This window comes from Amycolatopsis silviterrae, assembly GCF_042684085.1.
Classification (GTDB): Bacteria; Actinomycetota; Actinomycetes; order Mycobacteriales; family Pseudonocardiaceae; genus Amycolatopsis; species Amycolatopsis silviterrae.
In genome coordinates this window covers 57229-114899 of record NZ_JBHUKS010000023.1, presented here as the reverse complement: position 1 = coordinate 114899, position 57671 = coordinate 57229, and the positions used below count along the sequence as shown (strand labels likewise).

General features: G+C 70.1%; 49 protein-coding genes (1 of these 49 running past the window's edge). 16 read left to right on the top strand and 33 right to left on the bottom strand.

What is annotated here, in order from left to right:
- Window positions 1-262: 262 nt before the first annotated feature.
- The 9 genes from ACFSVL_RS28855 to ACFSVL_RS28815 all read right to left on the bottom strand — a co-directional run bounded on the left by ACFSVL_RS28855 (window position 263) and on the right by ACFSVL_RS28815 (window position 11447).
- Complete coding sequence (locus tag ACFSVL_RS28855; RefSeq protein ID WP_378308705.1) at window positions 263-1411, bottom strand: N-acetylmuramoyl-L-alanine amidase; 1149 nt, start codon at window positions 1409-1411, stop codon at window positions 263-265.
- Window positions 1412-1679: 268 nt separating this feature from the next.
- Window positions 1680-2003 (bottom strand): thioredoxin, encoded by a 324-nt coding sequence (gene trxA, locus ACFSVL_RS28850; protein ID WP_378308704.1) that lies wholly within the window; start codon window positions 2001-2003, stop codon window positions 1680-1682.
- 34 nt (window positions 2004-2037) lie between these two features.
- Window positions 2038-3030, bottom strand: coding sequence for a thioredoxin-disulfide reductase (gene trxB / locus ACFSVL_RS28845; RefSeq protein WP_378308703.1), 993 nt, complete (start codon window positions 3028-3030; stop codon window positions 2038-2040).
- A gap of 95 nt (window positions 3031-3125) precedes the next feature.
- A complete protein-coding gene (locus tag ACFSVL_RS28840; RefSeq protein ID WP_378308702.1) occupies window positions 3126-3923 on the bottom strand; it encodes a hypothetical protein in 798 nt (265 codons plus the stop codon).
- A complete protein-coding gene (gene sigM, locus ACFSVL_RS28835; RefSeq protein ID WP_378308701.1) occupies window positions 3920-4585 on the bottom strand; it encodes an RNA polymerase sigma factor SigM in 666 nt (221 codons plus the stop codon). The genes ACFSVL_RS28840 and sigM overlap by 4 nt, the downstream gene beginning before the upstream one ends.
- Window positions 4586-4616: 31 nt before the next feature.
- Window positions 4617-6215, bottom strand: a complete 1599-nt coding sequence (locus ACFSVL_RS28830; RefSeq protein ID WP_378308700.1) for a protein kinase family protein — start codon at window positions 6213-6215, stop codon at window positions 4617-4619.
- 79 nt (window positions 6216-6294) lie between these two features.
- Window positions 6295-8073: a murein biosynthesis integral membrane protein MurJ gene (gene murJ, locus ACFSVL_RS28825; protein ID WP_378308699.1), complete on the bottom strand. Its 1779-nt coding sequence runs from the start codon at window positions 8071-8073 to the stop codon at window positions 6295-6297.
- Between the two features lie 690 nt (window positions 8074-8763).
- A complete protein-coding gene (locus ACFSVL_RS28820) occupies window positions 8764-10926 on the bottom strand; it encodes a DUF6049 family protein (protein ID WP_378308698.1) in 2163 nt (720 codons plus the stop codon).
- Window positions 10927-10940: 14 nt separating this feature from the next.
- Window positions 10941-11447, bottom strand: coding sequence for an NUDIX hydrolase (locus ACFSVL_RS28815; RefSeq protein ID WP_378308697.1), 507 nt, complete (start codon window positions 11445-11447; stop codon window positions 10941-10943).
- Between the two features lie 101 nt (window positions 11448-11548).
- On the opposite strand from ACFSVL_RS28815, the gene ACFSVL_RS28810 reads away from it, so the two are divergent.
- The 3 genes from ACFSVL_RS28810 to ACFSVL_RS28800 all read left to right on the top strand — a co-directional run bounded on the left by ACFSVL_RS28810 (window position 11549) and on the right by ACFSVL_RS28800 (window position 15239).
- On the top strand, window positions 11549-13000 hold the full coding sequence (locus ACFSVL_RS28810; RefSeq protein WP_378308696.1) for a CCA tRNA nucleotidyltransferase: 1452 nt from the start codon (window positions 11549-11551) through the stop codon (window positions 12998-13000).
- Between the two features lie 104 nt (window positions 13001-13104).
- Window positions 13105-14430, top strand: coding sequence for a sensor histidine kinase (locus tag ACFSVL_RS28805; RefSeq protein WP_378308695.1), 1326 nt, complete (start codon window positions 13105-13107; stop codon window positions 14428-14430).
- The gene (locus ACFSVL_RS28800; protein WP_449224389.1) at window positions 14427-15239 is read left to right on the top strand and encodes a class I SAM-dependent methyltransferase; all 813 of its coding nucleotides are present in this window, start codon (window positions 14427-14429) and stop codon (window positions 15237-15239) included. Before ACFSVL_RS28805 ends, ACFSVL_RS28800 begins: the two co-directional genes overlap by 4 nt.
- Here ACFSVL_RS28800 and ACFSVL_RS28795 read toward each other — a convergent pair.
- From ACFSVL_RS28795 to ACFSVL_RS28775, 5 genes are all read right to left on the bottom strand, one after another.
- Window positions 15234-17126, bottom strand: a complete 1893-nt coding sequence (locus ACFSVL_RS28795; RefSeq protein ID WP_378308693.1) for a TNT domain-containing protein — start codon at window positions 17124-17126, stop codon at window positions 15234-15236. The two genes, ACFSVL_RS28800 and ACFSVL_RS28795, sit on opposite strands and share 6 nt — an antisense overlap.
- A gap of 124 nt (window positions 17127-17250) precedes the next feature.
- Complete coding sequence (locus ACFSVL_RS28790; protein WP_378308692.1) at window positions 17251-19479, bottom strand: ADP-ribosylglycohydrolase family protein; 2229 nt, start codon at window positions 19477-19479, stop codon at window positions 17251-17253.
- A complete protein-coding gene (locus ACFSVL_RS28785) occupies window positions 19480-20850 on the bottom strand; it encodes a TNT domain-containing protein (protein WP_378308691.1) in 1371 nt (456 codons plus the stop codon).
- Window positions 20851-20870: 20 nt separating this feature from the next.
- Window positions 20871-21173, bottom strand: a complete 303-nt coding sequence (locus ACFSVL_RS28780; RefSeq protein ID WP_378308690.1) for a hypothetical protein — start codon at window positions 21171-21173, stop codon at window positions 20871-20873.
- An 80-nt stretch (window positions 21174-21253) separates the two neighbouring features.
- Window positions 21254-22579, bottom strand: a complete 1326-nt coding sequence (locus ACFSVL_RS28775; protein WP_378308689.1) for an MFS transporter — start codon at window positions 22577-22579, stop codon at window positions 21254-21256.
- A gap of 809 nt (window positions 22580-23388) precedes the next feature.
- On the opposite strand from ACFSVL_RS28775, the gene ACFSVL_RS28770 reads away from it, so the two are divergent.
- Window positions 23389-23970: a YqgE/AlgH family protein gene (locus tag ACFSVL_RS28770; RefSeq protein WP_378308688.1), complete on the top strand. Its 582-nt coding sequence runs from the start codon at window positions 23389-23391 to the stop codon at window positions 23968-23970.
- Here ACFSVL_RS28770 and ACFSVL_RS28765 read toward each other — a convergent pair.
- Window positions 23967-24386 carry an SdpI family protein gene (locus ACFSVL_RS28765; RefSeq protein WP_378308687.1) on the bottom strand — a complete coding sequence of 140 codons (420 nt, stop codon included), beginning with the start codon at window positions 24384-24386 and terminating at the stop codon, window positions 23967-23969. The genes ACFSVL_RS28770 and ACFSVL_RS28765 overlap by 4 nt on opposite strands.
- 216 nt (window positions 24387-24602) lie before the next feature.
- On the opposite strand from ACFSVL_RS28765, the gene ACFSVL_RS28760 reads away from it, so the two are divergent.
- The 4 genes from ACFSVL_RS28760 (at window position 24603) to ACFSVL_RS28745 (ending at window position 30478) form a co-directional block, all read left to right on the top strand.
- Window positions 24603-25499 (top strand): Abi family protein, encoded by an 897-nt coding sequence (locus ACFSVL_RS28760; protein WP_378308686.1) that lies wholly within the window; start codon window positions 24603-24605, stop codon window positions 25497-25499.
- A gap of 63 nt (window positions 25500-25562) precedes the next feature.
- On the top strand, window positions 25563-26732 hold the full coding sequence (locus ACFSVL_RS28755) for an esterase-like activity of phytase family protein (RefSeq protein ID WP_378308685.1): 1170 nt from the start codon (window positions 25563-25565) through the stop codon (window positions 26730-26732).
- Between the two features lie 158 nt (window positions 26733-26890).
- Window positions 26891-29788 carry a leucine--tRNA ligase gene (gene leuS / locus ACFSVL_RS28750; RefSeq protein ID WP_378308684.1) on the top strand — a complete coding sequence of 966 codons (2898 nt, stop codon included), beginning with the start codon at window positions 26891-26893 and terminating at the stop codon, window positions 29786-29788.
- Window positions 29789-29839: 51 nt separating this feature from the next.
- Window positions 29840-30478: a hypothetical protein gene (locus ACFSVL_RS28745; RefSeq protein ID WP_378308683.1), complete on the top strand. Its 639-nt coding sequence runs from the start codon at window positions 29840-29842 to the stop codon at window positions 30476-30478.
- A gap of 7 nt (window positions 30479-30485) precedes the next feature.
- Here ACFSVL_RS28745 and ACFSVL_RS28740 read toward each other — a convergent pair whose 3' ends face one another.
- Both ACFSVL_RS28740 and ACFSVL_RS28735 read right to left on the bottom strand, forming a co-directional pair.
- The gene (locus ACFSVL_RS28740; RefSeq protein WP_378308682.1) at window positions 30486-31253 is read right to left on the bottom strand and encodes a hypothetical protein; all 768 of its coding nucleotides are present in this window, start codon (window positions 31251-31253) and stop codon (window positions 30486-30488) included.
- Complete coding sequence (locus tag ACFSVL_RS28735; RefSeq protein ID WP_378308681.1) at window positions 31250-32125, bottom strand: ABC transporter ATP-binding protein; 876 nt, start codon at window positions 32123-32125, stop codon at window positions 31250-31252. Before ACFSVL_RS28735 ends, ACFSVL_RS28740 begins: the two co-directional genes overlap by 4 nt.
- Before the next feature lie 153 nt (window positions 32126-32278).
- On the opposite strand from ACFSVL_RS28735, the gene ACFSVL_RS28730 reads away from it, so the two are divergent.
- Window positions 32279-33016, top strand: a complete 738-nt coding sequence (locus ACFSVL_RS28730) for an SDR family oxidoreductase (protein WP_378308680.1) — start codon at window positions 32279-32281, stop codon at window positions 33014-33016.
- 6 nt (window positions 33017-33022) lie between these two features.
- Here the strand turns inward: ACFSVL_RS28730 and ACFSVL_RS28725 are convergent, their stop codons facing one another.
- On the bottom strand, window positions 33023-33760 hold the full coding sequence (locus tag ACFSVL_RS28725) for a TetR/AcrR family transcriptional regulator (protein WP_378308679.1): 738 nt from the start codon (window positions 33758-33760) through the stop codon (window positions 33023-33025).
- Window positions 33761-34102: 342 nt separating this feature from the next.
- On the opposite strand from ACFSVL_RS28725, the gene ACFSVL_RS28720 reads away from it, so the two are divergent.
- From ACFSVL_RS28720 to ptsP, 3 genes are read left to right on the top strand one after another with little or no spacing between them, the layout of a single operon-like run.
- Window positions 34103-34975 (top strand): ribokinase, encoded by an 873-nt coding sequence (locus tag ACFSVL_RS28720; protein WP_378308678.1) that lies wholly within the window; start codon window positions 34103-34105, stop codon window positions 34973-34975.
- Window positions 34976-35003: 28 nt separating this feature from the next.
- On the top strand, window positions 35004-35741 hold the full coding sequence (locus ACFSVL_RS28715) for a hypothetical protein (protein ID WP_378308677.1): 738 nt from the start codon (window positions 35004-35006) through the stop codon (window positions 35739-35741).
- Complete coding sequence (ptsP, locus tag ACFSVL_RS28710) at window positions 35734-37410, top strand: phosphoenolpyruvate--protein phosphotransferase (protein ID WP_378308676.1); 1677 nt, start codon at window positions 35734-35736, stop codon at window positions 37408-37410. Before ACFSVL_RS28715 ends, ptsP begins: the two co-directional genes overlap by 8 nt.
- A gap of 61 nt (window positions 37411-37471) precedes the next feature.
- On the opposite strand, the gene ACFSVL_RS28705 is transcribed toward ptsP, so the two are convergent.
- Window positions 37472-38134: a DUF1707 SHOCT-like domain-containing protein gene (locus tag ACFSVL_RS28705; RefSeq protein ID WP_378308675.1), complete on the bottom strand. Its 663-nt coding sequence runs from the start codon at window positions 38132-38134 to the stop codon at window positions 37472-37474.
- Window positions 38135-38275: 141 nt separating this feature from the next.
- Here ACFSVL_RS28705 and ACFSVL_RS28700 point away from each other — a divergent pair, with 141 nt between their 5' ends.
- Window positions 38276-39256, top strand: coding sequence for a hypothetical protein (locus ACFSVL_RS28700; RefSeq protein ID WP_378308674.1), 981 nt, complete (start codon window positions 38276-38278; stop codon window positions 39254-39256).
- 3 nt (window positions 39257-39259) lie between these two features.
- Here the strand turns inward: ACFSVL_RS28700 and ACFSVL_RS28695 are convergent, their stop codons facing one another.
- The 3 genes from ACFSVL_RS28695 to ACFSVL_RS28685 are packed head-to-tail and all read right to left on the bottom strand — an operon-like array spanning window position 39260 to window position 42278.
- On the bottom strand, window positions 39260-39916 hold the full coding sequence (locus ACFSVL_RS28695; RefSeq protein ID WP_378308673.1) for a response regulator: 657 nt from the start codon (window positions 39914-39916) through the stop codon (window positions 39260-39262).
- Complete coding sequence (gene macS, locus ACFSVL_RS28690) at window positions 39913-41046, bottom strand: MacS family sensor histidine kinase (RefSeq protein ID WP_378308672.1); 1134 nt, start codon at window positions 41044-41046, stop codon at window positions 39913-39915. The genes ACFSVL_RS28695 and macS overlap by 4 nt, the downstream gene beginning before the upstream one ends.
- Window positions 41043-42278, bottom strand: a complete 1236-nt coding sequence (locus ACFSVL_RS28685) for an AI-2E family transporter (protein WP_378308671.1) — start codon at window positions 42276-42278, stop codon at window positions 41043-41045. The genes macS and ACFSVL_RS28685 overlap by 4 nt, the downstream gene beginning before the upstream one ends.
- A gap of 297 nt (window positions 42279-42575) precedes the next feature.
- Here ACFSVL_RS28685 and ACFSVL_RS28680 point away from each other — a divergent pair, with 297 nt between their 5' ends.
- Window positions 42576-43622: a hypothetical protein gene (locus ACFSVL_RS28680; RefSeq protein WP_378308670.1), complete on the top strand. Its 1047-nt coding sequence runs from the start codon at window positions 42576-42578 to the stop codon at window positions 43620-43622.
- Window positions 43623-43800: 178 nt separating this feature from the next.
- Window positions 43801-46902 carry a beta strand repeat-containing protein gene (locus ACFSVL_RS28675; RefSeq protein ID WP_378308669.1) on the top strand — a complete coding sequence of 1034 codons (3102 nt, stop codon included), beginning with the start codon at window positions 43801-43803 and terminating at the stop codon, window positions 46900-46902.
- 82 nt (window positions 46903-46984) lie between these two features.
- On the opposite strand, the gene ACFSVL_RS28670 is transcribed toward ACFSVL_RS28675, so the two are convergent.
- Window positions 46985-47764 carry a dioxygenase family protein gene (locus ACFSVL_RS28670; protein ID WP_378308668.1) on the bottom strand — a complete coding sequence of 260 codons (780 nt, stop codon included), beginning with the start codon at window positions 47762-47764 and terminating at the stop codon, window positions 46985-46987.
- 92 nt (window positions 47765-47856) lie between these two features.
- On the opposite strand from ACFSVL_RS28670, the gene ACFSVL_RS28665 reads away from it, so the two are divergent.
- Window positions 47857-48396: a YciI family protein gene (locus ACFSVL_RS28665; protein ID WP_378308667.1), complete on the top strand. Its 540-nt coding sequence runs from the start codon at window positions 47857-47859 to the stop codon at window positions 48394-48396.
- A gap of 182 nt (window positions 48397-48578) precedes the next feature.
- Here ACFSVL_RS28665 and ACFSVL_RS28660 read toward each other — a convergent pair whose 3' ends face one another.
- The 10 genes from ACFSVL_RS28660 to ACFSVL_RS28615 form a co-directional block, all read right to left on the bottom strand.
- Window positions 48579-48854: a hypothetical protein gene (locus ACFSVL_RS28660; protein WP_378308666.1), complete on the bottom strand. Its 276-nt coding sequence runs from the start codon at window positions 48852-48854 to the stop codon at window positions 48579-48581.
- 55 nt (window positions 48855-48909) lie between these two features.
- On the bottom strand, window positions 48910-49884 hold the full coding sequence (locus ACFSVL_RS28655) for a hypothetical protein (protein WP_378308665.1): 975 nt from the start codon (window positions 49882-49884) through the stop codon (window positions 48910-48912).
- On the bottom strand, window positions 49881-50150 hold the full coding sequence (locus tag ACFSVL_RS28650; RefSeq protein WP_378308664.1) for a hypothetical protein: 270 nt from the start codon (window positions 50148-50150) through the stop codon (window positions 49881-49883). The genes ACFSVL_RS28655 and ACFSVL_RS28650 overlap by 4 nt, the downstream gene beginning before the upstream one ends.
- A gap of 65 nt (window positions 50151-50215) precedes the next feature.
- Entirely contained in the window at window positions 50216-50815 is a 600-nt protein-coding gene (locus ACFSVL_RS28645) for an LppA family lipoprotein (protein WP_378308663.1), read from the bottom strand.
- A 19-nt stretch (window positions 50816-50834) separates the two neighbouring features.
- Complete coding sequence (locus ACFSVL_RS28640) at window positions 50835-52475, bottom strand: alpha/beta hydrolase (RefSeq protein ID WP_378308662.1); 1641 nt, start codon at window positions 52473-52475, stop codon at window positions 50835-50837.
- 140 nt (window positions 52476-52615) lie between these two features.
- Window positions 52616-52924, bottom strand: a complete 309-nt coding sequence (locus tag ACFSVL_RS28635) for a hypothetical protein (RefSeq protein WP_378308661.1) — start codon at window positions 52922-52924, stop codon at window positions 52616-52618.
- Window positions 52925-53238: 314 nt separating this feature from the next.
- Window positions 53239-54642, bottom strand: a complete 1404-nt coding sequence (gene dnaB, locus ACFSVL_RS28630; RefSeq protein WP_037809085.1) for a replicative DNA helicase — start codon at window positions 54640-54642, stop codon at window positions 53239-53241.
- A gap of 710 nt (window positions 54643-55352) precedes the next feature.
- Window positions 55353-56153, bottom strand: a complete 801-nt coding sequence (locus ACFSVL_RS28625; RefSeq protein WP_378308660.1) for an ESX secretion-associated protein EspG — start codon at window positions 56151-56153, stop codon at window positions 55353-55355.
- 11 nt (window positions 56154-56164) lie between these two features.
- The gene (locus tag ACFSVL_RS28620) at window positions 56165-57526 is read right to left on the bottom strand and encodes a hypothetical protein (RefSeq protein ID WP_378308659.1); all 1362 of its coding nucleotides are present in this window, start codon (window positions 57524-57526) and stop codon (window positions 56165-56167) included.
- A 42-nt stretch (window positions 57527-57568) separates the two neighbouring features.
- A protein-coding gene (locus tag ACFSVL_RS28615) for a DUF3558 domain-containing protein (RefSeq protein WP_378308658.1) crosses the window boundary here: on the bottom strand, window positions 57569-57671 show its end. The gene runs 506 nt beyond the window's last position; 103 of the gene's 609 nt are visible here — the last part of the coding sequence; the start codon falls outside the window, past its right edge — the gene reads right to left on this strand; it ends in the stop codon at window positions 57569-57571.

Genomic DNA, 57671 nt, shown 5'->3' with positions numbered 1-57671 from the left:
CGCAACGCCGCCTCAAGCCCCAGCCATGGGAATCAGCTTCCCGCAAAGGCCCCATGGACCTGCGAAGACGGTCAATCGGCATTTCGCCCAACTTGGCGTCTGTTACGGGCCGACGTGGCGGGCGGCAGAGGTGCGTCAGAGGGCGGGAGCGTGCGGGATGAACCTCGGGTGGCATTCAGCGGAAAAGGCCAGTACAGGGCGAATCAGACGGGCTGAATCGGCAACCGTGCGCGAGGCTGGGACGGAATCGAGAGCTTGCGGGCTATTCGGCTTTGGCCAGTTCGTGGGCCAGGACGTCGGCGAAGGTGAAGGTGCCGGTCGGCTGGTCGCCCTCGCCGAGGAGGTACAGGCGCTTGACCGCGATGAGGATGCCCTCGGCCACGACGTCGCGGAAGGCTGGGTCGCCCAGGCGGGCGGCGTCGTCCGGGTTGGTCAGGTAGCCGATTTCCACGCGGACCGCTGGGCAGCGGGTGCGGGTGAAGATCTCCCACGTCTTGTAGTGCGTGCGGCAGTCCAGCAGGCCGGTGCGCGCGGCGACTTCCCGCTGGATGAAGCCGGCCAGCAGTTCGCCGACGGTGGACGTCGTGCCGTTGCCGGTGCCGAAGTGGAAGCTCGCCACGCCCTGGGCGCGCGGCGACGGGTTGCCGTCGCTGTGCAGCGACAGGAACAGGTCCGCGCCGGCGTCGTTGGCGAAACGGGCGCGTTCGAAGTCTGTCGGGCTGTGGTTCGGGCCCCGGCTGATCAGGGCTTCCATGCCGGTGGCCTGCATGCGGCCCTCGAGCCGGCGCGCCAGATCCCAGGCGATGTCCGCCTCGCGCAGGCCGCCGGCGACGACACCGAGGTCCTCGCCGCCGTGGCCCGGGTCGATGACGATGCGCTTGCCGCGCAGGCGCGGGCCTGCCTGGCGCACCTGCTCCTGCTCGCGCAGGAAGACCGGGCGGCCGCCGCGGGCGCGGGGCGACGACAGGCGGTGCAGCTCGCGGATGGTGGCCGGGCCGCAAATGCCGTCCGACGTCAGCCGCATGTCGCGCTGGAACGTGCGCAGGGCGCGTTCGGTTTGCGGGCCGAAGTACCCGTCCGGGCGGCCCGCGTCGAAGCCGAGCTCGGTGAGCCGCTCCTGAAGAGTGAAAACGTCGTCGCCCTGTACCGGCGACGACAAAAGGTACTGGAGCGGGCGGCTCCCGAGGTGATAGCTGGCGCCCTTGAGCGCCTGGTACGTCGCAGGGCCCACTACGCCGTCGGTGATGAGCCCGCGGCGCTGCTGGAACGCGCGCACGGCCTGCTCCACCGCGACGTCGAACGTGTTGTACCGCTCGGTCCCCGCCACCGGCGGGAGCAGATCCATCCCGGCAAGGATCGACCTGATCTCGGCGACGTCGGGACCGGCGTCACCGCGGCGGAGTACCCGCATGCACTCCTCGCTCTTCCTCAGGCACCGAAACCGGCTCGATGCGAAACAGAAACCCGGGTAGGGGTGTACCCAGGCACCCATTGTGCCCTGTGAACTCTCGGTAAGGACGCAGGCCCGGTCGGTGCGCCACTGGAGGGGGCACTTGTCCCACGGTGGACACGCCGGGTGCACCTGCGCCCCCACCCCCGTGTGGGTGGTTCCCGAACGTGCGAGAACCCGGACCGGCGAGTCGATTGCCGCTGGCCCGGGTTCTCAGCAGGTGGACCGCTCAGAGCACGTCGGAGAGATCGGAAAGCAGCGCGGCCTTCGGCTTCGCGCCCACGATCTGCTTCACCGGCTTGCCGCCCTGGAACAGGATCAGCGTCGGGATCGACATCACCTGGTAGTCACGCGCCGTGTTCGGGTTCTCGTCGATGTCGAGCTTCGCGACGGTGATCTTGTCGCCGTTTTCCTTCGCGATCTCCTCGAGCACCGGGGCGACCATCTTGCACGGACCGCACCAGGTCGCCCAGAAATCGACGAGAACGGGCTTCTCGCTGGTGAGGACGTCGTCCACGAACGACTTGTCGGTCACCTTCACGGGTTCGGACATCGCTTGCTCCTTCAACTTCAACTCGGTGGAAAAGTCAGTGCTCGCCAGCGCCGTAGCCGCCGCCGACCAGCTCCGGTGCCTCGTGCGCGTCGGCTTCGCCGTGCTCCGCGAGCCATCGTTCCGCGTCGATCGCCGCGCTGCAGCCGGAGCCGGCCGCGGTGATCGCCTGCCGATAGGTGCGGTCCACCAAGTCGCCCGCGGCGAATACGCCGGGCACGTTCGTGTAGGACGTGCGGCCCTTGGTGAGCACGTAGCCGTCCTCGTCCACGTCCACCTGGCCGCGCACCAGATCGCTGCGCGGGTCGTGGCCGATCGCGACGAAGAACCCGGTCACGTCGAGCGTCTTCTCGTCGCCGGACTGCGTGTCGCGGACCTTCAGGCCGGACACCGTCCCGTCGCCCTCGACCCCGGTGATCTGCGAGTTCAGCTGCCACTTGATCTTCTCGTTCGCGCGGGCGCGCTCGAGCATGATCTTCGACGCCCGGAACTCGTCCCGGCGGTGCACGATCGTCACGGACTTGGCGAACTTCGTCAGGAAGGTCGCCTCCTCCATCGCCGAGTCGCCGCCGCCGGCCACCGCGATGTCGTGGTCGCGGAAGAAGAAACCGTCGCAGGTCGCACAGGCGGACACGCCGCGGCCGAGCAGCTCCTGCTCGCCCGGCACCTTCAGGTACCGCGCGGCGGCGCCCATCGCCAGCACGACGGCGCGCGCGGCGTAGCGCTTGCCGTTCGCGACGACGTACTTCACGTCGCCGGTCAGCTCAAGCGACTCGACGTCCTCCGCGCGCAGCTCGGCACCGAACCGTTCGGCCTGTTTGCGCATCTCCTCCATCAGGTCCGGACCCTGGATCCCGTCGCGGAAGCCCGGGAAGTTCTCGACCTCGGTGGTGGTCATCAGCGCGCCGCCGAACTGCGTGCCTTCGAACACCAGCGGTTCGAGCTGTGCGCGCGCCGCGTAGACCGCTGCGGTGTAACCGGCAGGACCCGACCCGACGACGATCAGGTTCCTGATTTCCTCGGCAGCCACCCGTCAACCCTCCGCTCGTAGTGACCTGTGCTCCAGGCTCAACACGATCGTAGGTGGAGGTGTTCCCGGCGGTGACGCCCGCTACGTCCGGACCGCTACTTCTTGCCGACCACCTTGTCGAACAGCTTGGCCGGGTTGCCCGGACCGCACTCCGCGCCGAACGCGACCAGGCGGAACTGCGCGAGCTTGCCGGTGGTGTAAATCGCCACCACGCCAGGCTTGCCGTCGACGGTCACCGGCCGCACGCCCTCCGGTCGCACCGCCGGATCCATGCCCGCCGCCTCGACACACGCGTCGAATCGCTTCGCGTCCTGCAGCGGGCCGTAGTTCCGTACGCCGAGGCCGCCGCCCAGCAGCGCCTCTGCCCCGCTCCCGTCGGCACCGACGGACGGGCCGCCGACCGCGGACGGCGCGGGTGCGGCGACGCCGGACGTGTCCGTTGTGGTGGTTCCGGGAACGGTCAGCGTGATGGCCACCGCGGCGGCCGCGGCCGCGGTCAGGATCCCGGCGCCCCAGCCGAGCTGCCGGTTCCGCCTCCGCCGCGCCGCCGACAGGTCCACCACCGGCGCGACCTGCTGCTCCGCAGGTTCCGGTGCGGCCGCCGGAAACGTGGCCTCCTGCCGGGCCGCCGACTCCGCGGCGAGCGCGGCGTCGAGCTTGGCCGCGAACTCCGCGGGCATCGGCGGGGCTGGTTCCGCGGCGAGCGCGGACAGGTCGGCGGTGGTCGCTTCGAGGGCCTCGATGATGGCGCGGGCTTCTGGATCCGCGTTCACCCGCGGCCACAGCTGCGCCGCCTCCTGGTCGTCGAGCACCCCGGCGTGGAGGTCGGCGAGCAGGTCGACAGACCAGGGCGGTCCGATGGTTCCGCCTGCCCCCCGGCTCTCGTCCGTCATCGTCCCTCCCCGTTCCCCGGCGAGCGCTGGACTCGCCCGGCACTCCGGGACCCCTCCGAAGTGGCGTGCTTGCGTTTGCTTTCGTTAGTTGGGACGTCGCCACCCCCGTCCGGGTTCCGCAGATGCCCGAGAACCTTCGCGAGTTTTCCCCGCCCGCGCGCACACCGGCTCTTCACCGTGCCCTCGGCGATGCCGAGCATTTTCGCGGTCTCGGCCACCGAATAGCCCTCGACGTCGACCAGCAGGATCGGCGCGCGCTGGTCCTCGGGCAGCTCGTCGAGCGCCTGGCGGACCAGCAGGCTGGTTTCCCGCTGCGCCATCGAATCGCCGGGCGCGGCCGGTTCGTTGAACTCCCCGGTCTCGGGCAGCGGCACGGTCGGCCGTGCCTGCTTTCGCCGGATCCGGTCGAGGCACGCGTTCACCACGATCCGGTGCAGCCAGGTCGTGACCTGCGACTCCGCCCGGAATTTGCCCGCCGCGCGGAAGGCCGAGATGAACGCCTCCTGCAGCGCGTCCGACGCCTCTTCCGGATCGCGCAGCGTGCGCAGGGCGACCGCCCACATGCGGTCTCGATGCCGCCGGACCAGTTCACTGAACGCATGCGGATCACCCGCGGCGTGTGCCGCGATCAGATCCGCATCCGTGGGAGCTGCAGCCGTCACCCGGCAGAGCCTACTGAGTCGCGATCGCAGCTCAGCCCGCAGGCAGGAAGCTCAGCTCTCCGATCTGGCTCAGGAAGCCGTCGCCGCCGTTGTCGCCCAGCTGGGTGATCCAGACGATGAAGTACTGGCCTTGCGTCGGCTGCTGCAGGGTGATCGTGGTGTCCGGCCCGTTCAGGTCGCCGCTTCCGACCACCTTGGTGTCGTCGAGCTGCGGGTTTTTGCTCTCCGCCGACCGGATCTCGACCTTCGTGCCCGGGCTGTTCGCGGTGATCTTCACCTGCGCGAGGTTCACCGGGTCGTCGAACTGGACCGCGATCCCGACGCCGGGCTTCAGCGCGGGCAGCTGCTGCTGGTACTGGTCGGTCTTCCAGATCGTGCCCGGATCGCCGTCGATCGTGTTCTTCACCCGGCTCGCGTTGTCGCCGGAGCCCTGCGGGTTGTAGAGCGACGCCGACTTCGGGGCCACCGGCTCGCCGATCTTCGGCCCGGCGGGCGGCTGGTTGGACGGCGGCGGGGCCTGGTTGCCCGGTTTGGCCGGAGCCGAACTGGGCGGGGCCGCGACGTTGATCGTGGGACCGGTCGCCTTCCCGTCGCCCTGGAACAGGTTGATCAGCATCAGCCCGCCCCACGCGAGGATCACCACGGTGGCGACCACCAGCACGGTGACGCCGAAGGCCAGCTTCCGCCGCCGCGCGACATCCTTGACCGGCTTCTTCGTGGTCCAGATCGTGCCGTCGGTCTCGGCGGCCGCGTCGTCCTTGCCGACCGCGTTGATCAGCTGGGTGCGTTCCTCCTGGTCGGCGACCTGGCCGAGCACGCGGAGGATGGCCGAGCTGGTGCGGATTCCGCCGCTGCCGCCGTCCTCGATCGTGCGCACGGCCAGCGACGACAGCTCCGGCGGCACCGCGGGCACCAGCGACCGCGGCGGCACCACGTGCCCCTGCGGGGTGAGCGGGGCCGCGGGGATCGCCGGCGGACCGCCCGGCAGCGCCCATCGTCCGGTGAGCAGCAGGTACAGCACCGCGCCGAGCGCCTTGACGTCGTCGCGCAGCGTGGCTTCCGGCAGCGGGCCGGGGAAGGCGAGCTTGAGCGCGCCGCCCGGGGTGAGCCGCAGCCGCTGCGGGTGGTCGAGGCCGAGGACGAGGCCGTTCTGGTGGGCGTGGTCGACCGCTTCGGCGAGCGCCTGCACCATCCGCGCGGCCGCGGCGGGGGCCACCGGGCGCTGCGCCACCAGGTCGACCAGGTCGCTGCCCTTGGTCCACTCCGCCACCACGACGCCGAGCAGTCCCTCGCTGGAGGTGACGCCGCTGCCGAGGCTCAGCACGTCCAGCACTCTGGCGACGCCGCCGTGCCCGAACTTCGACGCGTGCGCCGCTCGTTCCAGGGTTCGCCGCGCCTGCCGGGCCGCCTCCGGATCCGCCGGATCGCCGACCAGCAGCGTCAGCGCGACATCCCGCTTGAGCTGCCCGTCTCGTGCTCGCCACAGGTGCGCGGCGGCCCGCTCGTCTACCCCGAACTGGGCAAGCAGGCGATACCGGCCGTCCCCTACGACGCGTCCGGGTGCGAGCGATCCGCCCCGGGCGCGAATGCCCGCGGCGTCCCCCGCCTGCTCGCTTCGTCTCGTGTCCACGCTCTCTCCCGCTTCGCTCCCGGCACCGAGGGTACCCGGATCATCAGCCGTAGAAGCGTCGTGAGTCGTGAATCAATCGTTACCCGCGCTTGATCAATCGGGTGAACCTTGATGTTACGGGCTTCAGCTCCTCGACCTTCAGCGCCATGAGCACGCCGAACGACACCGCGATGCCGACGATTCCCTGCAGGACGAGCTTGATCCAGGCGTGCGGAACCGGGCTCAGCGACGAGGGCACGACCAGCCCGACGACCCACGCGGCCGCGACCCCGAGCACGCTCGCCACGACGGTGAACAGGATCACCCCGATCACCCGCTTGCTGCGCAGGTTGCCGAGCGTCACCCACAGCCACACCTGGCCGAGCATCGCGCCGATCACGTACGTCAGCGCGTTCACCATCATTACGCCGAGCACGATGTTCTCGGGATTCAGCAGCACCGGGCACAGGAACAGCAGCGGCACCTTGACCAGCGTCATCACGATCATGATCAACGTCGGCGTGCGGGCGTCCTTCATCGCGTAGAACACCCGCATCTGGAGCATCACCAGCGCGTACGGCAGCAGCGCGAACGCCGTGATCGCCAGCGCCTGGCCCATCCGTTCGGCGTCCTCGAGCCTGCCCTTGCCCATCGCGAACAGCGCGACGCCCATCGAGGTGCCGACGATCGTCATCACCGCGGAGATCGGCACGAGCGTCACCGTCGAGATCCGCGACGCGTAGGACAGGTCGCTGACCAGCTTCTTCGTGTCGCCGTCGGCGGCCGCGCGGCTCAGCCGGGGCATGATCGCGGTCAGCAGCGAGACGCCGAGCACGCCGTAGGGCAGCTGGAACAGCAGCCACGCGTAGTTGTAGGCGGTGACGCCGCCCGAGGTGCCCTTGGTGAGCACCCGGGTGGTGATCGTGAGGCCGACCTGGCTGACCGCGACGTAGCCGACGACCCACAGGGCCAGCCCGCCGAACTCCTTCATCCGGCTGTCCAGCCCCCACCGCCAGCGCGGGCGGAAGCCGGACCGCAGCAGCGGCGGGACCAGCATGATCGCCTGCGCGGCGATGCCGCCGGTGACGCCGAGGCCGAGGGTGAGCACCTTCGGATCGGTGATCGACGGATTGCCGGTGTCGATCGAACCCGGCATCAGCCACACCACGAGGATGGTGAAGATGACCACCAGGTTGTTGATCACCGGTGCCCACGCCGTCGGCCCGAACACGTGCTTGGCGTTCAGCATCGCCGAGACCAGCGCGAACACGCCGTAGAAGAAGATCTCTGGCAGCAGCAGATAGGCGAACGCGGTGGTGAGCCCCGCGCTCGCCTCGCCGGACGAATCGATGTACAGCGAGGTGAACGCCGGCGCCGCGATCACCGCGATCACGGTGCCGATGAACAGCACGGTGACGCCGGTGGTCAGCAGCCGCTGCGCGTAGGCCTGGCCGTGGTCGGGATCGTCCTGCGAGCGCACCAGCAGCGGCACCACCACACTGGTGAGCACGCCGCCGAGCAGCAGCTCGAAGATGATGTTCGGCATCGTGTTCGCGACGTTGAACGAGTCGGTCGCGACCCCGGAGCCGATCGCCGCGACCAGCAGCACCTTCCACAGGAAGCCGGTGATCCGGCTGATCAGCGACGCGATCGCCATCCGCCCGGACGCCTTGGCGACCGACGGGCCCTCGTCCTTCGGCTGCTCGGGAGCCTCGGCCGGACGCGCGAGCGGCGCGTCCTTGATCCGCGGCATGACCTGGGTGGCCAGCGCGTCGTACGGGCGCAGCACGTCCGGGTCGGCGGTCGGCCAGCGCGAGGGGGCGGCCAGCGGGACGCCCGCGGTGCGCGGGATGAACCGGGTGGCGTCCGGGTCCCGCATTGCTTCTTCCTGCCACGGCCGGATCGGCGCGCCGGGACGCGGGCTGCGGCCCCGGTGCACCGGCGGTGGCGGCGGGCCCGGCACGTTCGCGGGCGGCGGCGTCGGCTGCGGAAGCTGGCCGCGGTTCGGCGGCTGGTTCGGCGGGAGCGGCTGCGGACCCGACGGCGGGAGCTGCTGCGGTCCGGACGGCGGCCCGCCCGGCCTCGGCGGGGGCGGCCTGCGGACCGGCGGCATGGCCGCCCTGGTCGGGGCCGGGCGCTGCTGGCCGTTCGGGGGCGGCGGCGGGACGCGGCGCGGGGCTCGGTCCCTGGGCTCGCGGGGTTCTCGGGGGTCGCCGCCGCGCGGGTCGATCCGGCGCGGCTGAGCCCGGTCGGACGGTGGCCGGTCGGCGGGCGGGCGCTCGTCCGGCAGCGGCATCCGGCGGGTGCCGTTGGGCGGCGGCTGCCTGCGATCGGCGGGCGGCGGCGGAGGGGGCGGCTGGCGACGGGCGTCCCGGACCGCGCGGCGAGGCTGATCGTCCCGCCTCGGCGGCGCGCCGTCCCGCCGGGGACGACCCGCACGCTCGGGTGGTTGACCCGGCTCTTTGTCCAACGCGTGCCCAATCCTCTGCGGTCCCCTGGTCCCTGCCATTGTGGCAGCGCGGACCCAGGGTAATCGGGAACGGGCGCGAGTACCCGTCCCCTCGCGATGTCAGGGCGTGCCGCCTCGGCTTTCCTTCACTCGCCGGTAGATCCGCCGGGACGCCAGCAGCAGCAGCGCGCAACCAGCGACGACGGTGATGATGATGGTGATCGGGCCGTACTCGGTCGAGGTCAGCTCGAACCGCGCGGTTCCGCCGAGATCGGTGCCCGCCGGGGTGGTCAAGGACACATCGACCGACAGATGCCCGGCCCGCAGTGCCTCGATTTGCACGTATTTGGTCTGGCCGCCCTTCGCCGGGAAAAGCCAGTTCTTGGTCTGTTCGGTGGGCCGGACGCCGATGTTGTTCTTCAGCGCGATCTGCGCGCTGACGCCGACCGGCAGGTCGTTGTGCACGTAGACCGGCAGCGGCGAGGACCCGGACGCGAGCGCAAACGTTTGCTTCGGCTGTTCGACGGTGACCTGATCGCGGATCGCGGCGAGTTCGGCGGTCGCGTTCGCCGAGGCGGACGAGGGTGCCGAGGCGGCCCCGAACGCGGTCGAGCTGCCGCGGACGAGCGCGTCGCGGACCGGTCCGACGATCGCCTTCGGTTCCACCCGGTTCCTGGGGTCCAGCTGCATCGCGGACAGCAGGCTGGCGACGTCCTGGTCGAGGCCGGACAGCTGATCGGCGACCGCTGCCCCGCCGTCCGACCGGGTGCTCGCGACCAGCGAGGCGCTGCCCTCGGGGGTGCTGCCCAGCAGGTCGTCGAGCGACGAACCGGCCGTCACGCCGGCGGTGGTCAGCTTGCCAAGCCCGGACAGGAAGGCGGCCAGTTCGTCCGTGGTGGCGTCCCAGCGCCGCGGCGGAGCGATGAGCAGCGGCCCGCCGGACCCTTCGGTGCGGCCGAGGCCCGCTTCGAACGCGACCGCGGCGAGGCCGTTCTGCGTGGCGACCGCGCGCTGTGACGCTCCGCTGTACGTCGTTGGCGTCTGCGGACTCGGCGTGAAGCCGGTGAGAGCGCTGGTGACCATCGAGTTGGTCGGCTGCGCGCGCAGGCCGTCGCTCAACGTCGCGGCACCGGTGACGGTTTCGTCGTCGCCACCGGCTCGCAGCTTCGCGCTGTCGGTGAGCACTGTCTGAAAACCGCCCGCCGAGATCGCCGACAGCGCCTTCTCGTCCGGCGTCCCGCCCGGCCACAGCACGCCGCTTCGCGACTCGACGCCGAGCACCTGGCGGATGACCGCCGTGCCGCTCAACGCCGTGGTCATGAGGCCCGCGTCGGCGTTGCCGTCGGCACTGCGGACCTTGCCGAGCGTGGTGAGGTCGGCGTCGGCGAACGGCATCGGGATCACGCATCGGCCGGTGACCAGCGCGCGCAGCGCCGCCAGCCAGTTCGAAGCGGCGTCCGCGCCCTTTCCTGCCCCGCCGCCGCTGACGCGGTAGCCATTGCGCATCGCGTCCACCGTGCGCAGCAGGTCCGGATCGAGGGCGAAGCACAGCGAGCCGCCGACCTTCTGGTTGTTCTCCTGCGCCGCCCGCGCCGCCGAGACCAGGGAATACAGCCGTCCGCCCGGGCTCAGTTCACCGGCGAGCGAATCGTCGGTGAGCGTCATCGGCACGCCGAACGGCGCGGACTGGACGTGCGGCGTGCTGTCGGTGATCGGCCACAGCACGGCCACCTTCGAATGCCGCTGAGTCGCCTGGTTGTTCGAGTGCCCCGGCGTCGAGAGCACCGGCATGAGCAGGCTCACCGCGGCGAGCCGGGCCGGGCCGCCGTACTCCGGGGTGCCGTTCACGTTCACCAGCAGCGGGTACACGCCGGGCCGCAACGCCGCGCCGCGCGGTCCGGTGAGCGGCACCGTGATGTCCATCCGGGCGCTCTGTCCCGGCTCCAGCTCCTCGGCGAGCGTCGTGAAATCAGTGAGCGGGCTGTCCTGCACCGGGTTTCCGGCCAGCACCGAGTCCATCGCGCGCGGGCTGGAGAGCCGCTCGCCGATCTGCAGCCGAGCCATCGGCTTGACGATCCGCCGGGAGCCGGTGTTGGTCACCGTCCCGGTCACCGTGATCGCCTGGTCCGAGCTGGTGACCACGCGCGGGGACAGCTGGCCGAGGTCGAGGCGCAGCCGGGCAGGCTCCGGAGACGGATTCTCCTGCGCGCTCGCCGGCACACCGAACAACGCGGTGGCGGCGACGATCAGCAAGGACAGCAAGAAGGCGGCGGGCCGCTTCACTCGGGTGCTCCCTCTCAGCCGCGCTCGTCGGGCGCGAAAAGTTCAGCTGCCCCGCGAACCAGCTTGCGCTCGTCCGCGTAGGCGAGGGTGGTCTCCAGCTCGGCCAGCGGAACCCAGGCGACCTCGGTCACCTCGACGTCCTCGTCCGACAGCTCGCCACCGGTGGCTTCGAGCAGGAAGTGGTGCACGGTCTTGTGCACCCGGCGCTGCTGCGCGACGAACCAGTAATCGATGGTGCCGAGCGGGCGGAGCACGCGCGCGGAGATGCCGGTTTCCTCCTTCACCTCGCGCACCGCGGTCTGCTCCACCGTTTCCCCGTCCTCGATGTGGCCCTTCGGCAACGACCACAGCAGTCTGCCGTGTCGGTCGAGCCGCCCGATCAGCACCGCGCGTTCCCGGACCGGGTCGACCACGAGCCCGCCGGCCGAGGTCTCATCGACCGTGGTCAGCCGCCTGCCGCGGTGGCGCCGTCGCCGCCGGCGCGGCTTCGGCCCTCCGGCGCGACCGGCAGATCCAGACATGCTGCGATGCTAGAGCAAACGGTCGCCCGGGTACTCTGGCTCTCCGTGTCCGTGTCCGGCGGCGCCCGAGGTGTCGGCGCCATTTTCGTGGTGGGATTCGAGTGAACAACCTGGTCGCCCAGCAGAACGCGGTGACGGAACTGATGCGAGTGTCCCCTTTGGCCGATGAGCTGGCCGAGCGGTTCGCGCGCGCGGGCCACAGCTTGTACCTGGTCGGCGGCAGCGTGCGCGACGCGCTGCTCGGCAGGCTGTCGAACGACCTCGACTTCACCACCGACGCGCGCCCCGATCGGGTGCTGCAGATCGTGAGCGAATGGGGCGACGCGGTCTGGGACGTCGGCATCGCGTTCGGCACCGTCGGCGTCACCAAGAACGGCACGACGCTGGAGATCACCACGTTCCGCGCGGACAGCTACGACCGCGTCGGCCGCAACCCCGAGGTGACCTTCGGCGACACCATCGAGGGCGATCTGCTCCGCCGCGACTTCACCGTCAACGCGATGGCGATCGACCTGGTGGGGAAGACGTTCATCGACCCGCACGACGGCATGGACGCGCTCCGGCTGAAGGTGCTCGACACGCCGGCGCTGCCGCAGGAGTCGTTCGCCGACGACCCGCTGCGGATGATGCGCGCTGCCCGGTTCTCCGCGCAGCTCGGCTTCACCGCCGCGCCGCGCGTGGTCGAGGCGATGACGTCGATGTCCGAGGAGATCGACCGGATCACCGCCGAGCGGGTGCAGACCGAGCTGTCGAAGCTGATGCTGGCCCCCGACCCGCGGCCGGGCCTCGAACTGCTCGTCGACACCGGGCTCGCGGACCGGGTGCTGCCCGAGCTGCCCGGGATGCGGCTGGCGATCGACGAGCACCACCAGCACAAGGACGTCTACCAGCATTCGCTCACCGTGCTCGCGCAGGCGATCGCGCTGGAGAAATCGCACGAGCCTGCCAGCGAGCCGGACCTCGTGCTGCGGCTGGCCGCGCTGCTGCACGACATCGGCAAGCCGGCCACCCGGGAGTTCACCCCCGGCGGCGGCGTGAGCTTCCACCACCACGAGGTGGTCGGCGCGCGGATGACCCGCAAACGTTTGCGGGCGCTGAAGTACTCGAAGGAAATCATCGAGCAGGTTTCCCAGCTTGTGTTCCTCCACCTGCGGTTTCACGGGTACGGCGGCGGCGAGTGGACCGATTCGGCGGTCCGCCGCTACGTCACCGACGCCGGCGACCTGCTGACCCGGCTGCACAAGCTCGTCCGCGCCGATTCGACCACGCGCAACAAGCGCAAGGCGGCCGCGCTGCAGGCGACTTACGACGACCTCGAGGCCCGCATCGAGCGGATCAAGGAGCAGGAGGACCTCGACCGGGTCCGCCCGGACCTCGACGGCAACGAGATCATGCGGCTGCTCGGCCTCCCGCCGGGCCCGCAGGTCGGCCGGGCCTGGAAGTTCCTCAAGGAACTGCGGCTCGACCGCGGTCCGCTGGACCACGACGAGGCGGTCGCCGAGCTGAAGAAGTGGGCGGCGGCGGAAGGACTGGGCTCGGGCGAACAGGCCTAAGAAATGAACTCGGGATCGCAGGTTCGCCACGATCCCCCTTTGGCCTCTGGATCATCCACCGGGCACCCGCGATACTCCCTGTCTCGAAGAGAACAGGGGGATCGATGACGCGGCAGCACGGCGAGGACCGGCGAAGTGCCAGCTTTCTCGTGATGTTGCTGCGGCGCGGCACCCCCGCGCTGGCCACCGCGCCGACCGGGCTGACCGATGAGATCGGCGACCCCACCCCGGTGCGCGCGCTGCAGCGGATCTCGCGGATGGCCGGTCCGGTCGACGAGCGCCACCACGACGGATTGCTGCTGCGCGCGGCGCGGTACGTGGTGCTGGTGCCGCTCGCCTATCGCCTGGTGGCGGTGCCGGGGACGTTCGCCACCTACACGGTCAACCACGGCTCGGCCGGGCTGGCGTCGGTCGCGATCGTCACCGCGTGCTCGATGGCGCTGAGCGCGTTCGGCCTGTTCTGGATGATGCGCCGGGCTCCGTTCCGCAGCGATCTCGCGGCGCGGCTGCTGCTGATCGACCTGGTCGCCACGGTCTTGTTCGAGCTGTTCATCGGCGCGACGGTGTCGCCGGCGGTGTTCCACGACGCGCTCGGCGTCGCGGATAAACACCTGCTCGGCAGCATCGCCCTCCTCACGCTCGCCGTCGGCATCCCGTCCGGGCTCGGGCTGGCGGTGCTCAGCCTGCCGGTGCGGCTGGTGTCGGATCTGCTCAACCACGGCACGTTCGATTTCGCGCAGGCCGCGTCGCTGTACCCGACGATGTTCGGCGTCCTGTTCACCGCGGTCGGCGCGCTGATCCTGCTCGGCCTCGGGATCCGGCTGGCGCTGGCGTACGGGATCCGCAACGGGCGGCTCGCCGAACGCGCGCGCCAGCATCGGATGCTGCACGACACGGTGCTGCAGACGCTGGAGGCGATCGCGCTCGGCGGTCCCGGCGGATCGGATCAGCGGCTGGTCGAGGTGCAGCGGCTGGCTCGCGCGCAGGCGATCGAGCTGCGGCAGACGATCGAGGCGGCGGCCGCCCAGCGGGAGGAAGAGGGCGCGCGGCCGCTCGGCGAGAAGCTCGCGGCGCTGGCCGCGGAGATGGCGCGCGACGGGCTGCGGGCACAGCTGGTGATCGCCGAACTGGACGACGACACGTTGTCGGAGGTCCGGCAGATCGCGATCCGCGACGCGGTGCGCGAAGCGATGCGCAACACGATGAAACACGCGGAGACGGACAAGGTGGTGGTGCGCGTGGAGGAACGCAACGGAGGCATCGCGGTGATCACCCGCGATCACGGCACCGGGTTCAGCCCGCACGAACGGCCTGCCGGGTTTGGCATCAGCGAGTCGATCACCGCGCGGCTGTCCGAGGTCGGCGGCACGTCGCTGGTGGAATCGAGCCCGGGCAGCGGAACGCGGGTGACGTTGTGGGTGCCGCTGTGAGCGGGGTGGCTGGCGCGCTGGCGGCGTATCGGGACGGGGAGGTCGAGCGGGCGGGTGCGCTTGCCGCCGCGACCGGAACTCCGTTGGGAGCCGAGCTGGCGACGTATCTCGCGGCGGGTCCGAGCGGTCCGGTGTACGACCAGCCGGCGGCGTTCACCGCGTTCATCCGGGGCGGCGGGAACGTCGGGTTGTACCGGCGGTTGAGCGAGGAACTGGCTGCGCGGTACGACTCCTGGCGGCCGGCCGCGCTGCTGGATCTCGGGTGCGGCGACGGGCTGGCGATCGAACCGGCGCTGGCTGCCGCCGCGTTCCGGCCGGAGCGGATCGACCTCGTGGAGCCGTCCGAGGCGCTGCTCGCGGACGTCGAAGTCCCTGGTGCGCGCCGGTTTTCGTTGACCGCACAGGACTTTCTCGCCGCGGATGGTTCCACGTGGAACCTCACGCAGTCGACGTTCGCGCTGCAGTCGATCGAGCCCGCTGCCCGCGCCGAAGTGCTGAGCGCGCTGCGGCCGCGGACGGAACGGTTGGTGCTGGCCGAATTCGACGTGCCGGACACCGCCGACCTGGAGTCGCTCGCGCAGCGGTACGAACGCGGCGTCGCCGAATACGGCGAGCAGGCTTCCCTGGTGGCGCAAGGGTTTCTGCTGCCCGTTCTGCTCGGCGTCGCCGCCGGTACGGCAAGGACGAACTGGGAACACCCGGCCGCGCACTGGACCCGGCAGCTCGAAGCCGCCGGGTTCGCCGACGTGACCGTGGAACCGCTCGCGGACTACTGGTGGTCGCCCGCGGTGCTGATCACCGCGTCATAACCGGGACAGCGCTCCCTGTTCGAGGTGCTGGGCGATCGGCCGCGGCAGCAGGTACGCCGTGGCTCCGCCCGGCTGCTGCCCCCACGGCGTGGTGACCCCGGTGAGCACCCGGATCGTGCGCTGCACGCGGTACTCGTGCCGGTCGCGTTCGCGGTCCGGCGTCAGCGAGGTTTCGAGGAACCGCACCGAATTCGCGTGCACCAGGTTCCCGGCCTCGGGTCCGAACCGGACCACCGTGGTGCCGGCGGGCAGCGCGACGATCCGCTTGCCGCGGTAGAACGACAACGGCGGCTCGCCGCGCATCGGCAGGATCGGCCAGTCCGCGGGCTGATCGGATTCGTCCGGGGCCTGCGGCGGCAGCATCAGCAGCGTGCCGAGGAGGAACCGGGCCGCGTCGGCAAGGGTGGCGAATGCCACCGGTTCGACCGCGGGCGGACGAGACACCTCCCAGCCGTTTTCCGCGCGGCGCAACGTCCACACGCCTTCGGCGGGCACCTCGTCCGCGCCGATCCGGTAAGCCGACGACGGCACGCCGTGCTCGACGAGCCGTTGCTGTAGCAGCGCCAGCGTCTCGGCTCCGCGAAGCGCGCGGACCGGCTCGCCGCGGACCGCGCGGGCGAGTTGGCTGTCGTCCGGGATGTCGGCCTCGGTACGCCCCGGGCGCGGTTTGCCGAGCACGTCCGCCTCGGCGGTCGCGCGGACCAGATCGCGCACGATCGGCGGCCGGAACCCGGCGGCGCGGATGTGCTCGACCAGCTCCGGCTCCGGCGGGACCCCGTATTTGCGCAGGTAATGCGGTACGGCGGCGGGCCAGATCCAGGTGCCGTCGGTGTGGAACGCCTGCGGTACGTCCGGCGGCGCGCCGGGCGCGAAGATGTCCGGCTGCGGCGCGGGCCGGTGCAGCACGACGGGCGAGCGGAACAGGTAGTCGAGCACGCCGCGGATCTGGTCCGGCGGCACCGGCGGGCGGTTCACCACGGGCCGCTCGCCCTCGTTGTGCCCGTCGACCGGCCGCGCCTGGCGGAAGCCGACACTCAGCGGCAGCCCGGCCTTCGCGCCGAGCCAGTCCGGCAGATGCTTGTCCGGCCGGGGGAAGCGGGTCAGCTCCACCAGGTAGGACTCGCGGGCGGGATCGCCGCCGTCGTTGGGCGGCAGCCGCCAGTCCGGCTCCTGGTCGGCGTCGAAGTCGAAATCGAACTGCGAATCGGCGTCCAGGGTGAAGGTGCCCTGAAACCAGGTGCCGGTTTCCGCCTGGTACATCGCCGCGCGCAGCTGGGTGAACAGCGTGCTCAGCTGCGGCGTGCCGGGCAGCGACACCGAAACCGGGCCGTTCTCGTCGCCGACTGCGCGAACCTCCAGCTCGGAGTAGTCGCCGACCTGCCGGAACTGCGCCGCGACCCGCGTCCATCCGCCGGGCACCTGGCGCAGCGTGCGGCCGATCCCGCGCAGGATCCGCGTCTGGTCGCCGCCCTCGGTCTCGGCCTTCGGCTCGCCGTAGTCGTGCCGCGTCAGCCACAGCCCGGTGAGCTGCTTGCCCGGGACGGTCACCGAGAAGTCGGTGAGCCCGAGCTGCGCCGCGCGGGCCGGATCGTGCCGCGTCCAGCGCAGCGTCAGGTTCGGCTGGTCGCCTGGCGCGACCTCGAACAGTTCGTCGTCGTATTCGACGTAAGTACGCAGGTCGAACGTCGCTGGCACCTCGTTCGCGAGCACGACCCTGGCCAGCCGGCCCTCGTGTTCGCGGTCGAAGCCCTCGGGCGCTTCCTCGTCGCCCACGACCGTCAGCAGCAGTGTGCCGTCGGTGGTGGAGCGCTGCGCCGCGAAGGTGCGATCGTCGAGTGTTGCGTACAGGCCGTCTGGGCGTTCTCCCGATTCCACCCGGTACCGCACGTCTGGTTCCTCCCCGAAGTCCCCCGTGTAGCCGCAACGAACTTATCTGACCGTGTCACGGCGGGACCATCGGTCACCGGCACCGGGAGAATGTGCGCCCACAAATACCCGTCTGAGTGACCGATCAGTGCCGCGGGTAGCGCTGAACCCAGGCGTCGCCGAGCGCGTTCCGTGCCGAATGCCGGTCGAAATGCCACAGCGCGTCGGTGGCCACCTGTTCGATCAGGTGGTGCAGTTCCAGCTGCTCAAGCCACTTTCGGGGCAGCCCGGGAACGCCCACTCGCGCGCCGAGCAGCGCGCCGGTCAACGCACCGGTGAGCGCGCTGCGGCCGGAGTGGTTGACCGCGCGCAGCATGGCCTGTTCCGGATAGTTCTCGAAGCCGGACAGCGCGGCGAACGAACGGCCGAGTACGGACAGCGTGCTGTGGCCGTCGCCGATCAGCTCCGGCATGCGCAGATCCGGCAGGCCGTGCTCGCCGAAGAACGGCACCGATTCCGCGACCAGGTCGCGCACCGGTCCCCACTCGGGCCCGTCGTGCTCTTCGAGCACCTCGCGGGACAGGTTCCACACCGGATAGCTGAACGAGTCCTTCGTGAGCGCCTTCTCGAACACCCACGCCAGATACGTCGCCGCGGCCACGTCGTCCGGCTGATGGGTCACGCCGGCCAGATCGCGCACGACCTGGCTGATGCCGCCGCTGAACCCGGTGCCCGGGCCGGCCGCGGTCAGCACCGCGGGCAGCGCGCCGACCAGCGCGGCCGGGCCGGACATCGGCGCGGCTTGCGGATCGCCGGTGACCAGCGAGTGGTAGGCGTTGAGTTCGGCGTCGTCGATGGCGCGCCGGGCGTGCAGTTCGGGCACCTTCACGAGAAAACCGTCGGCGTTCTGGATCGCCGCGCCCTGCGTGTGCAGCCAGCGGCCGAGCGCGCCGCGGACCACGCCGGGGAACTGCTTCTCGACGTCGCGCGACTCCGGCTGTTCGCGGTGCGGGCTGCGGATCACCGCCTCGGTGAGGAACAGCAGCCGCTGCGTCATCGAGCCGATCCGGCCGGGCTGGTCGAACGCGAGCGGCAGTTCGCGGACGCCGTCCGGGCCGTAGGTCGAGACGATCTCGTCCAGCCGCATCCGGTCCACGGCCGACCCGAGCGCCTCGCCGAGCGCGAATCCGACCCACGCGCCGACGACCCGCTGCCAGCCGTAGCGGAAGTTCTCCAGGCTGACCTCGGGGTACTTGCCGAACGTGTCGAGCTTCGGGACCATCCGGCCCTCGTTGTCCCAGGACGGCACGAGACCGTTGGCGCGCAGGTCGTTCGGCCGGGAGCGGCTCGGCTCCGGCTGTTCGAGCCTGCGCAGCCACGACCGGCCGAGGACGGTCTTGCGGCATTCGTCGGCGGTCAGCTCGAAACCGTGCCGCCGCGCGCGTTCCGCGGCCGCCTTCGGCACGTCGACCGGCTTGTCCAGCCCGATCCGGGCGGCGGTGTCGACGGCGAGCTTCTCCAGGTTTTCCTCGATCTCCGGGCAGCGGCCGTTCTCGTCGACCCTCGGCTCCTGGCGGGGGAACCGCTTCGCGATCGCGGTCAGCTCGGCCCCCGCGACGTCCTCGAAGGTCGCGGGGCCGCCGTTGATCACCAGGTTCGGCGGATGCTCGAACTCGGCGAGCGTCGCCAGATCGACGCGCCACCAGGCGTGCTCGCGGGCGGGCAGATGCCGGGTCGAGCTGAAAACGCGCAGCTCGTTGCGTTCCTCGGAGAAGTAGAAGCGGTCGGTCGCACCGGTTTTGAGGTCGAACGGCACGAAGACCTCGCAGCGCAGCAGCCCGATCAGCAGCTGTTCGCGCGAGAGCCAGCCGACGCTCGCGAAGGCGAGGAGGGTTTCGAGCGGGTTGTCCGGCTTCGGGTAGCCGCGCCGGATCGGACCGGCCTTGTACTGCGGATTCTCGCGTTCGTCCCCGGTCTGGTGGCCGTCGTTGTCGACCTTCACCCAGCCCGCGACCGCGGGCAGCGGCACGCCGAGCTCGCCGAGCCCGGCCTTCGCGTACTCCGGGTCGACGACCTCGCGCCAGCTTTCCTGGCCCGGGTACGCGACCGGGGTGCTGAGCCCGCCCGGATGCGGATGCGCTTGCCGCAGTTCGCCGTCCGGCTCGCGCACGAGCACCGAGGGAGCGGGGAACAGTTCTTTGTCCGGACGGCCGTCGTCGAGGAACGCGACGGTGTTGTAGGGGATCGACCAGCCTTCGGGGACCCGTAGCACGCGGTCGTGGTCGACCCGGAGGCCGCCCGGCCCGGAGACCTCGGGGCCGTGCACGGCGCGCAACCACTTCCCGACCTTGTCTACCGCTTCCGCCGCTTCCACCTACTCGATCCTCTCCAGGCTTCCGTCGGACTCGTGCTCCGCGATCGGCTTGGGCAAGACGTACGCCACCGCGCCGCCGGGAAGGTTCGCCCAGGGCACCGTCATCCCGATGATCACGTGGAGTGATCTTCGGAGGCGGAAAGTGCTGGTCATCCGCTCCCGTTCGAGTGGCAGGGACGTCGTCGCGAACCGTACCGCCTGGTGGTGGACCAGGTTGCCGGGTTCTTCGCCGAATCGCAGAACGACGGTACCTTCCGCCAACCGAGTGAGTCTCTTGTTCCGCAGCAGCGTGAGGGGAGGGTCACCCGGCGCGGGCTGGACCGGCCAGTCGGCGACCTCCCGCGCCGTTTCCAGCGGTGTCTCGCGGCCGCCGGTCGCACGGGCGGGATGCAGCAGCAGCGCGCCAAGGAGTTGCTGAGCGGCGTCGTCCAGCCGGGCGAAGGTCTGCTCATGGCCGTCCGGCGCGGCCACTGTCCAACCGGCTTTGCCCTGGTAGAGGCTCCATTTTCCGGCCTCCCGGCCGCCGAGGCAGCGGACGTCGGGCCACACGCCGAACGAGTCGAGCCGGTGGCCGAGGCAGGCCAGCAGTTCGGCGTCGGACAGGACCGGGTCCGGGTTGGTTTCCCGCTCGGCGGCGACGTCCGCGGCGGTCCGGTGGAGGTCGTCCGCGGTGGGTCTTGGCCGCGGTCTCCCGGCGAGGTCGGCTTCCGCGGTGCGGCGCACCAGGTGCTCGACGTACGGCGGGTGAAAGCCCAGGTCACGGATGTGCTGGAGGAGTTCGGGCTCGGGCGCTATCCCGTGTTCGCGCAGCTGCTCGGCGACCTCGACCGGCCAGATCCACGTGCCGTCGGTGCGGTGTCCCTGGCCGACCTCGGCCTCGCGTTCGAGATAGCGGAGCACGAGCGGCAGTTCGTCCTCCGGCAGCGGTTCGCGGGTCCCGGTGGTCGCGTGCCGGAAAACCACGCCGAGCGGAAGGCCGACGTGCAGCCGCCACCAGTCGGGAAGGTGCTCGTCGTCGCGCGGGAAAGTATTGAGTTCGGCGAGGTAGGCGCTCGAATCAGGCGGCGTCGTCCAGGGCGGCTCGGTGTCGACGAAGTAGTCGAAGTCGAACGCGCCGTCCGGGGTGAGCACGTAGCGCGCCTGAACCCAGGTGCCGCGACCCTGCTGGTACATCTCGGCACGCAACGAGGTGAGCCGCTGGACGACCTCCGGAGTCGCGACGGTGTTGCGTGCCTGCACCTCGAAATGGTCGCCGAGCTGGGCGAACCCGAGGCCGGCCGTCGCGTCCGGATCGGCCCGGTGCGCCCGGAGCAGCCGACCGATCTCGACGAGCGCCTCCTGTCCGGTACTCGTTGGTTCCACGTGAATCATCCCGTCCGGAGCGGACGGCATCAGGACCCGCGACGGCGGTTCTGCGGAACGGGTCCGCGCGGACGGACGCGGCGCGGGGTCGGCCGCGGGGCAGGCATCTGCGAGGTGTGCTGCGGTTCGGGGACGTCGCTCAGGTGCTGCACGAGCGCCTGGACGGTCAACGCGAGCTGCGCGGGCGTCGTCCGCTCGAACGCGTCCGGCGCGAATTCGAGGCGACCGAGCGTGCCGGCCGGCCCGGCGGTCGCGCGGACCAGCCCGTCAGGCGAGGTCAGGACAGCTGGAGCGGCGTCGAGACGGGCACGGTCGTCGCCGATGGTGCTCACGGTGGCCCCCCGTGTCGGTTGCGCGTGCCGAGATTAACTCGACCGGGTCACAGATCACCCTAATGCCAGACGGTGAGTAACTACCCCCGTTTGGGTTCAACGGTTTGCGGCAGCGAATCGCCACGGCGTCGGCGGGCCAGCAGATATCCGGCCCCACCCAGCAGGTACAGCACGGTCGCGACGACCATCAGCTCCGGCGAATATCCGTTGTCCTTGACGAACACCGCCGCGATCGCGACCGCCACGACCTGGGTGATGTTGAACAGCGTGTCGTAGAGCGCGAAGACCCGCCCGCGAGCCTCGTCCGCGACGTCGAGCTGTACTGATGAGTCGACGGACAGCTTCAGCACCTGCCCGGTCCCCATGACCAGGAACGACGCGACCAAGGCCAGCGGCAGGAGCATCGGCAACCCCAATGTCGCCTGTGTGACCGCGGCCAGGAGCAACGCCCCCAGCACCGTCCGAACGCGCCCGATCGAGCGGATCAGCCGCGCGGTCACCAGGCCCGCGACGAGGATGCCCGCCCCCGCGCACGCGACCAGCTGCCCAAGCCCGGGGAGCCCGGCGCGGAGGATCCCGTCGTCAGTGAAGTAATTGCGCATCAGCAACACGCTGACCAGCAACGAAATCCCATACGCCGCCCGATGCGCGAACAACGCGATGAACCCCGCCGTGACACTAGGCGCCCGCCACGCGTGCCTGGCCCCGTCCGCAAGCCCCCGCGCGACGGCCACCACAGGATTCGTGGGCTCGTCCACGACAGTCGGCCCCAGCACCCCCTTCGCGAACCGATGCGCGAGGAAAGCCGATAACAACGCCCCGACCGCCGCGAACGCCGTCGTCTCCGCCGACCCGATGTCGCCCGACCCGAACACCGCCCGCAACCCGATCGCGCACCCGCCCCCGACGACCGCGATCGCTGACCCGAGCGTGGCCGCCACCGCGTTCCCGGAAACCACCGCTTTCGGCTCCACGACGTGCGGCAACGCAGCGGATAGCCCAGACCCGATAAACCGGCTGATCCCCTCGGCGAGCAAGGCCAGCGAGAACAGCCCGATGCCGCCCACCCCAGCCCCCACCGCGACGACCGACGCCACGATCGCCACCGCCCGCACGAGATTGGCGGACACGAGCACCCGCCGTCGGTCCCACCGGTCGAGCAATGCCCCCGCGAACGGCCCCACCAGCGAATACGGCAGCAGCAAGGCCGCGAACCCCTCCGCGATGGCCAGCGGATCAGCCGCCCGCTCGGGATTGAACAAGACCGCCCCGGCCAACCCGGCCCGAAAGACGCCGTCGCCCCACTGCGCCGCGAACCGCGTGCACAGCAACCGCCGAAACAACGGATCCCGAACCAGCTGCCGGACCAGCCGCCGAGCCTCGCCCCGCTCCCCCACCGCCTCCACCCCGCAACCCTACCGAGCCCCCCTGACAATCCCGGAGAAAACAGAACCTGCCCCGCCCCAACCGCAAGCCGACGAGAAGACCTGCACCCCAAGACCCAACCAGCCAAAAGAAGCCGAAAAGACGAGCCACCCCGCACAGAGACACCGCCAAGCCATAAAAAGAACCGCCAGCCGTTTCCCTCGGGCGTCTTGAAGCGTGCGCTTCTGATGCTCTGTGGTTAGTTGAGCCGCAGCCCACGCCGAAAAGCGGCCGCCCTTGAGATGCGCACGCCCCAAGCCCAGCGCGACGCTCGGCGAGGGGCGAGGGGCGAGGGCGCGCGGCTAGGGCGAGGGGCGAGGGGCGGAGATGGTCGTCGGGGCAGGAGTGCACGCCTCACGTCCAGCGCGCGGGCGAAGCGTCCTTAAGCGACGAGGCGTTGCCGGAGACGGGCGCGAGGGAACACGCAGGGCTGTCCGCCGCGGGATGAAGCAGCGATTGCTTGAAAGCCAAAGGGGGCCCCGCCCCCGCCCCACCCCGAACCCGCACCAAAAGGCACCGCGGGGGTCCGGGGGGCTCGGCCCCCCGGGCACTCGGCGCCGGTGGCGAGGGGAAGGTGCGGAACGCACCGAACAGGAAGAGCCGACACCGGCGCACTCGTTTCGCCTCTCGGCGGCTTGGCGCAGTGTGGCTCCGGCCGGACCGGTATTCCACAAAGGCGGTTCTTCAGTGAGCCCGGGGGACACGAGTGCGCCGGCTCACTGTTCTCAACGGGGCGCGTGGTGCTGGTGTTCCCGTGCCGGGAGGATTTCCCGCGGCGGGTGATGGGATCATGGGTGGCGTGCCAGCGGACGCCGAGGTTGAACCGGGAACGCTCCTGGTCGCCGCACCCACGATGTTCGACCCGAACTTCAAGCGGACCGTGGTGTTCGTGATCGATCATCGGGCGGAGGGCACGCTCGGGGTGGTCTTGAATCGCCCGTCCGATGTTCCGGTGAATGACGTCCTGCCGGGGTGGGGCGCGCATGTCGCGGAGCCGCAGTCGGTCTTCGTGGGCGGGCCGGTCGACAAGAAGACCGCGCTATGCCTCGCCGCTTTGCGGACTGGGGAGACCGCGTCGAGTGTGCCGGGCGTGGTTGCCGTGCGGGGGCCGGTGGCGCTGGTCGATCTGGACAGCGATCCCGAAGTGCTGGTGTCGAAGGTGCGCGGCGTACGGGTGTTCGCGGGGTACGCCGGGTGGGACTCGGGGCAGCTCGCGGGTGAGATCGAGCGGGAGGACTGGGTGATCGTTCCGGCGCTGCCCAGCGACATTCTCGCGCCGCCCAGCCGGGATCTCTGGGGGCAGGTGCTGCGCCGCCAGGGGGTGCCGCTCGCGTTGCTGGCTACCCATCCTGGGGACTTGCAGCGGAATTAGGCCTCGCTGGACTTCTGCAACACTCCGCAGCCGCCAGCCCCGCACGCGCAGCCGCTGCAACCGGCGGGAGCCTGCACGGGGGCGGGCACCGTGAGGGCGGCTCGCGCACCCATCCGGGCACCGGCGACCACCATCACCAGCAGGCCGAGCAGTCCGACGATCGCGGCGGCCACCAAGCCCGCGGTGGCGGGGATGGCGAGTCCGGCCAGTCCGCAGACGACCGCGGCCGCGCCGCCGGCCAGCGTCGGGATTCCGGCTACCCGGTTGGCGAGCTGGAACGCCTCTTCGCTGCGCATCGAGGCTTCGGTCCGGACTCCGGCCCCGCCTGCCCTGCTCAGCCGTCCGCGCACGCCGAGGAAACCACCCCAGCCGACGACGACACCAAGGACGATCGGGACGAGCGCGATAGCGAACACCCCTTGAGGATAAGCGTGACCTCGCGGCAATGTCCCGGATACCCTCGTCGGCTGTGCTACGGGCCATGTCTTCGTCCAGATGATGAGGGGTTGGCACCCTGCGTCTGGGTCCACAGTTGCCGGTTCGGCGTGGTACCATGATCGCATCACGACCGGTTCCGCCCTTCGGGGTCCAGGGCCGGTCTTTTCATTTCAGGGGTGGAACAGACCTAGCGTATGGAACCCAAGCCGCACTGCACCTACGAGAAGCAGCTTGAACTGCTCAAAGAGCGTGGCATGCGTATCGACGACGATGCTGCGGCGCTGGCCCTGCTGGAACGCGCGGGGTACTACACCTTGAGTGGCTACTCCTACCCGTTTCGGATGACGGCCTCGGATGGCAGCCGGACCGATCGGTTCTTCCCCGGAACGTCTATAACGCAGGTTCGCGCACTGTGGGAGTTCGATCATCGACTCCGTTCTGCCGCCTTCGCTGCCATCCAGCACGTCGAGACATACCTCCGTGCGTTGCTGGCCTACTCGCTGGGCTCGGTGGACCCGATGATCCACCGGAAACGTGAGCTGCTGTCGATCGACCATCCGAGGGCCTACCCACGGTGGCTGGAGAACCTCGACCGGAAAGTCGCCGACTCCCGCGAGGAGTTCATCGTCCATCACCGCGAGAAGCGAGGCGGGGTCATCCCGATCTGGGTCGCGACCGACGTCCTCGATTGGGGAGGTCTCTCTTATCTGTACAGCTTCGCGCCGTCCGGCGTGCGGGAGCAGGTCGCACAGCGGTTCCGGCTCAGTGCTCCGCAACTGAAGTCCTGGTTGCGTGCTCTGAACATAGTCCGCAACGTCTGCGCGCATCACGGACGGTTCTACAATCGCTACTATTCGCTCACGCCGAAGCTTCCCCACGGAGATCGCGACAAGTCTTTCGACGCGATCGATTCGGCGAAAGGGACCACCTTCGCGATGCTCACGCTTATGCAGCACTTGAGTTCGCACACGGTGGGAGCGAGCATGCGCGGGCTGCCTGCGGTCATACGCACCTTCCCGCGCGACGCTGGGGCGAGCCCCGGTGCGATGGGGGTCCCTGACCAATGGGATTCATATCCCCTCTGGCGGTAACCAACCGATAAGCGTGACCTCGCGGCAATGTCCCGGATACCCTCGTCGGCTGTGCTACGGGCCATGTCTTCGTCCACGCGACACCGGCTGCTCGCCGCCGCCGGGATCGTCACCTTGTCCTTGCTCGTTCCGGGAACCGGGAACGCCACTGCTGCCTCGCCGCGTCCCGTCCGGCTGCTCGGGGAGCAGCGGGTGCCGCACAACCTGCAGTTCCAGGGCACGACCGTCGGCGGGCTGTCCTCAGTCGACTTCGATCCGCGCACCGGCGGGTACGTCTTCGTCAGCGACGACCGGTCCGCGATCAACCCGGCCCGCTTCTACACCGCGAAGTTCGACGTCAGCGCCAAGGGCGTGGGACCGGTCACTTTCACCGGCACACATCCGCTGCTGCGCCCGGACGGCACGCCGTACCCGCCGCTGGCGAAGAACGACCCGGCCGCGCCGCAGAGCGAGCAGACGATCGACCCCGAGGAACTGCGCGTCGACCCGTGGACCGGGCATTACGTCTGGTCGCAGGAAGGCGACCGGCTCGCGGACCAGCACCTGATCCAGCCGTCGATCCGCGAAGCCAAGCGCGACGGGCACTACGTGCGTGACCTGCCGCTGCCCGCCAACGAGCGGATGACGCCGGACGCTGGTCCGCGCCGCAACTACGTCCTCGAAGGGCTCGCCTACACCGGGTTCGGCACGCTGCTGGCCAGCGAGGTCGAGGCCCCGCTGCTGCAAGACGGCCCGCCGCCCACGCCGACGTCGGGGGCGCTGTCGCGGATCACCGTGCAGTCCCGGTTCGGGCACGTGCTCGCGCAGTACGCGTACCCGCAGGAGAAGCTCTTCGCCGCGCCGAAGCCCGCCGACGGGTTCGCCGACACCGGGGTTTCCTCGATGCTCGCGGTGAACCAGGCCGATCCGACGAAATTCCTGATGATGGAGCGGTCGTTCGTCACCGGCGTCGGCAACAAGGTGCGCATCTTCGAGATCGACACCACCGGTGCGACGAATGTCCTCCACACCGCGTCCCTGGCCGCCGCCAAGCAGGTCAAGCCGGTGAAGAAGAAGCTGCTCGCCGACCTTTCCGACCTTCCGGTGTCCACTGTGGACAACATCGAGGGGATGACCTGGGGCCCGCCGCTGCCGTCCGGCGAGCGCAGTCTCGTGCTCGTCAGCGACAACAACTTCTCCGCGTCCCAGGTGACCCAGCTCGTCGCTTTGGCGGTCCCGTCGGAACGGCTTTGACCAGCGCGTTACGATGAGTGCATGAACACGGCTCGGCTGCTCCTTGGCCTGCCGCGCTGACCTGGTCCGATGACCGGCTCGGCGCGGCGACCCCTCATGCCTTCGGGCTTGGGGGGTCGAGTTGTTTCTGGAGTGGCTCGACACGGAGGAAGACGGCGATGACAGGGTCCACGGACACCGGGGCCACGGCGGAGGCCGCGCAGCAGCAGCGCACGGACGCCGAGCACACCCCGCCGTTCCGCTACACCGCGGAGCTGGCCGGGCAGATCGAGCAGCGCTGGCAGGACCACTGGTCCGACCACGGCACCTACCACGCGCCGAACCCGGTGGGCCCGCTCGCGGACCCGGGTGAGCCGGTGCCTTCGGACAAGCTGTTCGTGCAGGACATGTTCCCGTACCCGTCCGGTTCCGGCCTGCACGTCGGGCACCCGCTGGGCTACATCGGCACCGACGTCTACGCGCGCTACCACCGGATGATCGGCCGGAACGTGCTGCACACGCTGGGCTACGACGCGTTCGGCCTGCCCGCCGAGCAGTACGCGGTGCAGACCGGCACGCATCCGCGCACCACGACCGAGCAGAACATCGCCACCATGCGCCGTCAGCTGAAGCGGCTGGGCTTGGGCCACGACGAGCGCCGCTCGATCGAGACGATCGACCCGGACTACTACCGCTGGACCCAGTGGATCTTCCTGCAGATCTTCAACTCCTACTACGACGAGGACGCCCGCAAGGCGCGCCCGATCGACGAGCTGGAGAAGGCGTACGCCGCGGGTGAGCGGGCGACGCCGGACGGCCGTCCGTGGGTTGAGCTGAGCGGCGTCGAGCAGCGCAAGATCATCGACGACCACCGGCTGGTCTACATCTCCGAGGCTCCGGTCAACTGGGCGCCCGGCCTGGGCACCGTCGTCGCGAACGAGGAGGTGACCGCGGACGGGCGCAGCGACCGCGGCAACTTCCCGGTGTTCCGCAAGAGCCTGCGCCAGTGGATGATGCGGATCACCGCGTACGCCGACCGCCTGGTCGACGACCTGGACCTGCTGGACTGGCCGGAGAAGGTCAAGTCCATGCAGCGCAACTGGGTCGGCCGCTCGCAGGGCGCGCGCGTCTCGTTCGCCGCGGGTGACGAGAAGATCGAGGTCTTCACCACCCGTCCGGACACCCTGTTCGGCGCCACCTACATGGTGATCGCGCCGGAGCATCCGCTGGTCGAGAAGCTGACCGCGAAGCAGTGGCCGGGCGAGCACCCGGAAAGCTGGACCGGCGGCGCGAAGACGCCCGCCGAGGCCATCGCCGCGTACCGGGCCGCCGCCTCCCGCAAGTCCGATTTGGACCGGCAGGAAAACAAGGAGAAGACCGGTGTCTTCACCGGCACCTACGCGGTGAACCCGGTCAACGGCAAGGAAATCCCGGTCTTCGTCGGCGACTACGTGCTGATGGGCTACGGCACCGGCGCGATCATGGCGGTGCCCGCGCAAGACCAGCGCGACTACGACTTCGCCAAGAAGTTCGAGCTGGAGATCGTCCGCACGGTCGACCCCGGCGAGGGCTTCGAGGGCGAGGCGTTCACCGGCGACGGCCCGGCGATCAACTCGGCCAACGATTCGGTGAGCCTGGACGGCATGGGCGTCGCCGACGCCAAGAAGACGATCATCGCCTGGCTGGAGGACCGCGGCGCGGGCGAGGGCACCGTGCAGTACAAGCTGCGCGACTGGCTGTTCGCCCGCCAGCGCTACTGGGGCGAGCCGTTCCCGATCGTCTACGACGAGAACAACCTGCCGATCGCGCTGCCCGAGGACCAGCTGCCGGTCGTGCTGCCGGAGGTCGACGACTACTCGCCGAAGACCTTCGACCCGGACGACGCCGACTCCGAGCCGTCGCCGCCGCTGTCGCGCGCGAAGGACTGGGTCGAGGTCACCCTGGACCTGGGCGACGGGCCGAAGAAGTACCGCCGCGACACCAACGTCATGCCGCAGTGGGCCGGTTCCTGCTGGTACCAGCTGCGCTACGTCGACCCGGCGAGCCAGGACGTGTTCTGCGCGCCGGAGAACGAGGCGTACTGGCTGGGCCCGCGCCCGGCCGAGCACGGCGGGGACGACCCGGGCGGCGTCGACCTGTACGTCGGCGGCGTCGAGCACGCGGTGCTGCACCTGCTGTACTCCCGCTTCTGGCACAAGGTGCTGTACGACCTGGGCCACGTGTCCTCGAAGGAGCCGTACCGCCGCCTGTTCAACCAGGGCTACATCGAGGCGTTCGCCTACACCGACAAGCGCGGCGTGTACGTGCCTGCTGAGGACGTCGTCGAGCGCGACGGCAAGTTCTTCTTCGGCGACGAAGAGGTCAAGCAGGAATACGGCAAAATGGGCAAGAGCCTGAAGAACGCCGTGACGCCGGACGAAATGTCGGACACCTACGGCGCGGACACCTTCCGCGTGTACGAGATGTCGATGGGCCCGCTGGACATGTCGCGGCCGTGGGCGACGAAGGACGTCGTCGGCGCGCACCGGTTCCTGCAGCGGCTGTGGCGGCTGGTGGTCGACGAGCAGACCGGTGAGCTGCGGGTTTCGGCGGACGAGGCGACCGAGGCGGACCGGAAGCTGGTGCACCGCACCATCGCCGGCGTCCGCGAGGACTACGCGGAGATGCGGTTCAACACCGCGGGCGCGAAGCTGATCGAGCTGAACAACCACCTGACCAAGGTGTACGGCTCGGCCGCGGCGACCCCGCGCGAGCTGGCCGAACCGCTGGTGCTGCTGCTGGCCCCGCTGGCCCCGCACGTCGCCGAGGAGCTGTGGCACCGGATGGGCCACGCCGACTCGCTGGTGCACGGGCCGTTCCCGGTCGTGGACGAGAAGTACCTGGTCGAGGACTCGGTCGAGTACCCGATCCAGGTCAACGGCAAGGTCCGCTCGCGGATCACCGTGCCCGCCGACGCGAAGAACGACGCGGTGCAGGCGGCCGCGCTGGCCGACGAGAAGATCGCCGCGCTGGTCGGCGACAAGACGCCGCGCAAGGTGATCGTCGTGCCGGGCCGGCTGGTCAACATCGTGCTCTGAAAAAGCTCGTTCCGGCCCGGGCGGTGTGCCCGGGCCGGTACTGTGCTTTCCGTGCGTAACCGAGCGATCACCGCGGTCACCGGGATCGCTGTCGCGGTGGCGGCAGTGCTTTCCGGGTGCGCCGTCGCGCCTGCTCCGCCACCGGGGAAACCCGCGCCGCGGCTGCCAGCGGATTCGATCGCCTACGACACGCTGCCGGTCATCACGAGCAGGCCGAAGCTGTTCCCTGGCGACTGTTCGCAGTTCGAAAAGAACCCGGCGTTGGTAGGCGCCCTCGGCGGCAGTTCGCCGATGTACAACCCGTATGCCAAGGCGTGCGTCCTGAAGCGGTCCGCGGGTACGCAGGTCGAGGTCGGCTCGATGGACCCGGACCAGCGCATCCCGGAGCCGTGGCCCGGCTGGTGGAAGGTCTACGACTACAGCGTCCACCACTTCCGCCGGATGCTCGTGCTGGACCGCTACTACGCGGTTTCCCAGCTCCAGGGATACGGCTGCGTGGTCGCGGTGAACACCGGCTCGCCGCAGGTCGTCACCGTCCGGGTCGGCACCGAAGCGGGCAGGGGCCCGGTCCCCGGCGACAGCCTCGACGTCGATCGCCAGACCGCTCAGCAGTTCTGTCCGGACGCGCGGAAGGCCGCCGAGGACTACCTGAACACGGTCGACCCCGGCGGCGGCTCGCTGGCCGGCTGACCCGGGGTCACGCCGCTTCTCGCGTACCCGCCCGCCAGATCGCGACCCCGGCCAGGCCGATCCACACCACCATCGACGCGGCCAGCGCGACCGGTCCGTGCTTGGCGATCCCCGCGAGCTGCCGCGCGGGTTCGGCCGGATCGACCCATCCCGCGTAGTCGATGCCGCTCTGCAGGAACACGAACAGCAGAGACAGCAGGACGTAAGCGGTGATCGATCCGGCGGTGTTGGGGATCAGCCAGCCGATGGTGACCGCGAGCAGGGTCATGCAGAAGCCGCCGAGCAGAATCGTCGCGACCATCGCGCCGGGCCGGGCGTCGAGCAGGAACTGCGTGTCGTATCCGTCGAGCTGGCTTCGGTAATAGGTGAAGGTCATCAGCAGGTTCAGCCCCGAAGTGACCAGCCAGACCCCGATCGCGATGGCGGACTGTGCGAGCACATAGCGCAGCCGCGACGGTTGGGCGAGCAGGGTCGGCTGCGCGCTTCGGTAATGCCATTCCGCGGCGATCAGCTTCACGAGCACGACGTTCATCAGCACCGCGCCGAGCCGGATCGTGAGGAATACCGGCAGCAGCTGCTTGTCGAGCGTGTAGTCGCGCAGTCCGCCCTGCAAGAACAGCAGCGACAGCGCGACCAGCAGGATCGGCGCGGAGACCACCAGGATCTTGTCCGCCATCGTCGCGGTCATCTTCCGCAGTTCGACGCCCACCACGGTGCCGAACGACGCGCGCCGCTGTGCCGGGGCCTGCCACGCGGGCGCCTGCGCCGGGATCATCGGGCTCCTCCGGTGAGCCGGAAGAAAAGCTCTTCCAGGTTCTGCTGTTCCTCGCGCAGCTCCAGCACCTGCACGCGGGCGGCGAACGCGAGGTCGGACACCTGTTTCATCGGGGCGGCTACGGACACTCCGTCCGCGCTGGTCTGGCGCAGTTCGAGTCTGGCGTTGTGCAGCGCGGAGGTCAGCCGGGGCAGGTCGGCGGTGCGGATGAGCGTGCGGGCCGGTCCGGCGAAGCTCTCCAGCGGACCGTCGGCGACGACGCGGCCCTGGCCGATCATCACCACGCGGTCCGCGGTCTGGTCCACTTCGGACAGCACGTGGCTTGACAACAGCACGGTGCCGCCGCGCTGGGCGTACCCGCGCAGCAACTGCCTGGTGGAGCGGATTCCGTCCGGGTCGAGGCCGTTGATCGGTTCGTCGAGGATCAGCACCGGCGGATCGCACAGCAGCGCCTGCGCGATGCCGAGCCGCTGCCGCATGCCGAGGCTGTACTTGCCGATCCGCCGGTTCGCCGCGTCGGAGAGGCCGACCTGCCCGAGCACCTGGTCCACCCGTACGGCGGGCAGCCGCATCAGTTTCGCGGCGTTGCGCAGATGATGCCTGCCGGTGCGGCCGGGGTGCACGGCGGACGCGTCGAGCAGCACGCCCGCGACGTGCGCCGGGTTGGGCCACTCGCCGAAGCGGCGGCCGGCGATGGTCGCGGTGCCGGACGTCGGCGTGGTCAGACCGCAGATCATCCGCAGCGTGGTCGATTTCCCGGCGCCGTTCGGTCCGAGGAACGCGGTCACCGTGCCCGGCCGCAGGCTGAACGACACGGTGTCGACCACCCGGCGTTGGTTGTAGACCTTCACCAGCTCTTGGACGTGCAGCAACCCGTCCCCCTCCCCGTTTTCCCGCTGGCAGGAGTTTGTCACACGCTGTGGCCGCCCGGGTGCGGAATCGAACCGCCGCGACCGAAAGACGCCAGCTTCGCCCGCCGTTCGGCGCTTCGATGGTTGAAAGCGAAACAAACGGAAAGGACGGACATGAACCTCGACGGCAAAGTGGCGCTGGTGACTGGTGGGAGCCGCGGAATCGGTGCGGCTACGGCACTGCGGCTCGCCGAGGCTGGGGCGGATGTGGTGCTCACCTACGCGGTGAACGCCGAGCAGGCCGCGGTTGTGGTCGACCGGATCAAGGCGCTCGGACGGCGTGCGCTCGCGGTGGGTGCCGACAGCGCGGATTCGGCGGCCGTGGAAGCCGCGGTAGAAGCGGCGGTCGCCGAGTTCGGGCGGCTGGACGTGCTGGTCAACAACGCGGGCGTCGGCTTCGTCGGGCCGCTGGAGCAGACCGGGATGGACGACGTCGACCGCGTGCTGGCGGTGAACGTGCGCGGGGTGCTGGCCGCGACCAAGGCCGCCGCCGCGCATCTGCGCGAAGGCGGCCGGGTGATCACGATCGGCAGCTGCGTGACCGATCGCGTGCCGGGGCCGGGGATGGTGCTGTACGCGGTCAGCAAGTCCGCGATGGTCGGGCTGACCAAGGCGCTGGCCCGCGAACTGGCCCCGAATGGCGTGACGGTGAATCTGGTGCACCCGGGACCCACCGACACCGACATGAACCCGGCCGACGGCCCGTACGCCGCGGACCAGGCGTCCATGACCGCGGTCGGCCGGTACGGCAAGCCCGAGGAGGTGGCCGACACGGTGGCTTTCCTCGCCTCGCCGGCCAGCGCTTACCTGACCGCCTCGATCATTTCGGTCGACGGCGGCCACGCGGCCTAGGCCTCGCTAGCCGGTGTAGAGCCCGACGTCCCGGGCGAGGTCGGTGAGCATGGCCTCGAACAGGACGTCCGGTTTGGACACCGGGATCGGGTAGTTGCCGAACACCTCGAGGGTCACGTGGCCGTAGAGCCGCGCCCAGAAGGTGATCATCAGGTACGTGAGCCCGAGGTCCAGCTTCTCCGGCGGAATCTCCCGCCCGGACTCCTTGAGCACCGTGAGCAGGTCTTCCTGGAACGCGGTGAGGTCGTCGCGGAGTTCGGGCGGGACCACGTCGTTCGGCGGCATGACCAGGTCGTGCTGGGCGAGCACGTGGCCGGCCGCGGCGAGGAAGATCCGGCCGAACGGCTCGTCGAGCCTGCGCAGCGCGCTGCCGGTCGCCGTGCCGGTGGCCCCGGTCGGCGACGCGAACACCAGGGTGAACTCCTTGGTGTGGGTCAGCGCCCAGCGGCGGAACCCCTTGCAGATCTGGAACAGCTGCAGCAGGCCCTCGTCCTTCAGCTCCGCGATGTCCTCGGCGATTTCGGCGGCGAGGTCGGTGCAGACGTCGAGACGGAGGCTTTCCAGCAGGTCGTCGCGGGATTCGTAGTAGCGGTAGAGAGCCGGCGCGGTGATGCCAAGCTCTCTGGCGATGGCGCGCAGCGTGACGGCTTCCGGGCCCTGGCCTACCAGCAGTTTCCGCGCGGTCCGGCGGATGTCGGATTCGGTAGCCGCTCGCGCGCGACCCCTGCGTGTGGGGCTGCTCATCTGGGCAGTCTAGGTGGTCTGGACACCGATTTAGGGCCTGGCGCGCGAATCGGGGCGCCGCCGACGCCGATCACTCGGGGGGCTACGTGATCGGCGCCGGCGACCCGATGCCCTCTCCGGTGCGCTTCCGGTCGGGGCAACGTCATCGGCTCAAGTCCGGTGACGCTCGAAGAAGAGCGAAGCCCGTCGCAGAAGTGACGCCCGGGGGATACGGATCCCCCGATCGAGTGACGGACAGCCGCTGTTCCGCCTGATTGTCGCACTGAGCGCCGCGAAAGTTACAAACGCTTTCACTTTCGGGCACAGATGGCGGAAAGGACGGGTCGTGGCAGAGTGGCGGCCATGAGTGCTGCGGTACTGGTAGTCGGCTCCGCGAATGCCGATTTGGTGGTGCCGGTCGACCGTCGCCCCGGCGGCGGCGAGACGGTGCTGGGCGGCGACACCGCGTTGTCCCCCGGCGGCAAAGGGGCGAACACCGCGGTCGCGGCGGGAAAGCTCGGTGCGGACGTCGCGCTGCTCGGCGCGGTCGGCGACGATCCCTACGGCCGGATGCTGCGCGATTCGTTGTCCAATGCCGGTGTTGATGCGCAATTCGTGCGAACGGTCGAGCGGCCCACCGGAATCGCCTACATCACCGTGACTCCGGACGGGGAAAACTCAATCCTCGTCTCCCCCGGCGCGAACTCCGCGCTGGAACCCGGCGACATCACCGACGAGGCGCTGGACGGCGTCCGCGTGCTGGTCGCCTCGCTGGAAGTGCCGCTGCCGACCGTCGAACGCGCGGTCGTGCGGGCGCGCGAACACGGTGTGCGGGTGCTGCTGAACCTCTCCCCAGCAGCCGAGGTCTCGGCGGAAACGCTGGCCGCGCTGGACGTGCTGCTGGTCAACGAGCACGAGGCCGCGTACCTGCTCGGCGCGGACGACGTGGATCCGCGCAAGCTGCTCGAACTCGGCCCGCGCGCGGCGGTCGTGACGCTCGGGGCCAAGGGCGCGGCGGTGATCGAGGGAGACAAGTCGACAACCGTCGAGTCGCCCAAGGTGGCAGCGGTCGACACCACCGGCGCGGGCGACGCGTTCGCCGGTGCCTTGGCGGCCGCGCTCGCCGACGGCGCTGACCTGGTCGAAGCCGCCAAACGGGCGGTAAAGGTGGCCGCGGTGACCGTGACCAGGCACGGTGCCCAGCCGTCCTACCCGACGGCGGCCGAACTGGAATGAGCCACGCTTGCCGCGTGTTGTGGATCACGTGGGCGATTCGTTCGGTTCGGCGTGGTGGCAGGGGTACGCGACCCGGTTGCGGAGGACCGCGGCAGCGCGGCGGCGTGATCCGCTGGCGTTGATGCCGCTCGACGAAACCCTCGCCGCGCTGGGCAGAACTGCGGAGACCTACGAGGGTTTGCGCTCCGTGCCGGTTGACGGCGTGGTCGGGTCGCTCGCGCGCGCCGAGGACTTCGACCGGCTGTTCCGGCCCCTCAACCGAGCTCTGCGGGAGCGCTGGCGGGCGATCGCCGACGCCGTCGGGGAACTGCCGCCGGTACGGCTCATGCGGCTGGGCGACATGTACTTCGTGGAGGACGGGCATCACCGGATCGCGCTGGCCAGGGCACGTGGTGCCGAGACGGTCAAAGCCGAGGTGCGATCGGTGTGCACCGTCGCGTGGGCGATGCGCTGCCTGACGCTGGCGGACTTGCCGTCGAAGAAGGCCGAGCGGCTGTTTCTGGAGCGCGTCCCGCTCGCCGACGCGGACCGGACGGATCTGTGGCTGGACGACCCCGCGGACTGGTTCCGGCTCGCGGACTCGGCGGAGGCCTGGGGTTTCCGGCAGACTTTGCGGGGCCGGGTGCTCCGCGACCGCGCGGAACTGGCTAGCGCCTGGTGGCACGAGGAGGTCCGTCCGGTGGTCGAACGGGTGCGAAATCGGGAAACGGGTGCGGCGCCCCGGGAGATCGCCGTCTACGTGAGCTATGGTCTAGACCATGTCTGAGAGTGCTGCCGCTCCGGCCGAGTCCGCTTCCGGTTCCTCGCTGACCGGGGTCGCGGTGAGCCCCGGACGCGCGAGCGGACCCGTCGTGCGGGTCGCCGAGCCGCTCGGGGAACCCGCGAGCACGCCCGCGCCGGACGACCCGGCGGCGGAGGCGGCCCGGATCGAACCCGCCGCGCAGGCGGTCGCCGCGCGGCTGGAAGCGCAGGCCGAGGCCGCGACCGGCGAAGCCGCGACGATCCTCGTCACGACCGCCGCGATGGCCGCCGACCCGGCGCTCGCCGCTCAGGCTCAACAGCTGGTGACGGCGCGGAACCTACCCGCGGCCCGCGCCGTCTACCAGGCCGCCGAAGGCTTCGCCGACGCGTTGGCGGCGGCAGGCGGGTACATGGCCGAGCGGGTCCGCGACGTCCGTGACGTGCGCGACCGGCTCGTCGCCGAACTGCTCGGCGTCGCCCCGCCCGGGGTGCCCGAGCTGACGTCGCCGAGCGTGCTCGTCGCCCGCGACCTCGCGCCGGCCGACACCGCGGGGCTCGACCCGGCGAAGGTGCTCGCGCTGGTCACCGAGGAGGGCGGCCCGACGAGCCACACCGCGATTCTCGCGCGGGCGCTGGGGATTCCGGCCGTCGTCGCGGTGCGCGGGCTGCTGGCCTCCGACGCCAAGGCGCTGTCGGTCGACGGCGACACCGGCGTGATCGAGGCGGTCGACGCGTCCGCGCCGATCGTCACCGCCGCCGCTTCCGGCCCGGCCGAATGGAACGGCGTCGGCGAGCTGTCCGACGGGCACCGGGTGAAGGTGTACGGCAATGTCGGCTCCCCGGCCGACGCACAGGCCGCGGCGGACGCGGGCGCCGAGGGCGTCGGACTGTTCCGCACCGAATTCTGCTACCTCGACGCACCGGCCGAGCCGACCGTCGAAGAGCAGCGAAAAGCTTATGCCGCAGTGCTTTCGCCGTTCCGTGGCAAGCCGGTCATCGTGCGCACGCTGGACGCGGGCGCGGACAAACCGCTCGCGTTCCTGTCCCCGGACGACGAACCCAACCCGGCGCTCGGCGTCCGCGGCCTGCGGATCGCGTTCGACCGGCCCGAGGTGCTCGACCGGCAGCTCGAAGCCATCGCGGGCGCGGCGGAGGACTCCGGCGCGGAGGTTTCGGTGATGGCCCCGATGGTCGGCACCGTCGAGGAAGCCGCGTGGTTCGCCGAGCGCGTGCGCGCCGCCGGGATCGCGCGGGCGGGCGTGATGATCGAGATCCCCGCCGCCGCGGTGCTGGCGCAGGAGATTCTCGGCGTGGTCGATTTCGTGTCGGTCGGTACGAACGATCTGGCCCAGTACACCTTCGCCGCCGACCGTCAGCTCGGCGCGGTCGCGAAGCTGAACGACCCGTGGCAGCCCGGTCTGCTGCGCCTGCTCAAGCTGATCGGCGACGCGGCGGAAGCGACCGGCAAACCGGCGGGCGTGTGCGGCGAGGCGGCGGCTGACCCGCGGCTCGCGCTGGTGCTGGCCGGGCTCGGCCTGACCAGCCTGTCGATGAACGCCCCGGCGATCCGGGCGGTCGGCGCGAGCCTGGCTACGGTGTCGCGGGAACGGGCCCGCGAGATCGCGGCGGCGGCGCTCGCCACCGCCGATCCGGCCTCGGCGCGCAAGGCCGTCGCGGACGCGCTTTCGGCATAAGGGCATAAGGGGACGCCGGACCCGGGAGAGATGGGGTACCGGATCCGGCGCCTGCCGCTGGTCAGCCGAAGATGCCCCGCCGAGGGTGGCGGATGACCAGCGAGCCTCCGTGGATGCGGCCGGTCAGCACGTAACGCGGGGTGCCCGCGCGGCCGTTGCTGCCGGTCTTGTCGTCGAGCGAGCCGAACTTGATCTCGGTGATCGAGTTGTAGTCCACCGCCGCGTGCTGCGGGAGGATCAGCTCGACCGAACCCCACTTCGAGTCCAGTTCGATCTGCACCACCGGGGTCGCGACGCGCGCCTCGGTGAAGTCGAGCTTGGTGCTGCCGTACTTGTTGCGCACCACCATCGCGGCAGGCACCTGCCACGGGCCGCTGCGCTGCAGGGACGAGTACTTGGCGTTGAGTTCGAGCCGCTGGCCAAGGCCGTAGTTCGGCCCGTAGCCGGGCGGATCGGGCAGCGGCGCGTACTGCGGAGCCGCGCCAGGGTGCACCAGCCCGGGCAGGTCCGCGAGGACGGCGTTGAGCTCGCCCCTGGTGCGGGCCGCGAGCGCCTGATCGGTGCGCTCGGTGAACTCGTCGAGGGTGAGCATCCCCTGCCCGATGGCTTTCTGCAGCACCCCGACCACGTGTTCGCGCTCGTCGTCGGACACCCGGATGTCGCGCTCGGTCAACGGCTTGGTCTCGGTCGCGGGCTGCGCGGCGGTCGTCTCTTCCTCGGCCATGGGTTCGATGGTAGAACTCCATTTCCGCTGGCAGATCGGGGAAAAACCCTGAACGGTCCCGTATTCCGCGCGTCGGTCGCCCTGGTCGCGGCCTGCTGGCTGCTGAGCGCCTGCACGAGCGAGGCTCCCGCACCCGCTCCCGTGAGTTCGGCCCGCCCGAAGCCGACCACCCCGCCGCCGACCGGCCTCGACGGTCGCGTCGCCACCGGCGGCATCGGCGTGGAGCTGCTGCTGGCCACGTCCCCGCCGACGGTGTTCGACGCCGACACGGGCGTGCGCGGAACTCTGCCCGGGGTTCCCGGCGGGCGGCGGGTGGTGTCCGTGCTGCGCGCCGGCCACACCCCGGTCGTGCTGACCGCGCCGCCTTGCCAGGCATCCGGCTGCGAACCGGCCGAAGTGTATGTCTACCTGGGGCTTTCGACCCCGCGGTCGCTCGGCAAAGCGGTGAGTGCGGCACCGGGGGCGGACGGCACCAGCGTGTGGCTGATCCGGCAGGACAGTCCGGACCTCTGCCGGCTGGAGCACGTCGCGCTCACCGGTATCTCCTTCGGCCGGGGCACGGTGGCGTCGTGCCGGACGCTGGTCCGGGTAGAGACGTCGCGCGGGCTGCTGATCACCGTCGGCAGCGGCACCGCGAACACGGTCGACGTGCTCATCGACCCGGCCACTGGACGCTCTGTGCACCAGTCGCCGCGCATTCTCGCCGCGGCGGGCGACCGGCTGGTCCTCGGCGAACTCACCGATCTGACCGTGCTCGACCTGCGCAGCGGGGCACGGAAACCGGTGACCCTGCCGGTGCCGGAGCCCAATCCGGCCGTGCTGCCCAGCCGGGACGGCGGTGTCGCGGTGGTCGATTTCGGCACCCCGTCGTTTCCCGGAACCGGCACGCAGACCCGGGACCTGTGGCTGTTGAACCTGCGCGACGGCACCTGGCAGCAGGCTCCCTCGATGCCGTACTCGACGGAGAACCTCAAGCGCTCCGGCCTGGAGTGGACGGAGGCCGGCGACCTGGTCGTGGACGACGGGGCCGTCGCGGCGTGGCATCCGGGCGAACCGGCGTGGCGGCTGGGGAAGGCGAAACTCGCCTCCGCGCAGCAGGCGGCCGGGGTGGCTACTTCGTAAAGCTCAGTCCTCGTCCAGCCCGTGCTCGATCGCGTACCTCGCCAGCTCGACCCGGTTGTGCAGCTGGAGCTTCCGCAACGTCGACTGCACGTGGTTTTCCACCGTCCGGTGCGACAGCACGAGCCGCTCCGCGATCTGCCGCGCGGTCAGCCCCTTCGCGACCAGCCGCAGCACGTCGGTCTCGCGATCGGTGAGCCGCGGCGGCTCCGGCGCGCCTTCCGGAGCGTCGGCCATCCGCCGGTACTCGCCGAGCACCAGACCGGCCAGCCCGGCGGTGAACACCGGATCGCCGTCGGCCGTGCGGCGCACCGCGTCCACCAGCTCCGCCGCGGACGCGGATTTCACCAGGTAGCCCGACGCGCCCGCCTTCACCGCTTCCAGCACGTCGCTGTGCTCGCCGCTGGCCGAGAGCACCAGCACCCGCGTGTCCGGCGCGGCCGTGGTGATCTCGCGGGTCGCCTCGACCCCGGACGTGCCGCCGAGGTTGAGGTCCATCAGCACCACGTCCGGCCGCACCGCGCGCGCGATCCGGATCGCCGCCGGGGCGTCCGGGGCGGTCGCGGCCACCTCGAACCCGTTCTCGCTGAGGTCGCGGGCCACGCCGTCGCGCCAGATCGGGTGGTCGTCGACCACCATCACGGAGATCGTCCGTTCCGTCATCGTCCGTCCCTCACCGTCGCCGGCACTCGCACTTCCCACTCCGTGCCCCGGCCGGGAGCGCTGTCCAGCACCGCGGTCCCGCCGAGGTCGGCCACCCGGCCGCGAATCGACTTCACTACCCCGAGACGGCCCTCGGCGGCCGCCCGTTCCAGCCTGCCGCCCTCGATGCCAGGGCCGTCGTCGCGGATGCTCACCACGACCTCACCGCCGAGATCCTCCAGCAGCACCCAGGCGTGCGCATCCGGACCAGCGTGTTTCTCCACGTTGGCCAGCGCCTCGCGGGTGATCGCGACGAGCTCCTCGGTCACGTGCGCGGGCAGGTCCACGGTGCCGGCCGGCGTCGACACCTGCACCGACGTGGTCGCCAGCAGCTGCAGCGCCGAACGGAGATCCGCGGTGTCGCCGGACCGTGTCGGCTCGCTGCTCACCAACGCGCGCAACGCGATCTCCTGCTCCCCCGCGAGCCGTGCCAGCTCAGCTGCTTCGCCGCCCACTTCGAGACCGCGACGCCGTACGCGCGCGAGCACCTGAAGCACGCTGTCGTGAATCGAACGCGCGAGGCGTTCACGCTCGGCCGTCGCTGCTTCGGTGCGAAGAGCGCGCGCGAGCGCTTCGGCGGAGCTACGCGCGAGCGTCGCCGCCATGCCGACAAGGAGACTGCTCGCGCACAGCAGCACCCCGTCACGCACGACGTCGAGATCGACCTTCTCGCGTGCGATTCCAGTACCGACTGCCACGACGAGGCCAGCCACTACGCCGCCGCGCGCACCGAAGCGCGTTGCCGCCGCGAGGGGGCCGCCCGCGGCCCACACTGTGGTGATCAACGGCGAAGCAGCGTCGTACTGAGCGTCCGACAGGATCCACGGCGACGTGAGCATGAGCGCTGTGGTGAGTACGACGTCGAAAATCACCAGCCAGCGGTGCCGTCCGCTCTCGCGCATGTACGCGAGGCTCGACACGACAGACCACGCGCCCATCACCCCGACGACGAGCCACGCCAGCCACGGCCGTTGGAAGTCCGAGTGGTGCGCGATCACCACTGCCAGCGCGAACAACCACGTGACGACACGAAGCACCACGACGCCGCGCCACAGCGGCGTCGCTGGATCCCGGGTGGAACGAACGCTCACTTCTCGTCTTCGCCGGACCCGGCGTCCTTGTCGTTCTTGTCGCCGGAGTCCTTGCTGGCCTTGCTGTCTTGGGGATTGTCGTTCGGGTTCGCGGCCTGGCTGTGCAGCGCGTCGACTGTCGATGGATCGGGATCGTGTTCGTGCAGCAGCGACCGGACCCCGGAGTTGAGCACGGCCAGCAGCGGCACCGCGAGCAGCGCGCCCGAGATGCCGGCGGCGACCAGCCCGATGGCGATCGCGAGCACCACCGCGAGCGGGTGCAGCCGCACCGCGCGGCCGAGCAGCAGCGGCTGCAGCACATGGCTTTCCAGCTGCATCACGCCGACCACGATGGCCAGCACGACCACCGCGCCGATGATGCCCTTGGACACCAGCGCGATCAGCACCGCGACGCCGCCGGTGATCAGCGCGCCGATGATCGGGATGAACGCGCCGAGGAACACCAGCGTCGCCAGCGGGATCACCAGCGGCACGCCGACGATCCACAGCCCGATGCCGATCCCGACCGCGTCGACCACGGCCACCGCCGCCGTCGCGCGGATGTAGCTGACCAGCGACGCGAACCCGCGCCGTCCCGCCACGTCCACCCGCGTGCGCACCCGCTGCGGCACGCCGCGCACCAGGAACGACCAGATGCCGTCGCCGCCGGCGAGGAAGAAGATCGTGACGAACAGCGTCAGCACGAAGCCGGTGAGGATCTCGCCGACGGTGCCCGCGGTGGTCAGCGCGGTGGTGGTGATCGACGCCTGGTTGTTCTGCAGGAAGCCGATGGCCTGGTTGATGAAGTCCTGGATCTGCTCCTGGCGCAGGTGCAGCGGACCGTTGATCAGCCAGTCCTTGATCTGGTTGAGGCTGGTGGTCAGCTGCTGCTGCAGTTCCGGGAGGCCGCTGGAGAACTGGGTGATGACGAACGTCAGCAGCCCGCCGAGCACGGCGAGCCCGGCCACGAGCACGATCGCGGTGGCGAGCCCGCGCGGGAAGCGGATCTGCACGAGCCGCGACACCGCCGGGGCCAGCAGCGCCGAAAGCAGCAGCGCGATCGACACCGGCACCACGACCGAGGCCAGGTAGCCCAGCAGCCACACCACCGCGTACAGCGCGGCGATCACCACGATGAACCGCCACGACAGCGCGGCGGACACGCGCAGGCCGCGCGGGATGAAGCCGGTGACGTCGGCGACCGGTTCGGAAAGGGACGGTTGTTCGCGTTGTCCGCGCCCAGGCTGGCTCACGGGGTCAACCGTATCGGCCCTGTCGACGAAAACCGGGCGGATCGCCAGGGGGCACGCGCGAATCACCGCTTCGCCGGTGCCGCGCGAACCGACTCTGGAGTAACCGGCCGTCTTCTCCCGGGATGACGCATCGTGAGACCCGGCCACACTCTGTGTTGTTCACACGATGGTGGCATCAAGCCGTGTCAAGGATGCGCGGCGGGGAGGAAATTTGGTTGTCTCGGTTTTGCACCACCGCGGAACTATGCCGTTCCCGCCGAAAACCGAAATCAATTTTTACCCGAGGAGAATTCACCTGTGACGAACGACGCTGTGCACGAGAGGCGGGGCGCGACGCGCTTCGGCCGTCTCGCGTCGCGTGCGTTGCTCGTCGTCGGCGGCGCGCTCGCGGCCACCGCGGCCGCGTGGACCGTCTCCTCTTCCGCCGCTTCGGCGGACACCACTGAAGCCGACGCTCCCGGCGCGAGCGTCACGCCGGTCACCGACGCGACGACCGCCGGAATCGGCGACGTCACCAACGGCGTGTCCCGCTTCGCGGGCGACGTCGCCGGTGCCGCGCAAGGGCTTTCGTCGTGCGGACAGGGCGCCACCACGTGGTCTGAACCAGGCACGTCGCGGCCTGCCTGCTCGTTCGACCGGCTCGGTGCCCCGCACCGGGACGACCTCGCCAGCGGCCAGGAGGCCGCCGGAAAGGTCAGCACCGCGGTGAGCGACCTCGGCGAGCACGCGGTGGTCACGCCGGTGCAGCGCACGCTCGGCTCGCTCGAGCACATCGCGCGCAAGCCGGAGGACGCCCGCCAGGTGATCGCGGACGCGACCACCCCGCCGCCCGCCGCACAGGACTTCGGCCGTCAGCTGTGGGATCTGCTCGACCCGAGCGCTCCCGCGGACCTGGTCGACCTGCCGAAGCTGCCCGCCGGTCCGGTTTCCGGAGCCGAGCGGCTGCCCGCGCCGGGCATTCCCGAGCAGCCCGCCGAGGCGGACCAGAATCTCGGTGCCGCCGCGATGACCACGTCCGACGCACTGCAGTCGGTCTTCCCGTCGATGGCCGCTCCGTCCACCGACCTGGTGCAGGACACCGAGCTGCCGTCGCGGCACGACGGCGACCGGGGCCTGCCCGGCGCGCCGTTCTCCCCGGCGCAGCTTCCGGCCGCGCCGCTGTCCATCCCGAACGCGCCGGCCGGTGGCAGCACCGCGCCCGGCGGACACCTCGACGGCCTGAACTTCGGCGTCCCCTCGTGGGTCACCGACGCCGTCGACAACGCCGTGGCGGGATCGACCCGCACCGGCCTCGCGCACACGCCGCGCACCCCGGGCGAGCAGCCCGGCGTCACTCCTGACTGATCCACTTCACCCGCGGGGTCTTTGACGCACCCTCGGCCACCTTTGTGCGCCGTCGCCGTCATCGACAGATATCCCGCGGGTTTTTCGCGCGCTGCGCAATTTCCGCGCACGCATTCCCCGGTGCATTCCGCACCGCCACAAACCCGCAAGGGACCCCGATATGAAGGAGAAAAATCCCATGCAGACCTGGGCAAAGCGCGGACTCCAGACCGCGTTGGTCACGGGTGGGTTGCTGATGCTGGGCACCGGCATCGCCTCGGCCGACGAGAACGTCAACCCGGACACCCCGGCCTCGCCGCTCGACCTGAACGTCACCGTTCCGGTCGACACGTCGAACAACGCCATCGGCACCCCGCTCGGCCAGGCCGACCTCCCGGCGGTCAAGAACGAGATCAGCACCAAGCCCGTCACCTCGGCCGCGAAGGAGGCGCTCGCCTCGGCGAAGACGCCCGCCGGCTCCGCGGGCAACCTGACCGGCAGCCTCCCGAAGACCGAAGCGCCCCGGCAGATCACGCCGACCCGCGACGCGTTCAAGGGCAACAAGGTCAGCGGTGACGTCGTCGTCCCGATCCAGATCGTGGACAACGCGGTCGGCGTCCTCGGCGACGCGAAGGTCGAGGGCACCTCGCACGACCAGACCTACACCCACAACCAGGACGTCGCGACCGACGGCAAGCACTCCGGCCTCGCGGGCAACGTCGTGGCGCTCGACTACGCGCTGCCGGTGCAGATCGCGGGCAACGGCGTCGGCCTGGCCGGCGGCAGTGGCGCGGTCAAGGGCGGTTCGGCGCACCAGAGCACCACCGAGACCGGCAACATCGACACCACCGGCGAGGGCTCCGGCCTGTCCGGCAACGTCGTCGGCGGCCAGTTCGCGACCCCGGTCCAGGTGACCGGCAACGCCGCGTCCTGGATCCTCGGCAACGCCTACAGCGACTACACCGCCGACACCACCGCCACCTCCGGCGGTTCCATCGCGTCGGACGGCAAGGGCGCCGCGGGCAGCGGCAACGTGGTGGGCGCGCCGATCGCGCTGCCGGTGAAGTTCAACGGCAACGCCGCCGGCGCGTGGGGCTCGGACGCGGACTCCGTGTCCAGCTCCTCGGCCGACGCCAAGGCGGGCGACACCCGCACCGGCAAGCTGAACCACATCCCGACCTACATCGAGAGCAACGGCGACGAGTCGTTCCTCTCCGGCAACGCCGCCGCCGCGCAGGCGAGCCCGGTCGCGAACGTCGCGTCCGTCGCCGCTTCGTGGATCGGCAACGCCGACACCGGTTCGGAAGCCGGCCGCCAGAGCAGCTCCACCCACGAGACCACCGCCGAGTCCGGCGGCTTCGTGGAGACCAGCGGCAACGACGCCGCCGGTTCGGCCAACGTGGTCGACCCGGCCGTGGCGCTCCCGGTCGAGGCTTGCGGCGTGGGCGGCACCTACATCGGCCGCGCGGTCGCGAACTGCGACAACACCACCACCGCGACCTCCGGCGACGGCAGCTACACCCGCGGCAACGGCTCGACGCTGACCGGCAACATCGTCAACAGCCAGATCGCGGGCGCCCCCGAGGTGCACGGCATCGGCGGCAGCCACATCGGCCAGGCCTCGGGCACCTCGACCGAGACCAAGACCGTGACCGCCGGCAACTACGACGGCAGCCAGGGCAACGACTCGTCCGGCTCGGGCAACATCGTGCAGGTGCCGGTGGCGGCTCCGGCCGAGGTGTTCGGCGTGGGCGGCTCGTTCGTCGGCCAGGGCTCCGGCGACGGCTCCGAGACCAAGGTCGTGAAGGCGGGCGGCGGCGGCAACACCGCTGACGACAACGGCTTCCTCAGCTCGAACCTCGGCACCGTCCCGGCTTCGCTGCCGGTGCAGGTGTTCGGCACCGGTGCCTCGTTCGTCGGACAGGGCCACGGCAAGTCCAGCAACGACACCACCTCCACCGCGGGTGGCGACGTGCACGCGACCGGCGCGAAGGGCGCGGGCGCGGGCAACCTCGTCGAGGCTCCGGTTTCGCTGCCGGTTCAGGGCCACGGCGTCGGCGGTTCGGTGGCCGGCATCGGCACCGGCACGTCGGACAACCTGACCGACTCGACCGCGGGCGGCGACGCCAGCGCCGACGGCAAGGACGGCGCGCTCGCCGGCAACATCGTCAAGGCGCCGATCGCCGGTGCGGGCACCATCTTCGGCGACGGGGTCGCCGGGGGCGCGCTCGGCCACGGCACCGCCACCAACGACGTCACCTCCACCGCGGGCGGCGACGCCGACACCAACGGTGACGGCGGCGCGGTCGCGGGCGACATCGTCGGCGCGGACGCCGCTCCGGTGGCGCAGGTCTTCGGCGACGCGGTCTCCGCGGCGGGCGTGTCCTCGGGCGACTCGATGAACAACACCGTCGTCACCGACGCCGGCAAGGACACCACCTCGGGCACCGAGGGCTCGATCTCGGGCGACATCCTCGACTTCCCGGTTCCGGCCGTCGCGCAGGTCTTCGGCGACGGTGTCGCCGCGGCCGGCACGGCGCACGCGGTCGGCGACAACGTCACCGACGTGACCGTCGGCGACGACGCGACCAACACCGACGGCACCGGCGAAGGCCTCTCCGGCTTCGACTTCTACCACCCGCTGGGTGCGCTGGTGCAGGTCTACGGCGTGCCGCTGGAGGTGCTCGGCGTGGCTACCGCCGAGGCCCCCAACTCGACCGACGTCGACGAGGACCCGGTCATCAATGTGCCGATCGGCGGCGAGATGGGCGCAGACCAGCTCCCCGCGCTGCCCGCCGTGCCGGGTGGCTCCTCGGCCGCTCCGTCGCTGCCGTCGGCCCCGGCGCTGCCGGGCCTGTCCGGTCTGCCCACCGCCACCACGCTGCCCGCCCCGGCGCTGCCGGGTGCCGAGCGGGCCGACGTGCCGCAGGTCAACGGCCTGTCCGGGCTTGGCCAGCTGAACCAGCTGAAGGGCGCTTCGGTGCTGCCTTCGGTGTCCGGGCTGCAGAAGGGCATCACGCTGCCGTCGGCTCCGGCCGTTCCGGGTCTGCCGGGCGTTCCGGCCCTGCCGGGTGCGGGTGCCGAGCGTGCGGACGTTCCGGCCCTGCCCGCTCAGCTGCCGGTGAAGACCTCGCTGCCGACGCTGAACCAGCTGCCCGCGGTCGCCGCGGTGCCCGCCGTTCCGGGTGCCCCGACGACCCTGCCGACCACTCCGGCCGTGCCGGGTGCCGGTGACGCGACTGGTCAGCTGGGTGCGCTGCAGAAGCTGGCCGCGAAGGTGACCAGCTTCTTCAAGAAGTGAACCGCTTCGCCTGAAGCGTGCCGGGGGTAACCCCGGACGGGCCCGGAAGCCACGTGCTTCCGGGCCCGTTTTGCGTGCTGGGTCAGGAAAATTCGAGCGACCGCTTCGCCAGCCCGTGCCAGAAGCCGTCGATCACCGTGCGGCCCTCGCCTTCGGCCGAACTGGCGCCGAGCGACACGAACAGCGGCGCGAAGTGCTCGATCCGCGGATGCGCCACCGCGGCGGCCGGGGCCTTGTGCTGGAAATCGAGCAACGCGTCGAGGTCGCGGGCGCGCAGCATTTCGTCGCCCCAGTGGTCGAACTCGGCCGACCATCCCGGCGGGGTTCCGTCGGAGCCGTTCACCTCGCGCATCGCGCGGAGGTTGTGGGTGAAGAAGCCGCTGCCGATGATCAGCACGCCCTCGTCGCGCAGCGGCGCGAGCTTGCGGCCGAGGTCGTAGAGCGCCCGCGGGTCGAGCGAAGGCATGGAGATCTGCAGTACCGGAACGTCGGCGTTCGGGAACATCTCCACCAGCGGGACGTACGCGCCGTGGTCGAGGCCGCGGTCCGGGGCGTCGTGCACCGGGGTTTCGGTCGAATGCAGCAGCTTGCGCACCCGCGCGGCCAGCTCCGGTGCCCCGGGTGCGGCGTATTTGACCTGGTAGTAGTGCTCGGGGAAGCCCCAGAAGTCGTAGACCAGCGGGACCGTCGTGGTGGCTCCCAGCGTCAGCGGAGCCTCCTCCCAGTGCGCCGAAACGACCAGGATGGCGCGAGGTTTCGCCAGGTCGGCGGACCATTCCGCGAGCTGCCGGGTCCACGTCGCGTCGTCGGCGAGCGGGGGCGCACCGTGGCTCAAGTACAGGACCGGCGTGCGGGTCGCCATGGCTGCCTCCAAGTGTTTGAAACTTCAACTACTACCGTACGCCGAGTTTCCGGTCTTGGCGAACTCGCCCTGGGGTGCGGCAGACTCGCCCGGTGAAGTTCTTCTGCTACCACCGCGACCGCCCCGGCTCCGCCGCGTTGCGCACCGAGCTGGCCGAGGCGCATTGGTCCTATATGGACGGTTACGCCGCCGAACTGATCGCGCGCGGCCCGACCATGGACGGCGAGATCCCCACCGGCAGCGTGCACGTCGTCGACCTCCCGGACGCCGCCGCGGCCCGCGAATTCGCTTTCGCCGAACCGAATTACCAGGCCGGTGCCTACCGGGACGTGCTGATCCGCCGCTGGGACAACGCTCTTGGCCGCACCATGTGGGAGTTCCCCGGCGATCTGTCGGCAGGGAGCCGATATTTGGTGCTGGGCTTGGGTTCCGGTCCCGCCGCCGACCTCGAACCGCCCTCTTCGGCCGCCCTGATCGCCTACGGTCCACTGTGGTCAGACGACGGCACCGCCTGGCTCGGCACCGCCGCTCTGGTGCAGGCGGCGGACGTGCGCGCGGCGCGGGAAATCCTTACGGCCGAACACTATGCGGCGATCGAGGTGCATCACTGGCAGCCGGGCGGTCGCTCCTGACGATTACCCCGGCCGGGAGGCGAGCGCCAGGATCACGGCGAAGACCGTCGATCCGGTAGCAATTCCGACGGCGTCACTGAGGCAGCAAATGCTGCGATCATGCTCAGCGTCGCTACGGCCCACAGCCCCGGTTGGCTGAATTGGTCGGAGAAGAACGCCCATCCCCCCTGGTAAATGTGGCGTCAACCTTCCATTGCACCGGTTTTCGCAGGAGACACCAGCGTCGTGGACATTGCCGCCATGAATGCCAGGAAGTAGCGGCGGGCGATGGCCAGCCACACGACGAACAGCGGCAGGAACGGAGGCAGCAGCGGCACAATCGTCCCCACCAAGGTGCCGACCAAACCACCAGTGGTTGCGATCTTCATCGCCACCATCGGGTCGAGGTTCGCCATCAACAGCAGCCGGGTCGCCACCGCGACCGCGAGCACCGACGGCGATAACAACAGCAGCCGCAACCACCTAGGAACCTTCATATCCCCTCAGCCGTCTTGCTCCACGGTTGCCGACCAGTCACTTCCGAAGGATCGCGACCAGCGACACCAGCACTGCGACGATCGGGAGGATGTGGTCCTTGGCCACGTCCCACGGGGTGCGGCCGCGCAGGGGATCGACGTACCGCTCGTCACGATCGGTCAAGTCGGCGGCGCGGGGACGGAGACGGTGGCTGTACCGCTGCCGCAGTCGCGGGAGCAGATCCGGGCGGCCGGCGAGCAGAAGGTACGCGGCATCGGCGGCGAACTCGGCGATCGCTTGCCGGTAGGCCGCGCTGCCGGGCAGGTCGATGTCGTCCGGCAATGCGACGTCCAGCAACGGCAGCGCGACACTGGTGGCCCGGTCGGACACCGCGGGCGGAACAGTCCAGGTCAGGCGTCCGCCGCGCGCCATCGTGAACGCCGATTTCGCCATCACCCCCAGCCGCGCGAGAACCCACGTTCCCGGCTGCGGCCAACTGGTGCGGTGCTCGTCGATCCGCACATGCCGCAGCAGCAGTCCGCACGCACGGATCGCACGCTGCCTGGCTGCCGACCGGTCCCACCAGATGACGCGGAAGAAGACGGCAGGAAGGAGGACAAGGGCCACCACCAGTCCGCCGTATGCGATGAAAATCTTGGCTGCGGGCGAGGCGACTCCCGACAGGATGAAACCGGCCGCGCTCATGGTCAGCAGAGCGAACGCCGCATACATCACAACGAACATGACCTCCGCTGTAGCGAACAGCCAGCGGCGCCGCGAGCACCGGCGATGACCGTCGACAAGCTCCTTGCGCACGCCGCCCGACAGGTCCAGCCGATCGACGAGCGTCGAGACGAACTCGGCGTCGAAGCGCGGGTACGGAGGCCATCGCCGGTTCACCCGCACACTCGCCGCGGTGTCCGCGCCAGCGGGTAGTCCGCTGTTTGCCTTTTCCTTTTGCGGCAAGGATCTCTCGTCCCGATCCGAGCATGCACAGGTTCCATCGGCATCCTGACCGATCGGCTGGGTCACGAGACCCCCGAAGCCAGCGCTCGTGCGGCATGCCCGCCAGTTCTCGGCACGTCGTCAAGCCACGTGCAGAACCGAGCGACCGTGCTCGGCTGGCACGTGGTGCATTCCCTGAACAGGTACCCGAGCGTCCGGGCCGCGGCAACGTCGTCCTCGCCGCGGTGATGCCGCACTGCCCGGAGCAGAACGCGGGCTACGAACAACGCGTGCGCGTCATCGCCCATGACGGTGTCCGCGCCTGTTCGAGCGCCGGACATGGTGACGGCCATAGTGAGCCTCCCCAGTCTCACCGGCCCAGCGCAGCGCGCCGGGCAAAAGCTCTTGTGTTCAGCGGCTAGTACGTCGGCCTCGGTGCCGGTGCGCCGCGTTTCTTGGCTGCGGCGGTGAGATGACAGCCAGTGCGCAGCAGGACGGTGGTGTTCGCTGCGGTGCCGACGTTGAGTTCGGCCCGGTATTCGTCGCGGAAGACGACCTCGTGATCACCAGGCCGGTCAACCGTGACCTGGCTGGTGCCGAAGCCGTACTCGGCGGCGATCGAGCGAACTGCGTCGACCGTGTGCGGCCACCTGTCGTCGGGAATGTTGCCTTCGGCCGTCCAGTTCGGCAGGCCCTTGACTACTGCGTCGTCTGTGCGCAAGTCGGTGTTGACGGCGGCGAAATCGTTGCCGCACGCCGACCCGCCCGCCTGATTCGTGATCTGCCACGGCTTCAGGCCGGGGGCTGCCGTGGCGATGGCACCGCGGACGCGGCTGTACATCTGTTCGTAGCGCACGGTGGCCTGGTCGATGTCGGGGCGCTGGAGGAGCTGGTTGAACTGTTGGGTTGTCTGGTCCACGGTCGTGTCCTCCGGCGGAGTGTCGGGTCCGGTGCACCCGGCGAGCACCAGCAAGGCCAGCGCCAGTCCGGTGGCTGTCGGGCCGTGTTTGCGTGTCATGGGATGTCGCGGTTCCTTGTCATCGCGGAGGCGGCTGAGGCTCCCGGCCGGGCGGCGCGGGAATCGGCTCGCCCGGTGCCGGTGGCGGGACCGGCATCTCCCACGGTTGCACGTGCCGAACGGCGAGGTCGGGACGTCCCGCGACGACACTGGCCATGTTGTACTGGCTGGTGGAGTTCTCGTCGAGATATTGGCCGTGTTCGTGGGTGATGTGGTGGGGTCCGTCCGCGCCGGTGGCGTCTCCTGTGGATAGTTGCTGAATGTCGTTGAGCGCCCCGCCCGAGATGCCTTCGTAGGGGGACGTGCCGAAGTTGTTGGCGATATCCAGGCGGGGAACCGGGTCCTGATCCGACCATTCGGAGAACATGTGCCCTTCCGGCACCTTGAGGTCGCTGCGGTTGCTGATGTCCAGCCCGGGAGACCCGAACACCACTGCGTCTTTGACGGGCGTGTCGTTCTGCAAGGCGATGCCGGTGGTCAGGCTTCCATACGAATGCCCGAGCGCGGTGAGGTGAAGCGGCTGCCCGGATGCGTTGTGCGCGGCGCCGACCCCGTTGAGGAAGCCGTCCAGCTTTTGCGCGCCGATCTTCGCCAGTCCGTCGGAGCCCACCGACTTGTCGGGGTTGAGCACGTCAGCGGTTTGCGGGGCCTCGTAGCCGATCCACGCCACCGTGGCGACCTGGCCGTGGTCGCCGTATCGGGAAGAGAGGTTCTGGCTGTGCTGCTGCAAGTTGCCCATGTCCTGGTCGTAGCCCTTGAGGCTGCGGTCCACCGTCGAGGTGAAGCCCGGGGTGAACACCGCGACGTGCTCGGCGGTGTCGATGTCGCCGACACCTACGGCAGCTTTCACTCGCTCCCCGGACGTGTCGAGGGTCAGCAACTGCCGTCCGCCGTGAGCCATGGCAGCGTCGATCGCGTCCAGCGAGCGCAGCTTCCGGTCGATCTGGTCGAGATTGCGCAGAGCGTTGACCATGAGATTGCCGCTTGGGTCGTAGACGGACTTCGTCTGGTCGACCACGGCTTGCGCGGCGGTGTGCAGCCGTTCCAGCGAGGCCCGTTCGGCGGGCAAGCGCGCGACATTGGCCTGGGACCGGACGGCTCCCGGGAGTCCGTCGCGGTTTCCCAGCCAGTCGGGGTGGTCGCGCAATAGAATCGCTTGCCCTGCCGAAGAAAGGCTGGCCCACCAGGCGGCGTTCTGGGACGGGGAGGCGTTCGGTGGAGGTTCGGGCGGAGTGAGGCCGGGGTTGCCGGAATCCGCTGCCGCGGCTGCCGCGGCGACGGTGGAGTCCTCGCCGGTGCCGAACTCGCCTTGCGCAGCGCGGTGCAGGACCGACGCGAGGTCGTTGTCGATGTCGTCGGCCGTCCGCAATGCCTGCGCCACATCGTCGACGATCTGCTGTTGCGCGCGTGCCCTGTCTTCGGGGTGCATGTCCTGGGGCAGGGCCTTTCCCGCCCAGGAATCGGTGAGCTGACCGCCGTCGCCGACAGTGAACCCGTACTTCTCGGCGAGGTTTTCAGCAGCGTGGATAGCGTTCTGCACCGCCGGAATCGCGTCAGAAGCTTGCATCAAGGCTTTATGGACGACGCTGGCTCCGGCGGCCATCTTGTCGATCCGGAAGTGGAGAAGCCGATGCTCGGACCCCGCGTCGTCGGCGGCCATCCCGGTCCAGCCGTCGACCGGCATGACCTTGCCGAAATCGTCACCGGAATTGATCAGCACTTGTTCCCGCTGCTGCATGGTCGCAGCGATCTCGTTGAGAGCCGCGGCGTTCCACCGCTTGACGTCGCTGACTGAAGCCATCAGCGGGGTCCGTGCATCTTGTGCTCGTCCGGCAAGGCGTCGCGGGCGTGTTCGTCGCCCGCGCGGTAAGCGGTCGCGGCTTTGTCGAGTGCCGCGGCGTGTCCACCGGCGTCGTTGCACCAGGTAGTCAGCGTCGCCGCCCATGAACTCGCGAACTCTCCCGCCGCAGCCGCGGCTTTTGCGCCGGGCAGCGCAGCGGTGACGCCGTTGACGGGTGTTCCGCAGTCCGCGGCGCGGATCTCGCCGACCGCTGTCTGCCCGGCCCGGCCTGCGGAGCGGAGCGCATCCGGCACCGTCGTGAACCCCATCAAGTCCTCCCCAGGCCTTGTCGGTGGTCGCTGTCTGTGCTTAGTGAAGCACTCTGACGCTACAACGCAAGAGCGATGACGCGCTGGGGCCGACTACGCAAACCACCCAGGTACAACTACTCAGGATCACCCGGATTTCCCGGTGTCGCGCTCAACTCAACCCGAATTCACCAGCAATCCGCTGGTCAGAGCACGCTCGGTGCGTCGATACGCGCACGGGCACGCCACCGATACGACGGACGACAGTCCCGGGCTGCTCGCTCAGCATGGCTGATACTCCGCAGCAGCAGCGTGACCCCGGATCCGGGTCGCTGTCAGTCGTGGGCCAGGTCGGCGAACCGGCTGTAGTGCAGCTGGTGCGCGACCACGATCGTGCTCGTCGGACCGGCACGGTGCTTCGCCAGGATCAGGTCGGCCTCGCCGGCGCGCGGGTCGTCGCGTTCCCACGCGTCCGGGCGGTTGATCAGGATGACGATGTCCGCGTCCTGCTCCAGCGAACCGGATTCACGCAGGTCGGACAGCATCGGCTTCTTGTCGGTGCGTTGTTCCGGACCACGGTTCAGCTGGGAGATCGCGATCACCGGCACCTCGATCTCCTTCGCCAGCAGCTTCAGCTGACGGGAGAACTCCGACACCTCCTGCTGCCGCGATTCGACGCGCTTGCCGGACGTCATCAGCTGCAGATAGTCGACGACCACGAGCTTCAGGTCGTGCCGCTGCTTGAGCCGGCGGGCCTTCGCGCGGATCTCCATCATCGTCATGTTCGGCGAGTCGTCGACGAACAGCGGGGCCTCGGACACCTCGCTCATCCGGCGGGCCAGCCGCGTCCAGTCGTCGTCGGACATCTTGCCGCCGCGCATGTCGGCGAGGCGGATTTTCGCCTCGGCCGACAGCATGCGCATCACGATCTCGGTGCGGCTCATTTCCAGCGAGAAGATGACGCTGGTCAGGCCGTGCTTGATGGACGCGGAGCGGACGAAGTCCAGCCCAAGAGTCGACTTACCGACACCGGGGCGGGCCGCGACGATGATCATCTGCCCGGGGTGCAGGCCGTTGGTCAGCTCGTCGAAGTCGGCGAAGCCGGTCGGGATGCCCTGGGACTGGCCGCCGCGCGAGGCGATCGCGTCGATCTCGTCCATGGTCGGCTGGAGCAGGTCCTCCAGCGCGACGTAGTCCTCGCTCGTGCGGCGTTCGGTGACGTCGTAGATCGCGGCCTGTGCGCGGTCGACGACCTCGTCGATGTTCGCGCCGTCGGCCGCGGCCGCGCCGTAGCCGTACTGCACGATGCGCGTGCCCGCTTCCACGAGCCGGCGCAGCACTGCCTTCTCGGACACGATCTCCGCGTAGTAGCCCGCGTTCGCCGCCGTCGGCACGGTCGCGATGAGCGTGTGCAGGTACGGCGCGCCGCCGACACGGCCGAGTTCGCCGCGTCGCTCCAGTTCGGCCGCCACGGTGATCGGGTCGGCCGGTTCGCCGCGGCCGTAGAGATCGAGGATGCAGTCGTACACGGCCTGGTGCGCGGGCCGGTAGAAGTCGCCGGGGCCGAGCGCCTCGATGACGTCGGCGACCGCGTCCTTCGACAGCAGCATGCCGCCGAGCACCGACTGCTCCGCCGCGATGTCCTGCGGCGGCTGGCGGTCGAACCCGCCAGGGCCGGGGTCGCTCGGACCCGGATCGGACTCCGCGTACGCCGGACCGCGGTCATCGGTCACCGCCACTGCCCGGACACCTCCCTCGCCCGGCCGTGCTTCCGGCCGTCCCCGTTGTCTCGCGTGCGCCTGTCCTGTGCCGAACGGCGTCCGCCCGGCTCATCCGGAGACCGGTTCATGCGAACACCTGTTCGAGTATGCCGGAGTCGGCCCGGCTTTCCCAGTCGCCCGTCCGGTCCTCTTCGATGATGGACCGGGCGGTTCCCCGCGCCGATGACCGCCACGCGGGGCCACCGGGAGTACTGGGCGCGAAGGCACGCTAGATCCCCCGGAAGGACGAGCGCAATTCCGGGTGTTGACCGTCCTGTGGACAACCTGTGGATGACTGGGGGCAACGAATCACAGGTGCCGGTAAGCCTGTGGACAAAGTGGGGACAGTGCTGATCGGCTTCAGAGAACCCGCAGGTCAAACCCTGTGTAGAGACTGTGGAGAACTTCGCGAAAACTCATCCGGCGTGTCGTGCCGAACTGGTTCTTCGGCGTGTCGCACCGGCGGCAGTCCACCGGCCTGTGGATGGTTGCTACGCACGGTAGATCACTGACTCGATGGGCTGAACGAAGGAGAATTCCCCACGCGGCCTAGCCGACGGTCGCGCACAGTGAGCAACCGGGCAAAAGCGCAGGTTAACCGCGTGCAAACGCGAAACCGGGTGAGGTTCACCGGCCGGACACCTCGCGGTGCCGTGCCGGGAACCCCACCCGGAGTAACGCTCGAAGGGTCAGCCCAACGCGCTTTGAGCTTGGCGGAGCCGTTCGGAGATCGCCTGCTGAGTGCCAGGCGTGAACACGATGAGCGGCTCTTTCCCTGGCCGCTCCTCCATCAGCCACCGGCCTTCGCTGGTGTCGATGAAGTTGACCGGCTTGGGCATCCGCCGCCGACGTCCGCCCTGCGGCCGGGCCGCGACGTACAGCGCGCCGCTTCCGGTGCGCGGCAGTTTCAGGATCCGCTGGATCTCTTTGAGCGGAGCCACGCTTTCGTTCCGCTGACCGCCGCCGCGCATGATGGAGCCCTGCGGGACTTCGTCCGAGCCTGCCGCCCGGCCGCTCTCGTACTCGGCCCGGCTGGTGATGAGCGTCTGCCCGTTCGATGCCTTGCCTGCCGGGATGAGATCGAGAAACGTCTGCAGCAGCAGGTCCGGTCGCTGGCGGGTGACCGTCACCACCTGCTCGCCTTGGACCCGGATCAGGCCGAAGCCGCCGCCGTTGCCGCTTCCGACCAGCGCGCCGTAGTTCGACGGGCTGTCGTCCTCGAACGTCCCGTCGAACCAGCCGTAGTACTCGATCTGCGGGTGCGAGATGGACTCGATCAGCGCGAGCAGGTCGCGATCCATCCCCCGGGGGCCCATCAGCCCGGCCTCGGTCAGCACGGCGTTGACGTCCTGGTCGATGCGCCGGTCAGCCGTCGGGTCGTAGAACGTCGCCGCGTCGGCGATGACCTGGTGCGGTTCCCCGCCGCGGCGCTTGATCAGGTTGCACAAGGTGAGCAGGGTGAAGCGGGTTGGCGCGTCGAGAGTGATCACTGTGCCTGTCCTCATTCACCGATGACCGGCGGAACGGTCAGCTGATCAGACCCGAAGATCTCGTTGGCGTCCTCTTCCACCAGGTACTTGGTCTGGTGTTCCTCGTCCTCCTGGCCCTTGCCGCCCTTGGCGCCAGCGCCCATGCCGCCCATTCCGGCCGCACCGGCTTTGCCCGCCGCGCCGCCGCGCATGCCGCCGGCTCCAGCGCCAGCGCCAGCACCCGCGCCGCCGGCCATGCCGCCCGCGGCCGCACCGGAACCGGCGCCGCCGGGACCGAAGCCCGCGCCGCCGAACGCGCCGGGACCGAAGGCCGCGCCGCTGCCCGCGCCCCCGCCGCCGCCGGGACCGAACTGGCCCGCTCCGCCGCCGGTTGGCCCGAACGTGCTGGGGTTGAATTTCGACGGGTCCGTCGTCGGAGGCGTCCAGCCCGAGGTCGAAGTCCCGTCGCCAGGGGTGTAGCTGCCCGGTCCGCCCGGGGTGAACTTGCCCGGACCGTTCGGGTCAGTGAAGTGGCCCGGACCGCCCGGCACGTTCGAGTGCGATCCGGGCCCGTTCGGGTCGAACTTGGGCGTGTCCACGTTGGGCGGCGAGAAGCTGCCGCCACCGCCGCCACCGCCGACGCCGCCCGGCATGGTGCTGCCGCCGCCACCGCCGAACTTGCCGGGATCGCCGCTGCCGTTGGAGAGGTTGTTGCCCTGCCAGGCGCTGTACTGCGGCAACTGGCCCGCGTTCTGCCCGCTGGCGTTGAAGTAGTTCGTGTACGCCTGGACGTTGGCCTTGCTGTTGTCGTTGTACTTGTTGATCTCGTCGTCTTTGTCGCTCAACGGGTTGATCCCGTCGAGGAATCCGGCCGACGGCGGATCCTTGGGCAGCTCCTGCACCTTGCCCTTGACCGTGTGGAAGCAGTCGGCCTGGGTGTTGAGGTAGGTGTGGCTCTTGTTCAGGTTCTGGACGGAGTCCTCGAGCCAGGTCTTGAGCGGGTGCGCGCCCGCCTGTGCCGCGGAGGCGCCGCCGCCCTGCCAGGCCGCGTCCATCTTCTTGTTCAGATTGTCGATCTCGGTCGCCCGCTTGTCGTGGGCCGCCCCGAGAGTCTTGGCCGACGCGACCCCGGTGTCGAGCGAGCTCGTGTTGCCCGCGTTGATCTTCTCGTAGATCGTGTACGCGTCGATCGAGCGGCCGCCGAGGTCCGCCGACATTTTCTGGGCCTCGGGACCGCCGCTGAACAGGCCGACCAGGCCGCCGACAACGGCACCGACGCCCGCGCCGACCGCGGTACCGACGCCGGGCACGACCGACCCGATGGCGGCCCCGGTCCCGGCCCCGATGGCCATGCCTTTCAGCTCTTTGCCTACGGTATTGGCGTCATTCCCCATGATGAGCCATTCCTTCCGTGCTGGGCAGAGGTCGAGTGACGATCACGACGCCCCCTGGAGATGTCCGATCATCGCGGTGGCGAACTTCTTCGCGATGCTGCAGGGGTCCTTCTTGTTCGAACCCATGCTGATGTTCGGGAGGACC

Bases quoted from the DNA above. Each gene is read 5' to 3' on its own strand.
- ACFSVL_RS28855 (WP_378308705.1), bottom strand. From the start codon at position 1,411: ATGCGGGTACTCCGCCGCGGTGACGCCGGTCCCGACGTCGCCGAGATC.
- trxA (WP_378308704.1), bottom strand. From the start codon at position 2,003: ATGTCCGAACCCGTGAAGGTGACCGACAAGTCGTTCGTGGACGACGTC.
- ACFSVL_RS28840 (WP_378308702.1), bottom strand. From the start codon at position 3,923: ATGACGGACGAGAGCCGGGGGGCAGGCGGAACCATCGGACCGCCCTGG.
- murJ (WP_378308699.1), bottom strand. From the start codon at position 8,073: ATGCGGGACCCGGACGCCACCCGGTTCATCCCGCGCACCGCGGGCGTC.
- ACFSVL_RS28815 (WP_378308697.1), bottom strand. From the start codon at position 11,447: ATGTCTGGATCTGCCGGTCGCGCCGGAGGGCCGAAGCCGCGCCGGCGG.
- ACFSVL_RS28805 (WP_378308695.1), top strand. From the start codon at position 13,105: ATGACGCGGCAGCACGGCGAGGACCGGCGAAGTGCCAGCTTTCTCGTG.
- ACFSVL_RS28785 (WP_378308691.1), bottom strand. From the start codon at position 20,850: ATGATTCACGTGGAACCAACGAGTACCGGACAGGAGGCGCTCGTCGAG.
- ACFSVL_RS28770 (WP_378308688.1), top strand. From the start codon at position 23,389: ATGGGTGGCGTGCCAGCGGACGCCGAGGTTGAACCGGGAACGCTCCTG.
- ACFSVL_RS28760 (WP_378308686.1), top strand. From the start codon at position 24,603: ATGGAACCCAAGCCGCACTGCACCTACGAGAAGCAGCTTGAACTGCTC.
- ACFSVL_RS28755 (WP_378308685.1), top strand. From the start codon at position 25,563: ATGTCTTCGTCCACGCGACACCGGCTGCTCGCCGCCGCCGGGATCGTC.
- leuS (WP_378308684.1), top strand. From the start codon at position 26,891: ATGACAGGGTCCACGGACACCGGGGCCACGGCGGAGGCCGCGCAGCAG.
- ACFSVL_RS28740 (WP_378308682.1), bottom strand. From the start codon at position 31,253: ATGATCCCGGCGCAGGCGCCCGCGTGGCAGGCCCCGGCACAGCGGCGC.
- ACFSVL_RS28730 (WP_378308680.1), top strand. From the start codon at position 32,279: ATGAACCTCGACGGCAAAGTGGCGCTGGTGACTGGTGGGAGCCGCGGA.
- ACFSVL_RS28725 (WP_378308679.1), bottom strand. From the start codon at position 33,760: ATGAGCAGCCCCACACGCAGGGGTCGCGCGCGAGCGGCTACCGAATCC.
- ACFSVL_RS28720 (WP_378308678.1), top strand. From the start codon at position 34,103: ATGAGTGCTGCGGTACTGGTAGTCGGCTCCGCGAATGCCGATTTGGTG.
- ptsP (WP_378308676.1), top strand. From the start codon at position 35,734: ATGTCTGAGAGTGCTGCCGCTCCGGCCGAGTCCGCTTCCGGTTCCTCG.
- ACFSVL_RS28705 (WP_378308675.1), bottom strand. From the start codon at position 38,134: ATGGCCGAGGAAGAGACGACCGCCGCGCAGCCCGCGACCGAGACCAAG.
- ACFSVL_RS28695 (WP_378308673.1), bottom strand. From the start codon at position 39,916: ATGACGGAACGGACGATCTCCGTGATGGTGGTCGACGACCACCCGATC.
- ACFSVL_RS28675 (WP_378308669.1), top strand. From the start codon at position 43,801: ATGCAGACCTGGGCAAAGCGCGGACTCCAGACCGCGTTGGTCACGGGT.
- ACFSVL_RS28670 (WP_378308668.1), bottom strand. From the start codon at position 47,764: ATGGCGACCCGCACGCCGGTCCTGTACTTGAGCCACGGTGCGCCCCCG.
- ACFSVL_RS28650 (WP_378308664.1), bottom strand. From the start codon at position 50,150: ATGGCCGTCACCATGTCCGGCGCTCGAACAGGCGCGGACACCGTCATG.
- ACFSVL_RS28645 (WP_378308663.1), bottom strand. From the start codon at position 50,815: ATGACACGCAAACACGGCCCGACAGCCACCGGACTGGCGCTGGCCTTG.
- ACFSVL_RS28640 (WP_378308662.1), bottom strand. From the start codon at position 52,475: ATGGCCGCCGACGACGCGGGGTCCGAGCATCGGCTTCTCCACTTCCGG.
- ACFSVL_RS28635 (WP_378308661.1), bottom strand. From the start codon at position 52,924: ATGGGGTTCACGACGGTGCCGGATGCGCTCCGCTCCGCAGGCCGGGCC.
- ACFSVL_RS28620 (WP_378308659.1), bottom strand. From the start codon at position 57,526: ATGGGGAATGACGCCAATACCGTAGGCAAAGAGCTGAAAGGCATGGCC.